A 55568-nucleotide genomic window follows, 5' to 3' on the forward strand; every position below is an offset into this window, starting at 1 on the left:
CGTTCGTTCTCCTTCGCCATGATTGTGGGTATGATCATCGGTACGTACTCGTCGCTGTTCATCGCCGCGCCGCTGATCCTCGACACCTACGGCCGCAAGGAGAAAGACCGACTGAGCGAAGGCTCGGAAACAGGTGCTCCGAAGCTTTCGACGGCTGTGCAGTAATCCTACGGCTAAGCCTAATGCAACAAAGCCCGACCTGTGCAGGTCGGGCTTTGTTTTTTGTGGGCGGGGGTTTCTGATTTGCTCGCTAGCCTAGGTCGTCGTTGGCTCGGGCAAGTTGAGACATCTCGCGTGCTGATGCCGGATAGTGTAACACTCACCCCCTCTTTGGGAGAGGGGGCCGGGGGTGAGGTCCCAACGTGATAAGGTCCTTCGGCTGGCGCCTCAGGATGACAGTAGAGGGAGCAAGCAGCAGCAAATCGTACTACGGCCACTGGATGGAAAACAGAACGGCCCGGAGCATCTGCCCCGGGCCGTTTTGTTTTCCATCCAGTCAGCCGAAGCAGTAGGTTTTAGAAGCCGCCGGTTACGCCTTCGGCTACTACTTCTTTCACCTCGGGCACCATGCGCTTCAGAAGGTTCTCGATGCCCGATTTCAGGGTAACGGTAGCCGAGGGGCAGCCCGAGCACGAGCCTTGCAGGTTCACCGTCACGATGCCGTCGTTGTAGCTCTTGAAGGTGATGTTGCCACCGTCTTGCTCCACGGCGGGGCGCACGTAGTTATCGAGCAGGTCGATGATTTTTTGGGACGTAGCCTGGTCTTCGGCCGAGCCCTCGGCGCCGGCAGCCACTTGGGCCGCGCGCTGCTCTTCGGCCGGGTCGACGGTGAAAATGGGGCCACCGGCCTCCACGTAGGACTTCAGGAAGGTGCGCAGTTCCGGAATCAGCTGCGTCCAGGTGTGCTCGGTGGTTTTGGTTACGGTTACGAAATTAGCAGCGATGAACACGCGGCCCACGTAATCGAACTTAAACAACTCCTGGGCCAGCGGCGAGTAGGCCGCGGCTTCGGCATCGGGGTAGTCAACGCTCACACCCTCGCGCACAAGCTGCGAGTTGAGCACAAATTTCATCGACTCGGGGTTGGGCGAGGCTTCGGCGTAAATCGACACCGAGCCGGCGGGGGCAGTAGTATTCATGGTGATACAGTGCTTCTTGGTACGAGGGGAAGGCCGCGCAGTAGCGCTTATGGTGTATAACCGCAACGAGCTGCCTACGGTTGCAAAAGTAGAGGTTTACCGGCAGTTGCCGATGCCCGGTAACCGCACCGGTACCTAGGGGCTACACGCGGCTGGCGCGGGCGCGCAACAGCATGTCGGCCAGCACCAACGCTGTCATGGCATCCACAATGGGCACGGCGCGGGGCAACACGCACGGGTCGTGGCGGCCGCGGCCGGCCAGCTCAACGGCCTCGCCTTGGTTGTTGATGGTTTGTTGCGGCTGCAGAATGGTGGCCACCGGCTTAAACGCCACCCGGAAGTAGATATCCTGCCCGTTGCTGATGCCGCCCTGGATGCCGCCCGAGTGGTTGGTGCGGGTGCGCACCCGCCCGGCTTCGTCGGTATAAAAGGCGTCGTTATGCTCCGAGCCAAACAATAACGTACCCGCAAAGCCCGAGCCGTACTCGAAGGCCTTTACGGCGTTGATGCTCAGCATGGCTTTGCCCAGCTCGGCGTGCAGCTTATCGAACACCGGTTCGCCCAAGCCAGCCGGCACGCCCGTGGCCACGCCCGTAACGATACCGCCCACAGTGTCGTGCCGGTCGCGGGTTTGGCGGATAAGCTCGGCCATGCGCTCGGCGGTTTCGGGGTGGGGGCAGCGCACCAGGTTCGAGTCGATCAGCCCTAGGTCGAGCTGCTCGTAGCCAACCGGCACAGCCACGGCACCTACCTGCGATACGTAGCTGCGTACCCGAATGCCGTGGTGCTGCAGCAGCTGCATGGCCACGGCGCCGGCCGCCACGCGGGCTGCCGTTTCGCGCGCCGACGAGCGGCCGCCGCCGCGGTAGTCGCGGTGGCCGTACTTCTGATCGTAGGTATAATCGGCGTGCGAAGGCCGGTAGGCGTTCTGAATGTGCGAGTAATCGTGGCTGCGCTGGTCGGCGTTGCGGATAAACAAGCCAATGGGCGTGCCGGTGGTTTGCCCCTCAAACAAGCCCGACAGCACCTCCACTTGGTCGGCCTCGGAGCGCGGCGTCGTCAGCTCCGATTGGCCGGGCCGCCGCCGGTCCAGCGCTGCCTGAATGTCGGCAACGTTTACCGCCAGCCCCGCCGGACAGCCATCGATTACCACCCCGATGCCGGGGCCGTGCGATTCGCCGAAGGTGCTGATGCGGAACAGGGTGCCAAAAGAGTTGCTCATAGCCCGCAAAGGTAGTGCAGGCCGTGGCTCTGCCGCGCCGCTGCAGACGTGGGCACCTAGGGCGCCCCCGTCAGATAATCAGGCGCACGCCGCCCAGCTCCGAAATCTGGTACGGAAAACGGTCGCCGGGCGAGCCGATGAACATGAAGTTTTTGGGAATGCCCCATTCCGCCGACAGCTCGTCGATTAGCTGCGGGCCGAAGTGGCCTTGCCGGATTACAAAGTCAACCACGATTTCGGTGTACGCGCGGTCGAGCACCCGCACGTCGTTCAGCAGCTGCTGCGATACTTGCTCGTCTCCCTCCACCAACGTCACGATTTTAAGCCGGTTGGTGAATTCGTTTTCCACCACGTAAATCATCACCTTGTTGAGGTTCGAAACATTATCGCCCTTCGTGAAAAACACAAACTCCTGCTGGTTGAGCGCGTGCAGCATCTGGCGGATGCGCTGCGGCTTGAGGCCCAAAAACGTGCCGTGCTTTTTGGAGTAGTTGCGTACGGCGTGCAGCACGAGCTTGAGAATAGCCACCCGCTCCAGCATAATCACCACCAGCACCATAGTGGGGATGAAGTACTGCAGAAACACTACCAAATACTCGGGGTGCAGCTTTACGTTGCCGTACAGGCCCAGCAGCACGCCCATCAAGGCCAGCGTAACGGTAAGCACCGAGGCGTACACGGGGCGGGGCAGCCGCGCCCGTTTGTTTTTAAGCAGGAAGTTGCCAATGGCGAAAAAGGCCATTACCGCCAGAAACGAAATGGTGTACACGCCGGCCAGCGGGCCTAGTTCTCCGCGCGTAATCAGCAAAATGCTGACGCACAGCAGAAAAAAGGCAATCAGAATGATGTAGTTGCTGCCGCGGCGGTTTTCCTTTAAAAATGACTGCGGCCAGATACGGTCCAGGGCCATGCGCTTCATGAGCCCCCCTACGCCCACAAACGAGGTAAGCACGGCCCCGCTGAGCACAGCTACGGCATCGATGGAAATTAGGGCGGCAAGCCATTTGCCACCGGCTACCTGCCCTAGGTGCGCCAGGATGGTGGCGGTATGCTCGCCTACTTGCACCAGCGGCAGCACGGCCACGAGCAAAAAGGCCAGCAGCGGGTTAAAAAAGCTCACCACCACCCACATGTTGCGCAACGTTTTTTGGAACACGCCGGGCGCCTGCTCTTCCACAAAGTTGGCCGAGCTTTCGAAGCCCGAAATACCCAGCATGGCTGCGCTGAAGCCGTAGAACAGGGCCGTTGCGATGCCGCCCTTTACCGGCGCCTGAAAGTTGAGCGAGAGCGTGTCGGTGCCGTGCGTGGCCACGTACCAGATGGCCACCCCGCACAGCAACGTGAGCGAGGCCAAGTGTACCAGAAAAATGACCACGGCTACCTTGGCCGACTCCGACATGCCCAGCAGCGTGAGCACCAGAAACAAGCCCAGCAAGCCCATGGTGGCCGGCAGCACCGGCAGCCCGTGCCACAGCGTGTGCAGGTAGTGCATGGCCTCGGAGGCCGAAATTACCGCCGTGGCCATGTACGACAGGATCGTAAGGGCCGCGGCCAAGGCTGCGTTGTTTTTGCTGGTGGTATTTAGCAGCACGTTGTAGGCGCCGCCGTTCAGGGGCAGCGCGCCCACCACTTCGCCGTAAATTTTGCGGAACAAAAACAGTACCGCGCCCACAATCAGCAGCGCCAGCCAGGCGTATTGCCCGGCGTAGGTAATGGCTAGGCCCGATACGTACAGGCACGACGAGGAAATGTCGTTTCCGCAAATGGCGGTGGCCTCGAGTTCGGTGAGTTTTTTGTGGCTCATGGTTGATAACGTTGCGGCAACCCGCAGGCCTGCCTGGGCATGCGGCGGGTAAGATTACGTGCCGTACGCAAAACCGGCCCGCCAAGATCAACAAACCCTAGGTGCCGCTTGGCGGAACTGCCGCCGGGGCCAGCTGTTGTAGCTACGGGGCAAGCCGCGCAAGGCCAAGCCGTTGGGCACACCCCGAAATCTTTATCTTTGAGCTTCCCACCCAATCCGTTTTCGCATATGTCCTCCCAAGCCGACGTACTCTCCCCGAAAGCGCAGGTACAGCAAAACAAAGGCTCCCTGAACGCCGCCGGTTTCACCGATTACTACGACATCGACGGGCTGCTCACCGACGAGCACAAGCTCATCCGCCAAACCATCCGCGACTTCGTGAAGCGCGAGATTTCGCCCAACATCGAGAAGTGGGCGCAGGACGGGCACTTCCCCTCCGAAATCGTGCGCAAGTTTGGCGAGGTAGGCGCGTTCGGCCCCACCGTTCCCACGGAGTACGGCGGCGGCGGCCTCGACTACATCAGCTACGGCCTGATTATGCAGGAAATTGAGCGCGGCGACTCGGGCATGCGCTCCACCGCCTCGGTGCAAGGCTCGCTGGTGATGTTTCCCATTTACCAGTACGGCTCCGAGGAGCAGCGCCGCAAGTACCTGCCCAAGCTGGCCTCGGGCGAGTGGCTGGGCTGCTTCGGCCTGACGGAACCCGACCACGGCTCGAACCCCGGTGGCATGACCACCAACATCAAGGACATGGGCGACTACTACCTGCTCAACGGCGCCAAGCTGTGGATCAGCAACTCGCCCGAGTGCCAGGTAGCCGTGGTGTGGGCCAAAAACGAGGAGGGCCGCATCAAGGGCCTCATCGTGGAGCGCGGCATGGAGGGTTTCACCACCCCCGAAATCCACAACAAATGGAGCCTGCGCGCTTCGTGCACCGGCGAGCTGGTGTTCGACAACGTGCGCGTGCCCAAGGAAAACCTGCTGCCCAATGTTGATGGCCTGAAAGGTCCGCTGTCGTGTCTCGATTCGGCCCGCTTTGGTATTGCCTGGGGTGCCATTGGTGCGGCCATCGACTGCTACGAGTCGGCCCTGAAGTACTCGCTGCAGCGCGAGCAGTTCGGCAAGCCGATTGCCGCATACCAGCTGCAGCAGAAAAAGCTGGCCGAAATGATTACCGAAATCACCAAAGCCCAGCTGATGGCCTGGCGCCTAGGTATGCTAAAAAACGAAGGCAAAGCCACCTCGGCCCAGATTTCAATGGCCAAGCGCAACTCCGTTGACATGGCCTTGCACATTGCCCGCGAGGCGCGCCAAATCCACGGCGGCATGGGCATTACCGGCGAGTACCCCATCATGCGCCACATGATGAACCTGGAGTCGGTAATTACCTACGAAGGCACCCACGATATTCACCTGCTCATCACGGGCGCCGATATCACGGGCATTCAGGCGTTTAAGTAAGCTGATCATTCAGTAACAAAAACGGCCGTTCTTGCAGAAGAACGGCCGTTTTTCATGCTATGTATAAGCTACAATTTTGTGCAATGTGCGGTTGGGCGTTTTTGGTCAGTTGTTCGTCACCGAATTCAAACGAAACTAGAGGTAGGCTGGAACCCCAAGTAACCTCTGTGCCTGATTCTATGATCTACAGCTTGGTGAATTACATAATCAGAACCGAAATCCGGCCAATAACAGACAAGCAACCTGCGGCGCTACTCGGCTTACCCAAACCTAAAGAGGTTACGCAGCTTGTGGTGCCGGACAAGAACTATTACTGGACAGCAGAAGCTGCGCATGGGCCTGATGTATCATTATCTGAGCTGACTAGGTTAGAGCAGCCATTTTCTGCTGCAGATACGTCTTTTATGCGTCTCCAATGGCGCGCCAATCGGCAACGGAGGTTTAAGCAGGCAGGTATCACCGAACCAGCAGTCAGCGTTGTCGAAACCGACTCGTTTCTGCTTTGGAAGCAAGAGCTAGGTATCAGTAAAGCCAACACCCGCTTGAGCGGCCGTAACAATGGTGATTACCTAGTGAGCATATCCGTGCCTCTGTTTTCGGTAAATCTTAACAGGGCTGTTGTTACCTCAGCCATTCAATTCAGAGGCGGAGAGACTGTCGTGTACCAAAGAGTGAAAAGCGTATGGAAGCGTCAAGCAATAATCAGCAGCTGGGAAGAGTAAGCAACAGAGGTAGCCATTCTCACCGCAGCTCATCAAACGCGTACTGCGCCGTGCTCCAGAACTCGTCCAACGCCACCAGCCTGGGTTTGAAAAACGAAATCAGCTCGGGCCAATGCTCGCGGTTGTACATGTTCACGCCGGTTAGCTCCTGGTAAATGCGGCTGAGCGGCTGCCCGTACTCGTCGGCGGCCTCCAGCTCCCACAGCCACGGCTCACCTAGGGCTTCTTCCAGCATCAGGCGCAGCTCCCGAAACTGCTCGAAGTACAGCTCGCGCAATCCGGCATCGGCGTGGGTTATTTCGATGCCAATGCTGGCGCGGCGCGTATCGGCGTGCATGCGGAAGAACACGTTTTTGAGGCCGGTTTTGTAATTGATCCAGTTTACGGGCAGGCCTTCGGAAGAGAGAACGGGGCGCATGTACTGGCCCAGGGTGGTCCAGAAAGCTTGGCGGAGTTGAGCGGCTTCGGTTTTGCTGTACATAAGCGGAGGGCGCGCCGAGCACCTAGGAAAACACACAAGCCCGGCAGCGGCGCAAAGAAACATACGTATGCCGAGCGCAACGTAGCGGTGTGATGAACCGTGCCGCCGCATTACTTTGCAACCTGCTAGCCTTCCGCCACATGCCCACCAATACTTCTTCTGCCGCGCCGCTGATTATTCTGGAATGCCTGGTTGCCGGCACCTCGCACCGCGAAAACCTGGTGCAGTACGAGCCGCAACTCCACGAAGGCCAACTGTTGGTGCTCCGCCGCGAAGCCGACAGCCCCTACGACGACTGGGCCGTGCAGGTGCGCACCCACCCCGACGCCGGCGACGTGTGGCTGGGCTACCTGCCCGAAGGCCGCAACGAAACCGTAGCGCGTTTGCTCGATGCCGGCCGCCGCATTACGGCACAGCTTACCTACAAATCGTGGGAAGAGGATTGGCTGTACCTCAACATTGAGGTGCTGCTGCATGAGTAAGTTGCCAATTGCCGGTTGTCAGTTGATAGTTGCCCGTTATTCGCCACCGGCTACCAGCTGCTAGCCAGTTTCCGTCCTAACCACTGACAACCGGAAACTGGCAACCGGCCTCTAACGGCTTCGTTGCGTCAGCAAGCCCGCGGCCGGACCTAGGACCAGTACCAGGTAAACATTTTGCGGCCCTAGGTAGCCCACCAGCCAACTGGTAACCTGGATGCTGACCACCGTGATTGCAAAACCTAGGCAGTTGACGATGGTAAGCGCCGTGCCGCGCGTGGCCTCGGGCGCGCTTTGCGCCACCAGCGTCGAGAACAGCGGCGAATCGGCTACCACCACTAGGCCCCAGAAGAAAAGAAAGGCCGCCAGCGCCGGCGCGTAGCCCACCCGCAGCAGCAGCGGCGAGGCCAGGCAGCACAAGCCCGACAGCGACAGCGCACCGAGGGCTACGTTGCGGCCCGGCACCACCTGCGAGAGCAGCCCGCCGCCCATGCAAGCCAGCGCGCCCCCGCCGATAATCAGAAACGAGAGCAGCGGCACGGGCAGCTCGGCCCCTAAGTGCATGCGGTTGTAGGTGCTGAGCATAGCTGGCACAAACGCCCAAAAGGTGTACAGCTCCCACATGTGGCCGAAGTAGCCAAACGCCGCTGCCCGAAAGCGCGGTACCCGAAACCCCTCCAGCATAGCCATAAAGCGCAGCCGCTGGCCGGCCTGGCGGTGCGGCCCATCGGGCACCAACACCGCCATAGCCATGCCGCCCAACGCGGCCAGCCCGGAGGTGGCTACCAACACATAATGCCAGGGCAACTGCGTAGTGGCGCTGCGGAGCAAATGCGGAAAAGCCGTGCCCAGCACCAGCGCCCCCACCAGAAAGCCCAACGATTTACCTAACCCGGCCTGGTAGTAGTCGGAGGCTATTTTCATGCCCACGGGGTAAATGCCTGCTAGGAAAAAACCCGTTAGGAACCGGAAGGCCAACAGGTGCACCGCCTCGGTGGCGGCTGCCAGCACGCCTAGGTTGCATAGGGCCGCCAACAAGGCACTCACCAAAAACACCCGCGAAGGCGAAAAGCGGTCGGCTATGGCCAGCACGGCAAACGCCAACGTGCCGCTGATAAAGCCCAACTGCACGGCGCTGGTTAGGTTGGCCACGAAGTTATCGGCTAGCCCAAACTGCCGGGCTATGTCGGGCGCAACGGCGTTGCCGGCAAACCAAAGCGAGGTGCAGCAAAACTGAGCCAGCACAATAACCGGCAACACACGGCGCATGCAGTAAACGGAATAGGGGGAAGCGGGGAGAGGTTCCGAAAACGCGGCTGCCCTTCGGCCCGAAAAAAGCGCCGCAACAACCGCGGGCTCAAGTAACGCAAATTCCGGGCTGCTGTGGGCGTTGAGGGCGTGGTTACCTAGGGCCGGTTGGGGCTAATCGTCAGCTCGTCAGTACCTAGCGGGGCGCGGCGGTCGTATAGCGTATCTCAACCAAGCACCTTACTACTATGTCGCAAAATGCAGACGAGCGCCGCCAAGAGCGCCGCGAAGAAGATAAAGGGAACTACCGCAACGCCCCCGAAAGCCGCTACCAGCCCGACCGCAACAACCCGCCGCGCCACCACGACCGCAACCCCAACGACGACGGCGACGCCACGCAGGATTTTAACACCATTGCCGACGATGGCACCTCCGATGGCATTGCCAAAACCGCGGCCGGCTCGGGTGCCAACAACCTAGGCTCGGGCGGCCTGGTGCAGGACACCAACACGCGCAGCCGCGACGCCGACCAAGGCGGGACGCAGGGCGGCGGCCGCAAATCCGACGACCAAAGCCACCTGCGCACGCCCAGCGCCCAAAGCTCGCACCGCTCGCAGGGCAACTCGCACGACGGCGGCCAAAGTGCCCAGAAAGGCTCGCGCAGCGGCGAACAAGTGTAGCCTAGCCGCGCCGTTTGGCCGCGAGGCTTTGCTTTGTGTTGATCAGTCAACCAGTGAGCTAGCGTGCAACCTGTCTAAGCCCTAGGTTGGGCAAGCCTGTTGCTGCCTAGGCACCTGCCTATTACCTAAAGTTTCGTCGCATGCCGGTATAAAGTATAACCTCTAAGCCCAGGCAAAAGCCCGGTTCTGCAATGCGGAACCGGGCTTTTGCCTGGAGGCGGGGGCCTGCTGGCGTGCCTTGGCTAAAACTGTTAGCCAATGATTGAGCGGCAGCTATTTATTTGCTAAAAACCTTATGCACGCGGGACGTTTTCGGGCTACCTGCTGTTACCTTAGCTCTGAAACTTCGACCGCCGAACTACCTTCGTTTCGTATGCGCGAATCGTACCTGACAGGTGGCAACTCCCACATGGACGCCACCGATAAAGAAATTGACAAGGCCTTGCGCCCCCTTAGCTTCGACGACTTTACCGGTCAGGCCAAGGTGGTGGAAAACCTGAAAGTGTTTGTGGCGGCCGCCAAGCAGCGCGGCGACGCCCTCGACCACGTTCTGCTGCACGGGCCTCCCGGCCTCGGCAAAACCACGTTGTCGCACATCATTGCCAACGAGCTCGGCTCGGGCATCAAGATGACCTCGGGCCCGGTGCTCGACAAGCCCTCCGACCTGGCGGGCCTGCTCACCAACCTCGATCCGCACGACGTGCTCTTCATCGACGAGATTCACCGCCTCAACCCGGTGGTGGAGGAGTACCTGTACTCGGCCATGGAGGACTACCGCATCGACATCATGCTCGACTCGGGCCCCAACGCCCGCTCCGTGCAGATTTCGCTGTCGCCGTTCACGCTCATCGGGGCTACCACGCGCTCGGGCATGCTCACGGCGCCGCTGCGCGCCCGCTTCGGCATCTCGTCGCGCCTGGAGTATTACGACGCCAAGCTGCTCACCGACATCGTGCAGCGCTCGGCCGAAATCCTAGGCACGCCCATTCACGAGGATGCGGCCTTCGAAATTGCCCGCCGCTCGCGCGGTACGCCCCGTATCTCCAACAACCTGCTGCGCCGCACCCGCGACTTCGCCCAGATCAAAGGCACCGGCACCATCACCCGCGACATTGCCCAGTTTGCCCTCGGCGCCCTCGACGTTGACTCGCAAGGCCTCGACGATATGGACAAGCGCATTCTGTCGACCATCATCGACAAGTTTAAGGGTGGCCCGGTGGGCATTACCACCATTGCTACGGCCTGCGGCGAAGAAGCCGAAACCATCGAGGAAGTGTACGAGCCGTTCCTGATTCAGGAAGGCTACATCAAACGCACCTCGCGCGGCCGCGAAGCCACCGAGCAAGCCTACACCCACCTAGGGCGCCCGCTGCCGCAGCACTTGCGTGGCAACGTAGCCGGCGACTTGTTCGCGCAAGAGTAACCTGTGATTTATTGTGCAAAAATGCACCGCCCAACGGCGGTGCATTTTTGCGTTAGGCTAGCTGTATATGCACGCTTTTCCCGCTACTCTCGAGCTGATCGGTGTAAACCCGTTTGTGCAAGTGCCTGCCGATGTGTTGGCCGACGTGTTTTCCAAAGCAGGGCGCAGCAAAGGGCCGATACGGGTGCACGGAACCATCAATAACCAGCCCTTTGAGCAAACGTTGGTGCGCTATGCCGGCGAATGGCGCTTGTACATCAACCTGACGATGTTGGCTCACTCGCCCCGTCGCATTGGCGAAATACTGGCCGTTACGCTCGACTACAACCCGGTAGGCCCGCCCGTGCTGACGTGCCCCGCCCTTGAGCGGGCCTTGGCCGAAGCTCCCGAGGCCCAGCAGGTTTTTGAGCGGTTGTCGGCCTCGCGGCAAAACGAGCTGGTGCGCTATCTGGTGCGTTTGAAAAGCGAGGAAGCCTTGTTGCGTAATATCGAGCGCGCCATCGGATTTCTGTTGGGCAAAAACCGTTTCGTCGGCCGCGACCGGCCCTAACTTCAATTGCTTTGGGTTTTGCCCATGCCCGCCTTTGCCAAATGCGCTAGTTTCAGCGGTCCAAATGAACACCTCGGCCACTATGGTTAGTAACAAAATAGCCCCCGACCAGCAGGAGCAACTGCTTGGCGTACTGGAAAACAGATTCCGCGAAAATTTGCACCGCCATGCCGGCCATTCTTGGGACGAGGTAAAAGGCCGACTTCAGGCCAACCCGTCGAAAATCTGGGCACTATCGGAAATGGAACGAACCGGCGGCGAGCCCGACGTAATTGGAATTGACGCCGTAACGGGCGAATACTTGTTCTGCGACTGCGCGGCCGAAACGCCCCTAGGTCGCCGTGGTGGTTGCTACGACCGCCAAGGGCTGGAGGCCCGAAAGGAGCACAAGCCAGCAGGCAATGCCAAGGATATGGCAGCGGCGATGGGCATTGAGCTGCTGACAGAAGAACAATACCGAAGCTTGCAGCAACTCGGCCGGTTCGATGCCAAAACCTCGAGCTGGTTGCAAACGCCCGCCGAAGTTCGAAAGCTTGGCGGGGCGTTGTTTGCCGATTACCGCTACGGCAGGGTTTTCGTGTATCACAACACAGCGCAGTCGTATTATTCCTCCAGAGGGTTTCGCGGACTGCTCAGGGTGTGAGTCCCTAGGTGCATAGCACCGCATAGGGCGAAGGCACCTAACACGCCTGCACGCACCTAGGTCGTCCATTGCGCAGCCTCTGCATGGCAACATGGGCCGGTGAGCCGCTCATGCCGGAACATGTTCTTTACCATAAACACCCGACGTCGGTCTCGTAAGCTGACGCCGGGTGTTTATGTATTTAAGTAAACGCAAAGCCTGCTTAGCCGCTGCTTATTCCACATATGCAGGCAGCAAGCAGCAGTTAGCGGGCCGCAATTTCTTTAGGGCGACTTAGCCCAATTGACCCTTACTAACCATGAAGGCTCAAAAAATATATCTGTTGTTTATTGATTATCAATAAAAATTTATCGAAAGTTGTTCAAGAAGAAGGCTGTTGCTGTAAGTAACAGCGCTCAACAAACCAACACCTTTCTACTACAACACCTTATGAAAACCAAGTCAACGCTTGTTCTGACCATTATGCACGTCGTGTTCTGGGTCTTGCTTATTGGGTTGTGCGTCCAGACCGGATCCATTTTGATTTCATTTTTCGTGAGCGAGTTTATCAACCCAGTGGGTGCGCAGAACTTGTACATGGGGTTGAACTTGGCTGCGCTAAAAAACTACGCCGAGGTGCACTACGTGGGTGTGGTATCCTTTATGGTGTACTTCCTGGCGGTAAAAGCATACATGGCTTACTTGGTCATTCAGATTTTCCGAAAAATCGACTTCGCGGCGCCTTTCAGTTCGGAAATAGCTGCGCTGATAACCAAAATCAGCCATAACGCTTTGGCAGCCGGCGTAGTAGCTATAGTGGCCAACAACTACACCAAATGGCTGCTGAAGAGCGTGTCGATTGACATCCCAACTTGGTCGGGCGATGAGTTCCTGTTTCTGGCCGGCATCATCTTCATCATCGCGCAGGTATTTCAGAAGGGCACCGACATTCAGGCCGAAAACGCATTGACGGTTTAACAAATGCCGATAATCGTGAACCTGGATGTGATGATGGCCAAGCGCAAAATTTCGTTAAGCGAACTGTCGGAGAAAGTGGACTTGACGCTGGCTAACCTTTCCATTCTGAAAACGGGCAAAGCCAAAGCTGTACGCTTCAGTACGCTCGAAGCCCTGTGCAAAGCGCTGGACTGCCAACCCGGCGATTTATTGGAGTGTCGCTGAACCAAGCAGCAGGAACGCCGGGCCCGTGCTGAGTGTTGGAAGCAACGCTTAAGCCAGTAGCTCCTCGGCAGCGGCGTTATCCCGATCTTTGCCCGCATGCTTGCCTCCGACATTATCCGCGCCGAACACACTGCCTTTATCAAACGGCGGGCGGCGGAGCTGGGCTTTATGGCCTGCGGTATTTCACGGGCTGAGTTTTTGGAGGAAGAAGCCCCTAGGTTGGAGCAGTGGCTCGCCAAAGGCATGCAGGGCCAAATGCGCTGGATGGAAAACCACTTCGACAAGCGCCTCGACCCGCGCCTGCTCGTGGACGGTGCCAAGTCGGTGATTTCGCTGCTGCTGAATTACTACCCGGCCGAGGAAGACCAGCAGCCCGACGATACGCTGAAGGTGAGTAAGTATGCTTACGGCCGCGACTATCACCACGTCATCAAAGACAAGCTGAAAACGCTTCTGCAGGACATGCAAGCGCACATCGGCGAGGTGGGCGGCCGCGCGTTCGTCGATTCGGCGCCGGTGCTCGATAAGGCTTGGGCCCGCAAAAGCGGCCTGGGCTGGGTCGGCAAGAATTCGAACCTGATTACGCCTGGCGCCGGCTCGTTTTATTTCATTGCCGAGCTGATTGTGGACGTGGAGCTAAGCTACGACGGCCCCATTCGCGACTATTGCGGCTCCTGCACGCGCTGCCTCGATGCATGCCCCACCCAGGCCATTACCGAGCCCTACGTGGTTGATGGCAGCAAGTGCATCAGCTACTTTACCATCGAGCTAAAAGAACAATTGCCCGCCGACGTACAAGGTCAGCTGGGCAATTGGATATTTGGCTGTGATATCTGCCAGGATGTGTGCCCCTGGAACCGCTTTTCGCGGGCCACGCAGGAGGAGCAATTTCGGCCGCATCCGCAGCTAAAGGAGATGCGCCCGAGCCACTGGCATGAAATCACGCAGGAAGTGTTTCAGGCATTGTTTCGGCACTCGGCCGTGAAGCGCACCGGCTACCAGGGCCTCACGCGCAACATTCGGTTTGTGGCGGGCGAGCCGGCACTCGGCGCGCCCGCCACCAAGCCCGAGTTAAGCTAGGCGCACCTGCCGGAAAACCCGGTTGAGCACGCGGCGGTAAAGTTTGGAGAACTGCTGGTAACACCACGCCTTAAGTTGGCTTACTTCGTCGGGCACGAGCGTACGCAGGGCCTTGCGAAGTTCCTTTTCGAACAGCATTCGATCGAAGCTGACTTTTTGTAGGATGGTTTTTACATATTCCAGCATTGTAGTAAGTGATAGTGTTTTGGGTGGGGTAAAAACGCCATCTGTGTAGCGGCGGCTCTCTATACGTTCAACAACAAAAAAGGCTGATGCAACTTTAGAGCGACCGTTTCGCTACGGAGAAAGGTACAATATTTAAAAATGAAAATGCAAGGCTATTGTTTAGCCAAGGGCAAAAAATAATCCCCCGTTAAGCTCGTCTTAACGGGGGATTAACGTTCAGGCTTGCAGCGACCTAGGCGGTAAACAGCGCCACCACGGCCTGCACGGCTGCGGCCGTAAGCGGCTCGTCGAGGGCCTCGGTGGCGGCCGCGCGTTTTTCGGCGTCGGTAAGGGCCGGTGTAATGGGCAGCAGCGGCGTAAGCGTGGTTAGGTCAATTTCGCGGCTAACCGTAACGAGCTGGCGTACGCGGTCTTCGCCAGCGTATACCGGGGCAGTGGCAGTGGGCACGGGGCCGCCGTTATCGGTGCCGCTAACCCAATGCTTTACGGCGGCGCCGCGTTGGCGGCGCAGCTGGCGCAAGTGCGCCGCATGGCGGGCCTCAGTGGCCAGGCCGCGGTTGGCAAGCACCAGGAGGGCATCGTTGCTGAGGAGTGCGGCAAGCTGCCCTAGGTAAGCGCGCACGCTCAAATCCTCGAGGGTTTGCGCCACGGCCAGCATGGTTTCGGTGTTCGAAAACACATCGGCAAATGCCGCGGCTTGCGTGCCGCCCCGGCTGCCCGTGAAATCGTAGCGGGGGCGCGCGGGTATTTGTCCGCCCGAGTTGGCTATCAGGGCTTCGAACCGAACGATGTGCTGGCGCTGCTGGGCCCGGATCAGCGTAAGATCGGGCTGGATATCGGCCGGCACCAACGATGCCGACACGGGCGGCGTAACGGCAATATCGCCCAGCACGCGGCTGTAAAATTCATCTTGCAGCCACTCCACCTGCAGCAAGAGCAGCAACGCGTCGAGCTGGGTGCCGGCGCGCTGCGCCATGGCTGGCTGCGCCACGGCACCTAGGGCCAGTGGCAGGGTGGCAGCGGCCGTGCGGGCCAGCTGCGTAAGCGCCCCGCGGCGGGCCGTGGGCTGCTCCGAGGCGTCGGCGGTTGCCAGTTGGTTTAAAAGCGAAAGCAAATTCATGAGAGGAGGCCGGCCTTAGGTGGTGGGTAAGCCGTTGCCGGTAATGGGCAAGGCGGTGTACTTGCTGAGCTCGGTGAGCACCGCGGCCGGCGCCAGCGCCAGGCCGAAACCGGCATCGGCGCCGGTATTGGGCACTACCTCGGCAGCGGCAAAGGAGCCCGGCTGCAGCAAATCGCGCACGGCAGCGGAGTGGCGGCTTTCGGTAGCCGTAAGGCGAGTCACGAGCTGAATGTAAACCGCCGAAGAAAACAGCTGCACCGCGCCGCACAAGGCGGCCGCGCCTAGGTCTTCGATGGTGCGGGCAGCCGCCAGCACGCCCTGCCGGCTGGTAAGGGCAAAGGTGCCGTAGTTGAACTCGAAGGCTACCAAGCTGCTAACCCCTAGGTCACTCACCAACGAGTTTTCTTTGATGACGCTGGCCAGCAAATCGCGGTGCATCAGCTCGTGGCGGTAAATGTCGCGCAGCACGGCTAAATCGGCAGCGCTGAGGTCAGGGGCCGGAGTGGCCAGCACGCGCTGGTAGAAATCGGCCGAGAAGCGCTCCAGCAAAAACAGGTACGAAACCAAGCCCGCGTCGCCGGTGGGCAGCTCGAAGGAGGTAGGGGCCGGGGTGGGCTCGGGGTCATCGTCGTCGCCGCAGGCCGCCAGCAGCAGCGAAGCGGCGGTAAAGGCACCGGCCTGGCGCAAAAACGTGCGGCGGGGCGGTACTTCCGGTTGCGGACGGAAAGCAGACTGTGCGTCGGACATGCGTAGAAAAAATGCGTAGCGGCCAGCAACGGCCTGAACAGCAAAGGTAGTCCGTTCGGGCCGAAATGAAGCAGCCGTTTCGGTACCGAGCCGCCCCGCCGCCAAAGCGTTGCACGGCACCTAGGCGCGGCGCAAAAAAAAGGCGGCCCCTCGTGCGAGGGGCCGCCTGGGCTTGTTTTGGCTAGGTGGCACCTAGGCAAACAGCACCGTGTTACCGGGAGCCCGGAACAAGCGGGCAATGCTCTTCACGGTGTTGGCGTCGAGCGGCTCGTCGAACGACTCGGAAGCGCCGGCCACCGTAATGGCCACGCCGGTGGTGTTGGTCTGGATGTTCACACCGGCCTGCGTAATGTTGCTTTCGGCCGGGAAGAAGATATCGGTAGCGCCGCCGGTGGCCGGAGTGCCCGGGCCGTAAATCGGGGTGGTGGTGGGAGGTGCCGAGCCGCCGTTGTCGGTACCCGAAATCCAGCTCTTCGGTTTCTGGTTAAGGTTGTTCATGTCGGGCATGGCGCCGGGGCTGCCGCGCCGGATGGAGCGGATGTGCGACGAGTGGCGTGCCTCCACCGAGTGAATGTTCAGAGCGGCTTCCAACAAATCTTTGTTGGGCATCAGCACGGGGGCGCCGCCTTTGTAGGCACGCACGCCGGTGTCAACAAAGCCCTGGGCTACCCCAAAGTACGTGGCCTGGTTGGTGAACACATCCGGGAAACGGCCGCCGCCGGTGTAGTCGAACGCAGTAACGGGCGGGTCGGTTTGGCTGAATGCCTGCGAACCCAGGGCGCCGCGCAGCACCTTGATGTGACCCGACTCGTCGTTGCGAATTTTCTCGATGCCGGGGCGCTCGGCGGCCGGAATCAGGTTGGCCGATTTCAGGCCTGTATCATAGAAGTAGAACTCCAGGTACTCGAGCTGCAAAGCCAGGTTTAGCACGGCCGCAATTTCGGCGGGCAAAGTGCCGGTTTGGCCGTAAGCGCGCGTAAACAAGCCGCTGAACAGGGCCGGCAGGGTAGCAGCCGTTACGGCTTTGCCCATGGTGCCGAAGTGCTTGAACACGCGCCGACGCGAGTCGAACCGGTCGTACACTTCGGGGTCTACTTTTTCTATCTCGGAAATAAGTTTAAACAGATCCATGATCGGAAGAGGCTAAGATTGATGGGGTGATACTGCAGGCGACTAGCGCAAGCTGTTGGCGCTCAGTTTCGAGCCTTGCTTGAGAAACTGGTTGGCCGTGGTTAGCACTTCGGCGGGGCGCTTGGAGCGCTCGAGGCCGGTGCCGTTGCCCACACCCGGGCCCGAGGTGGCCGAGGTAGGCGAGAACAAGTCCACCACATCGTTGTCGACAAACGAGTTGTATGCTAGCAGGTCGCGAATTAGGGCCGCGTGGCGTGCCTCAACCGATACAATTTTGCCTGCAATCACCAAGTAAGCAGGCGTTTGAATAAAACGCCCGGCGCCGTTGTACGCCGCAACGCCTAGGTCTTCGAACGCTTTGGCGGCATTGAGCACGCTGCTGCGGTCGTTGAAATTGATAGAGGAAAAATCGGGCTCGAGCTGTTTGATAGCGGCACTGCCCAGCGCAGTTTTAAAGAAATCGGCGTGGGCTTTTTCATGCACGGCCAAGTCGTCGAGAATCATGCGCTCGGCGCTGCTGGCATTCAGGCCCGTGTAGTAGGTGCCGGTTTTAATTTGAGCGTAGAAAGCGGCCTCCAACTGCTCCAGCGCATAGGCGTAGTTGAGTACCCCGTTGTCGCCCGACCCCACGTCGATGGCATTGGCAACTTCGTCGTCGTCATCGTCGCCGCAGCCGGCGAGCAGCAAGCCAGTAGCGCAGGCCGAAAAGCCCGCATAACGCAAAAACGAGCGCCGTTGAATGGGTTGCAAGAGCGCGCTGCCCTGCGCTGCCTCCTCCTGCTCAGGAGAGTGTTTGGTCGTGGCCATACAAAAGGGTTAGGGTTTTGGTTGGTAAAAGCAAGAGCAATAAGCATCTGACCCAAGTCGGATTCCGGACTTGGGGAAGAAGTAAACCGAACGGGAAGGGGGAGGAATTGCAACCCTTTACGCTTTCCTTGGCACGCAAGGTTGTAGTCGAGCTTGCTTTTTTATTATATTATATAAGTTTAATGTAGTTGCTACCGTGCTTCACGGCCTTGCTGTTGCGCTTGGTGCCCTGTACTAACCGCCCAAAAACACGCCAGGCCGGCCTTCTCACGAAGGCCGGCCTGGCGGCAAAAAGAGTTGGGTGCGTTAAGCCCGCACGTAGGGCGTAGCCAGCGTGGTTACGGTGCCGCGGTCGAGCGGCTCGTCGAAGGCTTCGCTTACTTCGGCAGCGGTGTAGCCCAGCGAGGTAAGGTTTACGCCGCCCTGCGACACGTTGTCTTCGGCGGGATGGTCGGCCACGGGGTTGCCGCCGCCGTAAATGGGCTCGGGCGCGCCGTTGGCCGCTTTGTTGGTAATCCAGCCGAATTGCTGCACGCCACCGCCGGCTGCGGCGCGGCGCATCATCCGGATGTGGGCCGCGTGGCGGGCCTCAACCGAGTGAATTTGCAGCGCGGTTTGCAGCAGGTTGTTCGGAGCACCCTTCAGGGCGCCGGCCTGGCCTTTGTAAGCGCGTACCCCTAGGTCTTCAAAAGCTTGCGCAAACGTCAGGAACGAGTTGTAGGTAGCAAAGGCGTTGCCGAAATCGAAGCCGCGCGGAGCCGGCGCTGCGGCGCTGCCCAAGGCCGAGGCCAGCAGCTGTACGTGCGCGGTTTCGTTGTCTTTGATTTTCTGGATGGCGTTGCGTGCGGCGCTGCCCGAGGTGAGGTTGGCAGCCAGGGTAGGCGCAGCCAAGGCCTGCACGTAAAACGCTTCTTCGAGGCGCTCCAGCAGCAGGGCGTAGTTCAGCACGTCGTTCACGCTGCTGCCCGATTGGGCCAGTGCTTTGTTGAACACCGAGCCGATGGCGATGGGGGCCGAGGCCAGGGCAAATTTCTTGGCTATGTTGCCCAGCGACGCAAACGCATCGCGACGGGAATTGAGTCGGCCCATTACCTCGGGGTCAACTTGTTCCAGGTCGGAAAGAATCTTGAACAGGTTCATTGCAGGAAAATCTAGCAGGGTTGAGGAATGGACTAGCGGCCGACCTGGCTACCGTCGATTTTATCTTTGATGAAGGGCTGCGCGGCCGCCAGCACGTCGGCTACCGGCAAAGCCTGGTCGAGGCCTTGGGCATTCACCACATCGTTGGCGAAAGAGCCGTTGCTGATCAGGTCGCGAATCATGGCCGCGTGGCGTGCCTCAACCGACACGATTTTGCCGGCCAGCGTTAGGAAAGCCGTGCTCTGGAGCAGCGGGCCGGCGCCGTTGTAAGCGGCTACGCCTAGGTCCTCGAACGTACGGGCCGTAGTCAGCACGCTGGTGCGGTCGTTGAAATTCACTTTCGAGAAGTCGGGCGTAAGGCCTTTGATAGCATTGTTGGCCAGCGCGGCTTTAAAAAAATCGCGGTGCACGGCCTCGTGCTTGGCAATGGCTTGCATAATGGTGCGCTCGTCGGTTGTGATGCCGCTGTAGGGCGTAGCCACCACCTGTGCGTAGAAAGCGGCTTCGAGCTGCTCCAGGGCGTAGGCGTAGTTGAGCACGCCGATGTCGCCCGAGCCGAGCTTCACGGCGTCAGTCGCCATGTCATCGTCGTCGTCATCGTCGCAGCCGGCGAGCAGCAGGCCAGTGGCGCAGGCAGTTAGCCCGCTGTAGCGCAAAAACAAGCGGCGGTCGATGGGCTGAACCAGCCGGTTGCCCACGCTTGTCTCCTCGGGGCCGGTGTGGTGTTGTTGGGTGGCCATGTGAAAGTGAAATGGTTGGTGAACGAATAAGTATGCGGCACTCCCGCATTGCCTGCCGGGCCGCTTGCCCTAGGTGGTTGCGCCTGCCACGCAGCAGGTGGAGTTGCCGAGACTTACGCCAGAGTGGATAGATTGGATTTCGGCGTTGTATTATTTTCTTACAGTTGGGCCTAGGTATCCTCCCATGGGTGCAGTGCAGCCGCGAGGCAAAAGGCCGCTGCCGAGCACCCACCGCGTTTTATGCGTAGTTTTGACTACATGCCTTGGCGACGAATTATTTTTTTCTGGGGGTGGCTTTTGGCGGGTGCCGTTGCGCCTGAGGCGCGGGCGCAGGTGCCGGCGCCGCCCGCCGGCACGCCACCGCCGGCGGCCAGCGCCGTGCCGGCGGGCCAGCAAGCGGCAGTGGAGTTGGGGCGCTCCACCTTCCCCATCAACGAGTACTTTACTATTGCCATTCGGCTTAGCGGCGCCCCGCTTGGCAAGTACTCCGCTTTCCCCGATATCGAAGGCTTTAAAAAAAGCGGCAAAACCTCCACCACCACCACCCGCACCAGCCAAGGGCGCAGCACCGTGGAGCTGGTGCTTACCCAGCGCTACGCCGCTTTTGCCGAGGGCGACTTCACACTGAAGCCGTTTAGCATCACCGTGAACGGGCAAGTGCTGCGCTCGGCCGGGGCGGTGTTGCACGTGGTGGCGCAGCCCGCCGCACCGGCCACCGCGCCGCCCGGCGCGGCAGCGCCCAACGCACCAAGCCCAGCCGCCGGCGCACCGCCCGCGGGCAAGCAGCCGCTGCAGGGCATCGGCCTGCTCGATCAGCTCCTAGGTAAGCCCAAGCCGCAAGAGTTGATAGAGCAACCCGATCAGGCTTTTCTGGCCGTTGAGCCCAACAAAGCCGCCGCGTGGGTGGGCGAACCGGTGCACGTTGGCTTGTACCTGTACCTAGCACCCACCGATCAAGGCCTGCTCGATTTTCACCGCTTTGCCGAGCAGCTGCCTGCCCTGTTGCGCCAGCTTCGCCAACCCGGCGCCTGGGAAGAAACCTTCGACGAAACCAACATTCGGCCCGACTCGGTGCGGGTGGGCGGCAAGCCTTTTTTGCGTTACCAGCTGCACGAGGCCGTTTACTATCCGCTAGGCACCCGCCCGCTCAACTTCCCGGCGGTAGCGCTGCAAATGATTAAGTACCGCGTGGCCAAGCGACCCTTGCCCGGCACCGATGGCCGCGTGGTAGGCTACAAAACCTATGTATCGCGGCCGCGCACGGTGCAAGTAAAAGCTTTGCCCGCGCCACCGGCCGGCCTGGGCCTTGTGGCCGTGGGCCACTATACCTTACGCGAGGGCCTCGACCGCACCAAGTACCAAACCGGCCAAACCATAACCTACACGCTGGTGGTGGAGGGCGAGGGCAACCTCACGGCGCTTACCCCACCTGTAGCCCGCGCACCGGCCGGGGTGGAGGTGTTCGGCCCCGAAACCCGGCAGGAAGTTACCCGCGCCGACGGCCGCGTAACCGGGCGCAAAATCATGCGCTACCGCCTTGTGCCCAGCCAACCGGGCCCGCTTAACCTAGGCAACCTATTGGCCGTGCCCACCTTCGATTTCGCAACAGGTAAGTACCAAACCTTGCGCTCAGAGCTGGCGCTGCAGGTAACCGGGCCGGCCGTGGCGCCCCAGCAAGCGGTAACGGCCTTTGTGCGTACCGACGCATTTTACCAACAGCAGCTTGGCAAGGCTAGTAGCAACTTGCAAGCCCTCGATACGCCCCGGCAGGTGCGCCGCTACGCCAATTTTGTGCTGGCCGTGCTGTTGGCCGTGGCCGCGTTCGGCTGGTTCACGGCCCGCGAAAGGCCCTAGGTAGCGGCAAGCCCGAGCACAAAAAGGGCCGCCCGGCACTGCCGGGCGGCCCTTTTTGTATGTCAATACCGAGTGCCTACGACACCTGCGAAGCACCTACTTTGGAGCGCAGGTAAGCCACCAGCACGTCCAGGCCGCGGTCGAAGTGGCGGTTGTTGGGGATGATGATGTCCGCGTCGTGCTTGAAAGGCTTGATGTACTTTTCGTAAGTGGGCGCCACGTGGTGCGTGTAGCGGTACAGCACGTCCTCCAGGTCGTAGCCGCGCTCGTCACGGTCGCGCACAATGCGGCGCAGCACCTTCACGTGCTCCCGCGCATCGATGTACACCTTCAGATCGAGCAGCTTGGCCACTTCCTCGAAGTAAAACACGAAGATGCCCTCCACTACCACAATGGGTGCGGGCTTGAACACCAGCTCCTTAGCCGGGGCGTTGGGGTTGTTGAAGGTGTACTCCTTGCGGCGCACCTCTAGGCCTTGGCTGATGCGCAGCACGTCGGCCGCATAAGCCGCCGAATCGATGGAGGAAGGAAGGTCGAAATTGGTAACGCCCTGCGAATCGACTTGCTGCACCTCGCGGGGGTGGTAGTAGTTGTCTTGCGAAATCAGGCAGATTTCGTCGTCCGAAAACGAGGCGAGCAGGCGGCGCAGAAAGGTGGTTTTGCCGGAGGCGCTGCCGCCGGTGATACCAACGATGAAAGGTTGTTGCATGGGGTACTTACTGCGGCCCGACCAGCAGGGCCAACCTTGCAAAAATAGCGAGTTGCCACCGTTCGCGGCGTCAAAATGTTGGGGCGGGCCGGCAAAAGCCCGTTTGCACCCCTAAGCCGAGGGCGCCTGCTGCTGCAAAAACTCAACTAGTTTGGCAACGGCCCGGGCCCGGTGGCTCAGTTTGTTTTTCTCGCTGAGGGGCATTTCGGCGAAGGTGTAGGCGTAATCGGCGGGCTCAAACACGGGGTCGTAGCCGAAGCCGCCGGCGCCACGCGGTACGGCCGCAATGCGTCCCTCAACGGCGCCCTCAAACGTATGCTGCTCGGCATCGGAAAGCACCAGGGCTACCACCGTGCGAAACCGGGCCGAGCGGTTGGGCTTGCCCTCGAGCTCGTGCAGCAGCTTGCGCACGTTGTCGGCGGCGGAGCGTTGCGGGCCGGCGTACCGGGCCGAGTACACGCCCGGTTCGCCACCTAGGGCCGCTACCTCCAGGCCGGTGTCGTCGGCAAAGCAGGCCACGCCGTAGTGCTCCCACACGTACCGGGCTTTTTGCAGGGCGTTGCCCTCGAGCGTGTCCTGGGTTTCGGGCAATTCCTCTTGGCAGCCAATGTCGGCAAGGCTGAGCAACTCGATGTGGGCCGGCAGCAACGGCCGGATTTCATCGAGCTTGTGGGCGTTGTTGGAGGCAAAGCAAAGACGCATGGGCAAGTAGCGGCTGACGGATGAATTAAAATGCCAACGGTAGGCACAGCACCTGGGCTGCATCTGCCGCTCGCTGGTAAACGAGTACAAAAAAACCGGAACGCGCCCGGTTTTCTAAGCTTTAGCAGCAACAAGCATCCTACAAAAACATGAGCTTGATGCTGCCCCACGAGCGGCTAATCACATTTGGTCGGGCAACTGGGGCTGATATGCCATCGTTGGCGCGAGCAGCCAAACCATAAACGTTGTTGTGGAGGGCCGCAAACGGCTGGGCCGAGAACTTGCTGCTGCGGGCCAGGGCCGTGCCATTGGGCAGCAACAAATAGCCGTTGGTTTGCTGAGCGATTACGAGTTGAGCTTGCGGCTTAGCCTGATAGTAGGAAACGATGGGCTGCAGGGCTGCTGCGGTGATAATCAATGCCAACAGCGGCAGGCTAAAAAGATATTTTCGCGTCATAAGTCGGCACAAAGTAAAGCAACGAACAGGATGCTAACGGTAGTATGATTGCACAAAAGTAGCCGATCCGACTATTTCGGGGGAGTTATATACACGTGGCTTCCGGAAAACCGCTAAGCTCTTTTCTTTTAAGTGTCAACGTTGTAACTTTGCCGTCCCTTCCGCAAAATCGGCAGGGCCACAAGGAAACAACCGCATTAGCGTCATGAAAAAGGACATCCACCCCGAGTACCGCGAGGTAGTGTTTCAAGACACCACGAGCGACTTCAAATTCATCACCCGTTCGACCATGACCTCGAACGAGACCGTTACGATGGAAGACGGCAAAACTTACCCCGTTATCAAGGTGGAAGTTAGCAGCCAGTCGCACCCCTTCTACACCGGTAAGAACGTACTGCTCGACACCGCCGGCCGCGTGGAGAAATTCCGCAACCGCTACCAGAAGAAGTCGTAAGCCTGCGTGGTCTTTTGGCCACCATGCGCTAGCTTTTTGCCTGAAACTCCTTCCGGTTCGTCCGGAGGGAGTTTTTTGTTTGCCAACTTTGCAGCCAGAATCCTCTGCGCCTTGGCGCACCGCTCACTTGCTACCGGCCGTTTTCGGCTTCTGCCATGACTGTTCTGCTCTTCGACGACCCCGCCATCCGGCCTAACCTGCTGCCGTTCACCTTCACCCGGCCTGTGGCCGCCCTGCGCTGTGGTATTCTTACCATTGCCGAAAAGTGGCAGCGCCGCCTCGGTGAGGAAACCGTTGGCTACCTCACCGAGCCTTACCTGCAGGCTAAGTACCCGGCCGGCAACACCGCGGGTCCGGCCCTGGTCATCAACGGTGCCGTGTGCCCCGACGAGCTGCTGACCCGGCAAGTGCAGGCCCTGCAGCCCGGCGAGGCGCTTTACGACGACGAGCTGCTGGTAGCCGCGCACCTGGCCGATGCCAGCCAGGTAGCCGAGCTGATACAGGAAGGCTTCGGCAAAACGCACAACGTGGCCGAGCCGGTAGAGGTAATTAAGCACCCGTGGCACTTGTTTTTGCGCAACGGCGCCGAAATCCGCCAGGACTTTGCCCTGCTTACCCAAGGCCGCCAGTCGCAGCCCGTGGGCGACGCGCACACCATTGTGTACGCGCCCGAGAACATCTTTATTGAAGAAGGCGTGAAGATCCGGGCGGCTATCCTCAACGCCGAAGACGGTCCCATCTACCTAGGCAAAAATTCGCAGGTACACGAGGGCGCCATCATCAAAGGGCCGCTGGCCCTAGGCGAGGGGGCGCACATCAACGCCGGGGCCAAAATGCGCGGCGATAACACCGTGGGCCCTCATTGCAAAGTGGGTGGCGAGGTGGGCAACTCCATCTTTATGGGCTTCAGCAACAAGGGCCACGACGGCTACGTGGGCAACTCCGTAATTGGGGAGTGGTGCAACCTAGGCGCCGACACTAACACCTCGAACCTGAAGAATAACTACGCCCCCGTAAAAATTTGGAGCCACGCCCAAAACCGCTTCGTGAACACGGGGCAACAGTTTTGCGGCCTGATGATGGGCGACCACAGCAAGTGCGGCATCAACACCATGTTCAACACCGGCACGGTGGTGGGCGTGGCGGCCAACATCTTCGGGGCGGGCTTTCCGCGGCAGTTTATTCCGTCGTTTAGCTGGGGCGGCGCCTCGGGCTTCGAAACCTTCCGCCTGAACAAGGTGGCCGAGGTGGCCGAGCGCGTAATGGCCCGCCGCAGCCTGCCCTACGACGAGGTGGAAAAAGCCATCATGACGAAGGTGTTCGAGCTGACCACCAAGGACCGCGTGTGGGAGCGCGCCACCAACCTGGCCGCTGCCGACGACAACGCCACCATCGAGCTGTAAAACCACCTAGGGCCCTACTAGCCGCTGACCACGTGAAGCCGACCGACGAAGAAAAGCCCGCCTCGGGCCTGCAAGGCACCGATTTCGCGGTGGCCATGTTCGCTACCATGTTTATGGGCACCGGCGCCGTGCTCGATACCGTTACCTCGGTGCGGCTGGGGGCGGCCTCGCTGCTGGTAACGGGCTTGGGGCTGTGGCTGCTGTTTCGGTGGCTGAAAGCGGGGCGGCCGCAACCGGTGCGCTTTGCCGGCGCCGTGCTTATTGTGGCCGTGGTGCTGGGCGTGCGCGTGCTGCTGAAGAAGGTGCTGCTAACGGGTTTTTAACCACTGCTATGCGTTTCGCTGATATTCCGGGGCTTGCGGAGGTAAAGCAGGTACTGCGCCAATCGGTGCAGCGCCAGCACGTGGCGCACGCGCAGCTGTTTCGCGGAGCCGAGGGCACGGGCGCTTTGGCGCTGGCGCTGGCCTACGCAGCGTTCCTGAACTGCGAAAACCGCCAGCCCGACGACTCGTGCGGCCAATGCCCCAGCTGCCGCAAGGTGGATAAGCTGGTGCACCCCGACCTGAACTTCATTCTGCCCGTTACTACTACCAAGGCCGTCAGCAAAGACGCGCTCAGCCACCGCTTTGCGGCCGAGTGGCGGGCCTTTGTGCTGGCCGACGGCGGTACCTACCTAGGGCTGAACGACTGGATGCAGCACATCGGGGCCGACAACAAGCAGGGCAGCATCAGCAAAGACGAGGCCGTGCAATTGCTCAAGCTGGTGTCGCTGAAGGCGTTTGAGGCGCAGTTTAAGGTGGTGGTTATTTGGCTGCCCGAACTGATGCACCCGGCCGCCGCCAACGCCGTGCTGAAGCTGCTGGAGGAACCACCGCCCGCCACCGTGTTTTTGCTCGTGAGCCAGCAGCCCGATAAGCTGCTGCCTACCATCGTAAGCCGCGTGCAAGTGGTGCCGGTGCGCCGTTTTCAGGAGCCCGAAATCACGGAATATCTGGTGCAAAACTACCACTTGCCCGAGGTGAAGGCGCGGCAGTTGGCCCTGGTGAGCGAAGGCAACCTAAGGGCCGCCCTGGCCGCCCGCAACTCGCCCGACAACGACCATTTCACCACGTTTCAGAAATGGATGCAGGCTTGCTTTAAGGCCAGCCAAGGCAAGCTGGAGGACATGGTAACCGCCGCCGATGGCTTCCAGAAAATGGGGCGCGAAAACCAGAAGGAGTTTTTGCAATACGCCCTAGGTTTGGTGCGCAAAGTGCTGCTCTACGGGCTCGACCCGGCGCTGGTGCCGCACCTGCCGGCTTCGGAGCAAACGTTTGTCGGCAAATTCAGCCCGTTTGTGCACCGCCGCAACGCCGAGGGTTTGGCGCAGGTGCTCAACGATGCGCATTTTCACGTAGAACGGAACGCACACCCGCGCATTGTGTTCGTGGATACGTCGTTGCAGGTGGCCGATCTGCTGCGCATGCCCGCGGGGTAGGGGCGCATGGCACGCGCCCACTCGTTGGGCCGTACACGCCGCGCTTTGCCCGCATTTTCTATCGATAACCGCTAACCGACGGGCGCGTGCACCGCGCCCCTACCACATATGACGCAACGCCCCATCCGTATTGGTACGCGCGGCAGCAAGCTGGCCTTGTGGCAAGCCAACCACGTGGCCGACACCCTGAACGCTGCTGGCCTCGCTACCGAAATCGTCATCATCACGACCAAAGGCGACGTGGTGCTCGACCGCTCGTTGGATAAAATTGGCGCCAAAGGGGTATTTACCGAAGAGCTGGAAGAAAGCTTGCGCACCGGGCACATCGACATTGCCGTGCACAGCGCCAAGGATGTGCAAAGCCACATCCCCGACGATTTGGAGCTGCTGGCCTTTATGCCGCGCGAACGGGTGAACGACGTCATCATCAGCTTCGATCCGTCGTTTTCGCTCGACCGCCCCGACATTGTGCTGGGCACCAGCAGCACGCGCCGCCGCGCCTTGCTCAAGCGTTATTACCCCAACGCCATTACGGCCGAAGCCCGCGGCAACCTGCAAACCCGCCTGCGCAAGCTCGAAGAAGGCCAGTACGACGCCTTGGTGCTGGCCTTTGCCGGCGTGCACCGCATGCAGTACGACAACCTGATTGTGCAGGTACTGCCCGAAACGCAATTCATACCGGCCGCCGGCCAGGGCTCGGTGGCCATTGAGTGCGCCAAAAGCCTCGATGCCGACCGCAAAGCCGCCCTGCGTCAGCTTCTCGACGACCCCGACACGCACACCTGCCTGGCCGCCGAACGCGCTTACCTGCGCACCATGGAGGGCGGCTGCAGCATCCCGTCGTTCGCGCTGGCCACCTTCACCGACGAAGGCACCCTGCAGCTGCACGGCGGCCTCATTAGCCTCGACGGTCAGCAGTTTGTGGAGGAAATCCAAAGCACCACCGACCCCGACGCCGCCGCCGCCCTAGGTGTGGCCGTAGCCGAGAACGTGTTGAGCCGCGGCGGCAAAGACATTCTCAGCGAAATCCGCCAGCACCGCGAGTCGGAATCGACAACGTTTTAGCGTAGCCAAAGTCCGCGCTACTTCTTCCGGCTTAGCAACGCATACAGCACCAGCGCCGTCACGGCGCCGCTGGTGTCGGCTAGCATGTCCTTTTGGGCATCCCAAATGTCGCCTTGGCTGCCCAAGAACGCGGCCCCGGCGGCCGGGTCGCTGAGGTCGGCGTATAGCCACTCGATTACCTCGTAGGCCATGGCCACAAAGCCGATAACGCACAGCGGAAACAGGTAGGAAATAAAGCGGCTGCGGATGAGGTTGCGGCGGTCGGTAAGCTCGATGATGGGGTAGGCGTAAAAGCCGACGGAGAAGTGCGCCACCCGGTCGTACATGTTGCGCTTGAAGCCAAACAAGTTGTTGAACCAATCGAACGGCACCCGCTCAAACGTGTAATGGCCGCCCACAGTGTGCAGAAAAATCAGCGCGCTCATGAGCGCATAGGCTGTATTGGAGAAGCGCACCCCGCGTAGGTAAAGCACTACCAGCGCCGTTACAATTAGCACAATGGGCAGGTTTTCGGCCACCCACGTGCCGCGCTCGTGCGGGTTGATTGCCAGTACTGCAAACAGCAGCAGATAAGCCGCAAGCAGCAATTTCGGAAACCACATCGGGCGTAGGGCAGTAGCAGTTAGGTCAGGCATAAGCGGCATTGGCGTTGGCGCGGTGTACGCGAAACAGCCGCCGATGTCGTTTAAAGCCTCCAAATTTTGCCGCACGCTATGCCCGCATCCGGTCCGTACCCGCCCGCACTGCTGCGCACCGCGCGCTTGCTGCTACGCCCGTTTACCATTGCCGATGCACCCGCCCTGGCCGAGCTGGTAGCCGCCGAGCGCCCTAGGTTGCTGCGCAACTTTCCGCGCACGGCAGGGGCCATTCAGGACGAAGCAACGGCCGCCGTACACATTACCCTGCGCGAAACCGACTGGCACCTGCGCACGGCTTTTCAGTACGGGTTGTGGGTGCCCGATGCCGCCAGCAGCAGCCACCAATGCGTAGGCTACATCAGCCTGCGCGATATGCACTGGACGCCCTTCGACGTGCCCAAGGCCGAGCTGGGGTACTGGCTGGCCGCTACCCACCAAGGCCAAGGGTTGATGCACGAAGCCCTGCCCATAGTGTTGCAGGCTGTGTTCGAAGCCGTCGGGTTAGAAAAAGTGTTTGCCCGCGTGCTGCCCGAAAACGTACGTAGCAGCCGATTGCTGCTCAGCCTGGGTTTCCGGCGCAGCGGCGTGTTGCGCCGCGAGTTCCGCTGCGGCGACGACGACACCGTTCAGGACATTGACTACTACGACTTACTGCGCAGCGAATGGCACGCGCGCTCGGCCGAAACCGCTTAGCTTCGCTGTCAGATTTCGTTGCTCCATTTTCAACGCTATGAAAAGCTTCCTCCGCGTAACCGTTGCTGTGGCGGCCCTGCTGCTGTTGGGCGCTGCCCCAGCTGTGCACGCTCAGAAACCGGAAACCAAAACCAAGCAAAAAGCCGCCAAACCCCGCAAAAAGGACGAAGTGGTAACGCTGCATGTAACCCAAAACGGCGCCGCCCTAGGTGATATTCGGCTGGTGCTGTTCGAGCAGACGCCGCTGCACAAGGCAAACTTTCTGAAGCGCGCCGAAGGCAAGCTCTACAACGGCACCACTTTCCATCGCGTTATTCCGGGCTTTATGGTGCAGGGCGGCGACCCAAATTCCAAGGACAACGACCCCACCAACGACGGCATGGGCCAGCCCAACGATCCGCGCATTCCGGCCGAAATTCGGCCCGAGCTGCGCCACAAACGCGGCGCCGTAGCAGCGGCCCGCGGCGGCGGGCCGGCCGGCACACCCAGCAGCCACGCCCAATTTTACATTGTGCAAAACCCCAACGGCACGCCTCACCTCGATGGCGCTTACACCGTGTTCGGGCAGGTAATTCAGGGGCAGGAAGTGGTGGACAAGATTGCCCAGGCGCCCCGCAACGAAATGGACCGCCCCGACCAAGACGTGAAAATGACCGTGGAGGTGGACAAGCTCAAAAAGAAGAAAATTACCGAGCTGTACGGCTACCAGTATTAATTCTGAATTTTGAATGCTGAATTCAGAATTGCGCGGCAGGCGACCCGTGCCGTCAATTCTGAATTCAGCATTCAGAATTCACCATTCAGAATTCAACCGAAATGCGTCTTCTCATTACCGGAGCCAACGGCTTGTTGGGCCAAAAACTGATCGGGCTGCTGCACCAAGAGCCCGGCGTGGAGCTGATTGCCACCTCGCGCGGCTCGAACCGCCTGGGCGAAGTGTTTCCCAACGTGCCCTTTGCCGCCCTCGATGTAACCAACGCCGAGCAGGTAGAGCAGGTGATTGGCGAACTGAAGCCCACGCACGTAATCCACACCGCCGCCATGACGAACGTGGACGAGTGCGAGCTAAACCGCGAAGCCTGCTGGCTGCAAAACGTAACGGCCACCGAAAACCTGGCCCGCACCTGCGCCGCGCACGATGTGCACCTCACGCACCTCAGCACCGATTTTATCTTCGACGGCTCGCACGGCCCGCTTACCGAAGACGCCACGCCCAACCCCATTAGCTACTACGGCGAGAGCAAGCTGGCCGCCGAGCAGGCGGTGCAAAACACCGCCGGACTGCGCTGGGCTATTGCCCGCACCGTGCTGGTGTACGGCGTGCTGCACGGCGGCGGCCGCACCAACATTGTGCTGTGGGTGCGCAACTCGCTGCGCGAAGGCAAGCAGATAAAAGTGGTAAACGACCAGTGGCGTACGCCCACCCTGGCCGAAGACCTGGCCCAAGGCTGCTGGCTGATTGCCAAGCAAAGCGCCCTAGGCACCTACAACATTTCGGGCCGCGAGCTGCTTACGCCCTACGACATTGCCCTGCGCGTGGCCGACCACTTCAGCCTCGATAAGTCGCTTATCATCGAGGCCGATGGCAGCACCTTTACGCAGCCCGCCAAACGCCCGCCGCGCACGGGCTTCATCATCGAGAAAGCCGAAAAGGAGCTGGGTTACCGCCCGCATAGCTTCACCGAGGGCATCGATATTGTAGCGGCCCAAGCATAGCAGGCTGCCGCGCGAGGTTTGGTCCGCGTTTGCCAGAGCGGCTCGGAGCGCGTAGCCCAAGGCATAGCCGATCTACCATCCGAACGTTGCGGGCTTAGGCCCGCGCTAGACCTCACAACGGGGCCCCGAGCACACCTGCTCGGGGCCCCGTTGTGCTTGAGCCACAACCACCTAGGGCCGCCGAGCGTTAGCCATTGCTAGTCCGCCCCCGCATTCACCAACCACAACCAAAACCACGCCCCAATGAAAGCACTGGTGTATCATGGCATGAAGGACGTGCGCGTCGACAACGTGCCCGACCCCGAAATTAAGGAAGACCGCGACGCCATTATCCGCGTGACGAGTACTGCCATCTGCGGCTCCGACCTGCACATTTACAACGGCGGCATTCCGCAGCCGCGCCCCATGGTGCTCGGGCACGAGTTTATGGGCATTGTGGAGGAGGTGGGCCGCGGCGTAACCAACCTCAAGCGCGGCGATAGGGTAGTGGTGCCCTTCCCGATTGCCTGCGGCCACTGCTTTTTCTGCAACCACCACCTGCCCGGCCACTGCGAAAACTCCAACCCCGAGCACTACGGCCCGGAGGGCGGCGTGCTTACCGAAAAAGGCGGCGCGCTGTTCGGCTACACCGACCTCTACGGCGGCTACGACGGCGGCCAGGCCGAGTACGTACGCGTGCCCTACGCCGACCACGGCCCGCGCATCGTGCCCGATTCGCTGACCGACGAGCAGGTGCTGTTCCTGACCGACATCTTCCCGACGGGCTACTCCGGCATTGATTGGGGCGAGGTGCAGGGCGGCGAAATCGTGGCCATTTTCGGAGCCGGGCCGGTCGGGATTATGGCCGCCAAATCGGCGTGGCTGCGCGGGGCCGCTCGCGTGGTTATCATCGACCCGCTGCAATACCGCCTCGACAAGGCCAAGGCCACGGCCAACTGCGAAACCATCCGGTGGGAAGACCGCAAACAGGTGATTGAAGAAATACGCGCCATGAGCGGCGGCCGCGGTGCCGACGTGTGCGTGGAGGCGGTAGGGTTTGAGCCGATGCGGGACTTGCTGGACCGCGTGAAAGCTGTGGTCAACTTCGAGAAAGGTTCGCCCAAGGTGCTGGAGGCCTGCATGAGCGCTGTGCGCCGCGGCGGCATCGTGTCGGTGCTGGGCGTGTACCCGGCTTATTACGACAACTTCCCCGTGGGGCAGTTCTTCGACAAAGGCATTAAGCTGGTGGGCGGCCAGGCCCCCGCGCACAAGCACATCGATAAGCTGCTGCAATACGTGGTAGAAGGCCGCGTGCGCCTCGACGACGTGATTTCGCACCGCTTGCCCTTGAGCGAAGCGGCCCACGGCTACGACATCTTCCGCAACAAAAAAGACGACTGCACGAAGGTGGTGCTAAAGCCCTAGGTGGCTGACAACAAGTTAGGTAACAAGCAACCAGGGCCCGCGGCGCAGCGGGCCCTGGTTGCTGTTGCGCGCAAGCCAAGGCCGCCGAGCTGGGCATGGTCGAGCTGATTGCTTATCTTTCAGTTGGGCGGTGGTGCCGCTGCTTGGGTTGCCCTCCGCAACCTAGGGCTCACTGCTTGTTTGGCACCGGCAGGGCGGCTGCGCCCGGGCAACGGGCACTACTTGTTTGGTTTATTTCATATGAAGCAACAATACGGGCGAGGCGCTTGGAAAACGCGGCGGATTGTAGCCAGTGTGCTGGCCGCTTTGGGCGGTTTGCTCGCCACCGAAGCCGCGGCACAACCCACCCGCGCCACTCCGGCCAGCCGGTTGGCGCCGGCGCTGCAAGCCGAGGGCGCGCAGCCCGCGCGCCGGGCTACCTACCGCGTGCAAGTGCACGATGCCGCCGGTTTTCGGCAGTGGGCCCAGCAGCACTTGCGCGGCGCCCAATTGCGGCCCTACCCAGCCGATGCGCGCGTGTTTACGGTGCATGCGCCGGGGCAGCTAAGCAAATTGGCCGAGTGCCCCTGGGTAACGTTTGTGGATGTGGCCGACCGCGAAGCCAAACCCGAGAAAGAAATCGACGGGGTGGACCTAGGAGTCAACCGCATTTGGCCGGTGCACCAGCTCTACCCCAACCTCACGGGCCAGGGCCTCACGGTTTCCATCAAAGAGGATTCCTTTAACGGCGCCGATATCGATTTTAAGGGCCGGGTAGTTACCAGCACGCTGTTTGGCTCCTCGCCCTCCGACCACGCCACCGTAATGGCCACGCTTATTGGCGGAGCCAGCAACTCCGCGCCCACGGGGCGCGGCGCGGCCTCGCGGGTGCAATTGGCTGCCTCCAACTACGCCCAGCTGATGCCCGACGATGCTGCCCAGCTGTCGGCCAACAAGGTTTCGGTGCAAAACCACTCTTACGGCGTGGCGGCCATCGAAAACTACTACGGCCTGGAGGCCCGGGCCTACGATCAGCAAACGCGGCAGCTGCCCGCCTTGCTGCACGTGTTTTCGTCGGGCAACGTGGGCAACCGCACACCTGGCTCGGGCACTTACGCGGGCTTGGCTGGCGTGGCCAACATTACCGGCCAGTTCAAAACCTCCAAAAACACGCTGTGCGTGGGCGCTACCGATGTGCTTGGCCGTGTGGCGGCCCCTAGCTCGCGCGGCCCCGCGCACGACGGCCGCCTCAAACCCGAAATGGTGGCCCTGGGCGAGGGCGGCACCTCCGACGCCGCCGCGGTGGTTTCGGGCATTGCTGCCTTGGTGCAACAAGCCTACCGCGACGAGCACAACGGCCAGCTGCCGCCCGCGGCCCTTGCCAAAGCCGTGCTGCTCAACAGCGCCGACGATGTGGGCCGCCCCGGCCCTGATTTTGAAGCTGGCTTTGGCCAGGCCGACGCCCTAGGTGCCGTGCAAACCATGCTCGATCGGCGCTTTGTGCAAGGGCGTGTGGCAAACGGAGCCACCGGCACATTTGCCCTGGCGGTGCCCGCCGGCGTGCGGCAACTAAAGCTTACGCTGGCGTGGGCCGACCCCGAAGCCGCCGCCAACGCCAGCAAAGCCCTCGTCAACGACTTGGATATGGAGTTGGTAAGCGCCAGCGGTGTGCGCGTGCGGCCGTGGGTGCTGAGCGCCTACCCGCACCGCGATTCGCTGAAGCTGCCGGCCCGCCGCGGCGTAGATAGGCTGAACAACGTGGAGCAAATAACCGTGGCTGCCCCCGCAGCCGGCACTTACCAAATACAAGTGCAGGGTGCCGCCGTAGCCGCCGGGCCCGAGCAGAATTTTGCCATAGCCTACGAATTCGAAAACGAAGGCCTTACCTGGACCAACCCCGTAGGCGGTACTGCCCTGCGTGCGGGCCAGCTGCAACGCCTGCGCTGGCAATGGCAAGGGCCCGCCGCCACCGGCACGCTCAGCTACCGCGCGGCCGGCGCCAGCACCTGGACAATCATCGACACGAACGTGGACCTAGGGTTGGGCCTGTACGCCTGGACGGCCCCCGCCGATGCCGCCGCAGGACAGCTGCGGCTGGAGGTTGGCAACACCGCCTATCCCACGGCCACTTTCGCCATCAGCCAGGCGCCCTTAGTAGAAGTGGGCTACGTGTGCACTCAGGAGTCGTTGCTGACTTGGGAGCCCGTGCCCGGGGCCACGCGCTACCAGGTGTTGCGGCTGGGGGTTAATGCCCTGGAGCCGCTGGCTACCACGGCCGATACGGCCTTGCTGCTGAATGTAGGCGGCGAAGCGGCGGCTATGCAGTACTACAGCGTGGTGCCCGTGCTGGCCGATGGCAGCGCCGGGGTGCGCGCCCGTACCGTTAGCCTCGCCGGGGCCAACAACCGGTGCTACGTACGCTCGTTTTTGCCCCGCCAACTGGTTACCGACCAGATAACGTTTGATTTGGTGCTGGGCAGCACCTTCCGGCTGCGCGCCGTGCACCTGGAGCGCGAAACCCCCGGTGGCTTCCAAACCGTGCAAACCGTTACGCCGGGGGCACAACCCACCATCGAGTTGCGCGATCAGCTGCCCGAGCCGGGCCTGTACCGTTACCGGGCCCGCCTCGAAACCCTCGCGGGCCAAACCGTTTACTCGCAGGTAGAGAACATTTACTACGCCCGGCCCGGCGACGTGCTGCTGTTTCCCAACCCCGTGGTGGCGGGCACCGCAGCCACCTTTATCGAGGCCAACGGGCTTGCCATGCGCTGGCAACTGATCGACCACCTAGGGCGCCTCGTGCGCGAAGGCGAGGCCCCCGAGGCATCGGTAGGCCAGTTCGACACCAGCAACCTGCGGGCCGGTACATACATAGTGCGCATTACCCCCGCGGGCGGGGCTACCGTGGTGCGGCGCCTGGTAGTATTGCGCTAGTGCCGTAGCGCCCACAAAAAAGCCGCCCGGCCTGCATGCAGGCCGGGCGGCTTTTTAGCACCTAGGGCACCGTTGTGCCAGTTTAGTACAGGTAGTTAAGAGCGGTTTTGTCGTTGTTGTTGAAGTTGCGGTTCTGGCCCGAGCCGATGCAGGCGAGCATGAACGAGCCGGGGTCGGCCGTGGTGGGCGTGCCGGGGATGTGGATAGCACCCACCGTACTGGCGCCTTCGTTTGCCGTCGAGCCGCCGCAGCTGTAGGAGCGGTCCATGTAGTCGGTGTGGCGGAAACCGATGCAGTGGCCAATTTCGTGTGCCAAAATTGTGGCCAGGTACCCAACGGCGGGGTTGTTGCCAATGGCGCGCGAGTTTACCTTAACGCTGTTGTGCGGGTCGCCGGCCGAGGTGGGGAAGCCCGCCGACGCCAGGTACGAGCCCGTACCGCGCACGATGGCTATATCGGCCCCGCCCGATACCCGCGCAAATTTCAGCGTAAGGTTTTCGGCGTTGTAGCGCCGAATGGCCTCGTCGAGCCCGGCCACGTAAGTGCTGGGCAATTGGCTCGAAATGCTCACCGTAATGGTGCGCGGCAGGCCTTTCACGAGGTTGGTGGTGCGGTACTGCTCGGCGTTACCTACGCGCAACAGTTGCGGTGCGGTGGGGTGCTGCAGGTCGGCGTCGGTCAGGAAAATGTCGCCTTCAACCAGGTAGCCGCCGTCCACCTTTTGGGCGCCGGTGGCCGTCAGGCCCATGGCCCGAATCTGACCCAGGGTTTCTTCCGAAACCTGATCCTGCACTTTCACTTCATCTTTCGAGCAGCTGGCCAATGTGCTCAAGGCAACAGCTACTGCGGCAACGGGAGTAAACCACTTCGTCATTTTCATAGGGTTTTGGTTTGGTAGGTTTGATTTGAATGCGCCGATAAGCTGAACAGAAAGAACTTAATAATCAAGGGGTTTTAGCAGAAACTTGCGCCGCCTGGCTTACGTATGTGGGCGGCCCCTAGCAGCTTGGGCAAAGCCCTAAAAGCAACAAGCCCGGCTCTGTGCAGAGCCGGGCTTGTTGCTTAGGAGGAGCTACCCTTAGTACAGGTAGTTGAGGGCCGTGATGTCGTTGTTGTTGAAGTAACGGTTCTGGCCCGAGCCGATGCAAGCGAGCATGAACGAGCCGGGGTCGGCCGTAGTGGGCGTGCCGGGAATGTTGATGGCGCCAACGGTGCTGGCACCTTCGTTGGTGTACGAGCCGCCGCAGCTGTAGGAGCGGTCCATGTAGTCGGTGTGGCGGAAACCGATGCAGTGGCCGATTTCGTGCGCCAGAATCGTGGCCAGGTAGTTGGTGTTCGGGGTTTTGCCGATGGCCGTCGAGTTCACCTTAACGCTGTTGTGCGGGTCGCCGGCTGCGGTGGGGAAGCCTGCCGACGCCAGGTAAGAGCCGTTGCCGCGTACCAGAGCAATGTCGGCCGTGCCCGAAACGCGCTGGAAGCGGATCAGCAGGTTTTGCGCGTTGTAGCGCGCAATGGCTTCGTCGAGACCGGCTACATACGAGGCCGGCAGCTGGCTCGAAATGCTCACAGTGATGGTGCGGCCCGAGCCAACGTTTACGAGGTTGGTGGTGCGGTACTGCTCGGCGTTGCCCGTGCGCAGCAGTTGCGGTGCGGCGGGGTTTTGCAGTTCGGCTTCGGTTAGCAGAATGTCGCCTTCTACCAGGTAACCACCTTCTACTTTCTGAGCGCCAGCGGCCGTAAAGCCCATGGCTTTTATCTGAGCAAGGGTTTCTTCCGAAACCTGGTCTTTCACTTTTACTTCATCCTTCGAGCAGCTGGAAAACGAGCCGAGGGCAACAGCAGCTACAACAAGCGGGGTAAGAAACTTTTTCATTTTAAAAAGTTTTGTTGTTTTAGGTGGAGGGTAATGTGGTTTACAATTTGTGAGGAAAAAACGTGATGTGCAACGCAAATCGTCTGAAACCTTAAAAAATTTAATGCGTACGCCCGCGTTTTCTGTTAAAATGGTTAATGAATCCGTTTGGGGAAGATGAATACTGATTTTGCACTATACGCGCAAAACAAACAAGCCCGGCTCCTTCCGGAACCGGGCTTGCTGAACGGTGGCTATGGCTTAGCCTTGTACTACTAGTACAGGTAGTTAAGAGCCGTGCGGTCGTTCGAATTGAACGGACGGTTGCCGCCCGAGCCGATGCAGGCCAGCATCCACGAGTTCGGGTCGGCCGAAGTGGGCGTGCCGGGGATGTGGATAGCGCCAACCGTGCTGGCACCTTCGTTGGTGTAAGCACCACCGCAGCTGTAAGCGCGGTTCATGTAGTCGGTGTGGCGGAAACCGATGCAGTGGCCGATTTCGTGCGCCAGAACCGTAGCGATGTACGTGCTGGCATTAGCCGTGCCCATGGCGTCGGAGTTTACCCGTACGCTGTTGTAGGGGTTGCCGCCCGAGGGGAAGCCAGCCGAAGCCAGGTAAGTAGAGCCGCTGGGCGCTTTGGTGAGCAGAATGTTGTAGCCCGATGATACGCGACGGAAGCGGATGAGGAGGTTCTCCGCGTTAAAGCGGCGGATAGCTTCGTCGGTGGCCGTAACGTAAGCCGAGGGCAGCGTGCTCGATACGGCTACGTTGATGGTGCGGCCCGAGCCAACGCTCACGAGGTTGGTGGTGCGGTACTGCTCTTCGGAACCTACGCGCAGGCGGTTGGCTACCTCAGCATCCGACAAAGAAGCATTCGACATGAAGATGTCGCCTTCTACCAGATAGCCGTCGTCAAGTTTCTGAACGTTGTCCGTGTTAAAACCCAAGTCGTGGAGTTTGGTAACTACCTCGTCAGATACTTGGTCTTTAACTTGAACATTTTCCTCCTTAGAGCAGCTAGACAGGGCCACTGCCGAGAAGGCGCATACGGCTACGGTCGAAAGTACTTTGTTAAACTTCATAAAGTGGTTTGGTTGGGTTTTGTTGAACGATGCTCAAAAGGTGAGGGTAATTTTTGACAAAATCAAAAAAATATTCACGAAACTTTTTGCACATAGCAACAGTATGCGTGGGCGCACACCCGCTCGTTCCTTAGCTATTGTCGCACCAGAGGCGGTAAATTATTGATTTTTCGGTGCAGGTATGTTGTGCTGTTTTTATAACGTTCCGAATATGAATCCGTGTAGCTACATTAAATTGACGAGCTTGGTTTTCGGTAAGCATTGTGCAGAGGAGTCCCCTAACATTTCAATTTTTTGTTCCTTGCTGCCCAAGCAAGGCTTGGCCAGCTGCCGCTCGGCCGTAAGGATGCGGAACAGGGTCTAGGTGTTAGCCGTTGGGTCGGCAACCGGGGGCACCCTCCGAAATCCTTATCTTTGTTTGAAACCCTCAATTTTTCTGCAGGCCCTACTGCTGGGTTCTGCTTGATCATAGATACTTTCCTGTGGCTTGCACTTCATGTTCCAGCGGAGGCGGCGGATGCGCTACGGCTGGTTGTGGCTCGAAAGGGGGCTGCAAAACCGGCGGGTGCACGCGCCTCAACGTGTTCGACTGGTTGCAGGACCTAGACCTGCCCGTCGATTTTAAAGAGTTTGATATAGTTGAAATCCGCTTTAAGGGCGGACGCAAAGAGTTTTTCCGCAACGCTAGCCGATTGCCTCTGGTAACCGGTGATGCTGTGGTAGTGGAGGCCGGTGGCAACGGCTGGCACCTAGGCTACGTGTCGCTGAAAGGCGAGCTGGTGCGCCTACAAATGCGGAAGAAGAAAGTAGAGCCCGATAACAAGGACCTGCGCAACATTTTGCGCGTGGCCACCGAGCAAGACGTGGAGCGCTACGAGGCGGCCTGCAACCTCGAGCTGGGCACCATGTTTAAGGCCCGCTCGGTGGTGGAGGAGCTGCGCCTGAAAATGAAGCTCTCCGACGTGGAGTACCAGGCCGACCGCACGCGCGCCACCTTTTACTACTCAGCCGAAGACCGCGTCGATTTTCGCGACCTGATTAAGCGCCTGGCCGAGGAGTTTCGGGTACGGGTGGAGATGCGCCAGATTTCGTTGCGCCACGAAGCCGGCCGCCTAGGTGGCATTGGCTCGTGCGGGCGCGAGCTGTGCTGCTCTACCTGGCTTACCGAGTTCAAGAGCGTGAGCACCACGGCCGCGCGCTACCAAAACCTGAGCCTGAACCCGGCCAAGCTTTCGGGCCAGTGCGGGCGCCTGAAGTGCTGCCTCAACTACGAGCTCGATACTTACCTCGACGCGTTGCGCGATATTCCGCAGGTATCGAAGCCCTTGCAAACGCAGCAGGGCGACGCTTTCCTGCAGAAGACGGATATCTTCAAGAAGCGCATGTGGTTTGCCTTCCGCGGCGACAACAACTGGGTGATGCTCTCGACCGACCGCGTGAAGGAAATTCAGCTCCTGAACAAAGCCGGCGAAAAACCCGAAACCCTGCAGCCGCCCGTAGTGGAGCCCGCTCCGGTGCTGAGCGTGCAGGAACACGTGGAAGGCTCGCTCGACCGCCTCGACGACAAGATGAAGTCGGGGAAGCGGAACAAGCGCAAAAAGAAAAAGGACAGGGACAAAGCCACGCCGGCCTCGGTGGTGCAGCCCAAACCCTCGCTGACGGTGCCCAAAGATGCCCTGCGCCCCCGCAACGAGCCCAAGCCGGGCCCTGGCTCGGGCGAGCCAGGCAACACGTTGTCGGCGCCGGTTGAGGGCGAGGCCAGCCCCGGCGGGCGCCACGGCCGCTCGGGCCGCCGCGGCCGCAGCATGAGCACCGATGCCCCACGGGCCGAACGGCCTGCGCCGCGCTTCGATCCGCGTTTCCGGCAGGCGCCACCCACCGGAGGCGAAGCTACGCCGGGGGGCGCACCAAACCCCGATTCGGGTAGCGGCAGCGGCGAAGGCCGCTCGGGCCGTAACGGCCGCTCGCGCCGCGGCGGGCGCCGCCACGGTGGCTCCGGCGACGCTGCCGCAGCTTCCAACAACCCACCTGCTGCCTCTTAACTATGCGCCGCATGCCCTTTCAACCTTTGCTGCGTGGCGCCCTAGGTGCCTTGTTGCTGCTGGCCACGGCCGCCTGCGACGGTAACCGCGTGTACGAAACTAACGAGGACCTGCCCGATTACGCGTGGTCGGTGCAGCAAAAGCCCGCGTTTCAGTTCGAAATTCAGGACACGACGCAGCGTTACAACGTGTACTTCAACGTCCGCAATGCCTCCATGTACGGTTACTACAACCTGTACGTGAAGCACACGCTGACGGGACCCAACGGGCCGGTGGGCAAGCCGCTGTTGCACCAGATGATTTTGATGGACCCCAAAACCGGGGAACCCCACGGCAACGGCACCGGCGACATCTTCGACCACCAGTTTCTGGCTTTGCCGCGGCAGCGCTTTGCCCGCCCCGGCACCTACCGCTTGGTGCTGGAGCAATACATGCGGCAAGATGTGCTGCCGGGCATCATGGCTGTGGGCGTGCGCGTCGAAAAGGCCCCTGCCGGCGACGCCGAAAAGTAGCCCTAGGTGCTTGGCAATGAAGGAAAAAGCCGCCCCACACCGGGGCGGCTTTTTTGGTGTCGAATTGGAAAGAAACGGTGCGCAACGGCGCTGCTTTTGGGGTACAAAAGTGCACGCTTGCACAACAACCCAGCAAAGGCGGGCGTATAGACTTACCACTTTGCTTACCAGTTCTCACCCAACCAATTACACCGCACTATGGCTGATAACACCAAAAACCAGAACGACGCGAAGAACCAGAATTCCGGCGCTTCGCAGAGCGCTCAGGGCAGCACCTCCGGCACCGGCTCGGCCAACATGGGCTCGGGCAGCATGGGCAGCATGCAAGGCAGCACCGGCAACCAAATGGGCTCCTCCTCTACTTCGGGCCTGACCAGCGGCAGCAACGACAACAGCGGCCGCTCGTCAGGCTCGACTACTTCTAGCCAAGACCTGGCCTCGGCTTCTACCAGCATGGGCCAAGGCGGCCTAGGTGGCAGCACCGGCGGCGGCAACGCGGGCAAATCGGGCGGGTCGTCGTCGAACAAATCGGGCAGCAAATCGGCCTCGGGTTCTACTTCCTCGTCTGCTTCGGCCAAAAAATCGGGCAGCACCACCAAGGCTTCTTCGAGCAAGGGAGGTTCGTCGTCGGGCAAAAGCAAAAACCAAGACCAGAATCAATCGTCGGGCCAGCAGGGTAGCAATACCAGCATGGGCGGCAGCAACTACGGCGGCAACTTTGGCAACTCGATGGAGAGCAGCCACAACGACCGCGACCGTGACGAAAATATGTACAGCGGAGCCGGCCGCGGCGAGTACGGCTCGCACGGCATGGGCAGCACGCAAGGTAGCTACGGCAACCAAAACCGCGACTTTGACACCCGCTCGCGCGGCGGCGAATACGGCCAAGATGGCTACAACCGCGGCGGCCAGGGCAACTCGTACGGCCAGTACGGCGGCCGCGACGAGTTTCAGGGCGGCGGTGGCTACGGCGGCAGCAACTACGGCGGCCAAGGTGGCTACAGCGGCAACTACGGCCAGCAGAGCAATTACGGCGGTGGCATGAGCAACCAAGGTGGCTCGGGCATGCAGGGCGGTTACGGCCAGCAAGGCGGCAGCAACTTTGGCCAGCAGCGCCAAGGCCACATGGATAGCCAGTATGGTCAGCGCGACTCGTACGGCTACGGCCAACAGGGTGGCAGCAACATGGGCGGCGGCATGCAAGGCAACTACGGCTCGCAGGGCGGCGACTACAGCGGCCGCAACTACGGCAGCGGTAGCGGCTACGGCGGGGGTATGCAGGGTGGCTACGGCCAGCAGGATGACTACCGCAGCTCCAACGACAACGGCTCGCGCTACGGCCGTGGCCAAGGCTACAGCAACGACTACGGGCGCTCCTCCATGGGCGGTGGCGGCATGCAAGGCGGCTACGGCAACCAAGGCGGCATGAGCGGCCGCGGCCAGGATGACTACGGCCAGTACGGCAGCCGCAACCAGCGCGAAGATCAGGACCGTTTCTCCTCGCGTGGTGGCTACGACAACCAAGGCTACGGCCGCGGGGGCTCGGGCAGTGGCCAAGGCGACTACGGCCGCAGCAACATGGGCGGCGGCAGCATGGGCGCTGGCTACGGCGGCGGCTACAACGACGACCGTTACGGCTCGGGCCGTTCGGGCTCGTCGTACGGCTCGCAGCAAGAGAACTACGGCTCGCGCAGCGGCTACAACGAAGGCCGCGGCGGCTACATGGGCAACTCGGGCCAGGGCTTCGGCTCGCGCGGGGGCTCTTACAACGACCAGTACCAATCGGGCAGCAGCTCGCAAATGGGCTCGTCGTCGCGCGGGGCTGATAACTTCGAAGGCAACGACCGCAACCGCAACTACGGCCAGCAGAACCGCGGCAACTACCGCAACCAGGACAACGACGACTCGGACTACGGCTCGGCACCCGGCCGCAACCGTGGCCGCGACAACGACGACCGTTACTAGGTCAGCACAAGCTAAATAAACAAAAAGGCCCCCGGCAGCTGCCGGGGGCCTTTTTTCTGGTTGGTGTTGGCGGCGCCTAGGTGCTTAAGCCGGCATCAGCTCGTGGCGGTGCTCTTGCGCAAACTCCTGAAAAGTGCGCGGCGGCCGGCCGGTTAGCTGCTCCACGGCGGGGGTGGTGCCGGCCAAGTAGCCGGCCTTACCTAGGGTGTGCAGTTCCATCATGCTGTCTATCATCCATTGCGGGGCGCCTTGCATGGCCTGGCGGGCGCCGGCTTCGGGCACATCAACGTACTGCACCGGCCGGCCGGTGGCTTGGCCGATAATGCCCGCAATTTCGGTGTGGCTTAGGGCCTGCGGCCCCGTGAGGGTGTAGGCCTGGCCGTGGTGCTTGGCTGCGTCGTCGGTAAGGATGGTGGCGGCCACTTCGGCAATGTCGAACGCATCGATGTAGCTCATGCGGCCTTCGCCCAAAGGCAGGTAAAATGCGCCCTGCTCCCGAATGCTCGAGCCCTGGTAGTTCACGAAGTTTTGCATGAAGCTAGTGGGCCGCAACACCACGTACGAAAGGCCGCTTTGCTCGAGGTACTGCTCCATTTGGCGGTGCCAGCGCCCCAGCTGAATACCCGGCTCCATATCGGCCCCGGCGGCCGAAAGCCGCACCACCTGCTTTACGCCGGCAGCTTTGGCGGCATCCACAAGCTGTTGGTTGATGGTCAGTTGCTCGTCGGAGAAGGGCGTGAGCAGAAACACCCGATCGACGCCCGTAAAGGCCAGGGGCAGTGTGGCCGGGCGGTGGTAGTCAACTTCTACCAGCTGTATTTCGGGGTTGAAGTGCCGCAGCCTGTCGCCTTTGATGATGGAGTGCACAGCCGCCCGCGTGTGGGCGCCGCGCGTGATAAGTGCCCGAACAAGCTCGGAGCCAACGGTGCCGGTGGCGCCCGTTACAAGAATGGTTTCAGCCATAACAATTTACGTTAGGGGAATAAACGAAGCGGGCCACCACAGCACTACTACCTAGGGCCTGGCTTTGTTTGGTGGAGGGGCTTAGCGTTGGGCCACCTCGGGCCGCCGCGTTACCTTAAACAGCTTGCCCTTTTCGTTGCTCACAACAAAGTCGTTCTCGTTCACGAACACCAGCGCCTCGGCCTGCCCGCTCGAGGGCATCGGCAAGCAGCTTTTGTCGCCGTCGAAGAGCTTGGTGCCGGGCTGCCGTTTGATGAGGTACACGTGCCCATAGCCCAGCAGCGCCACGGTGTTCCCGTCGGGGCTGATGTCGGCCGAGGTAACCCAGGTATTTACCTGAATGCTGTCGGCGAGGCGCGCCACGTGGGTGCCGGGTTTGGCCGGCAGGTGGTATTCCTTTACCCAATTGCCCTTGCCGCGGTTTTTAGTGAACAGGTACAGGCTGTCGTTGTGGTAATAAAACGCCTCGCAGTCGAAGTTGCGGCGGGGCTTTTTGGGCGGAAACGCGCGCTGATCGGGGTACCGAAACTGAATGGTATCGAGCTGTGAAAACTGCGGGCCGCTGAGCTGGTAAATGCGTAGGTCGCGGCGCTTGTTGGTGTTGTTGCCAAAATCGCCGATGAAAAGGCGCCCGCGCTGGCGGTCCTGGGCCAGGTCTTCCCAATCCACGTTGTAAGCGCCGCGCACGGGGTGGGTACGGATCAGGTCGCCCTGCGGCGTTACCAAGTACAGCCAGGTGGTGTTGCCGCCGTCGCCGTGCGTCCACAGGTCGCCCTCGGGCGAGGCCACAGCCAACCCCGAGCTTTCCACTACTTCGTCGGAGCGCAGCCGGCCAACCTGCTGCACGGTGTAATCCTTTCTGATGCGGTCGAAGCCGCCGCGGGCGTCGCGCTTGTTGCAGCCGCACAGCACCGAGTGGAAGAAGATCAGAAAAGGCACCAGTTTGTCGCGCAGTAAAAAAAGCATAGAGGGCTAGTGAAAAACGAAGACCTGGGGCGGGTAACCAACGGCCGCTCCTCGCAGCCTTACGGAAAGTACCCGCAAACGGCCAGCTTTTGCCCTTGCGGGCCTCGGCGAAAACCTAGAAGCGCAAGTAAGGCAGCAGTTTCTGGTACGTGGCTTCGTCGAGGATGCGGATTTTGCGCAGGTCGTCGGGCGTGCGGAAGGGGCCGTGCTGCTGCCGGTAGGCCACCACTACGCGCGCCAACCGCTTGCCCAGGTACGGGTGCTGGCTGATTTCCTCAAACGAGCCGTTGTTGACATCGATAGGAGCGGGTTGGTAACTGGGCGCCACGTAAGTGTACTTGCGCAAGCTGTCGACCAAATCGGGTGCATCGCGCAAGCTGTAGATTTCGGCCGCTTGCCCTGGGCTGATGAACCCGCCCAGCCGCTCGCGGTACTCCACCACGCGCGCCGAAAGCTTGCGCCCGATGCCGCGAATTTGCATGAGCTGCGTGGTGTCGGCCGTGTTCAGATCGAAGGGCTGCAGGTTGCGCGGTTTGCGCGGAAACCTAGGCGCTTCGGAGCTGGCGTACGGGCGCTCGGGGTAGCGGCTGGCAAAGGCTTGCTGCTCGCGCGGAGGCAATTGCTCGGGCAAGAGCAGGTAGGGTGCCAGCCGCCGATACGTGGTATCGTGCAGGCCGTAGGCGCGGCGGATTTGCTCTTTGGCCTTGAAGCCACCAATGGCGTTGCGGTACTTTACGAGGCGCTCGGCCAAAAAGCGCGGCAAGCCGCGGGCTTGCCAACCCGTTTCGTCAACGGAGTTGGGGTTGAAGGGCGCCAACGGAATGCGCGGCACGCGGGCATAACCGGGCCGCGCCGGGTAGCTGCGCCTAGGTACATTGGCGGGCCGAGCGGCGGCCAGCTCGGCGGCCAGTTGCTCGAGCTGTTGGCGGTCGGCTGCGGGGTCGTAGCGGGGGAGGGCCGGGCGGAGCAGTGCCGGAGCGGCGAGCAGCCCCAGCATCAACAGGAGCAACAACGCAAAGCCGTTGGTTTCGGCCCGCGAAAACCCAAAGTGGCGGCGCACAAATCGGCGAAGCGAATAAAGCACGGGCATCGGCAGCTAACGCAAACACTAACTCAACGGCCATACGCAGAACCGCCGAGCAAGTGTTGGCTGCCGCACCGAAAAAGTAACCCAGCCACCTAGGGGCCGAAGCCTGCTTACTGCGGCAAGCGGTATACGCCCACTCCGCCCGGCGAAAGCGTGTACAGAAACTGCTCGCCTACGAGTACCTGCGTAGCATCGGGGGCCGGAACGGGCACGAGGCGTTCTTTGGCGGTGTACACATCCACGAAATGCACTTGGCCAGCCTGCACGTAGTACAGCTCGTTGCCCCGAAAACCCACCCAGCTAAGCCCGGTGTAAGGCAGCCGCTTGCGGTAGTTGCCCAGGTTGTCGAACACCCAAATGCCGGACGTGCGGTCGACGAGGTACAGGTTGTTCTGGTATTCGCGCAGAAAGCGGAAATCGGGTTTGGTGCGGCCCAGCAGCAAATCGAGCGGCGTGCTGATGGCAAAGCGCTGCTGCTGCCCGCGGCCCAGCTGGTTAAGCGTCAGGTTGCTCTCGTTCAGCAGCCAAATGTTGTCGTCGGGGGCCAGGGTTACGGCGCGCACCATGCCGTTGTCGGTCAGCTCGCTGAGGCGGGCGGTGGCAATGGGCGCCATAAACCGATCGAGCAGCTGCAACTCCTGCCGGTCGTCGTAGAACACCAAAATTTTAGTGGTATTCCAGGCTTCTACGGAAGCCGTGTGGCCCGGCAGCGGCGGCGAGTACACGGCCAACGGCTGGCCATCGGGGGCAAACTGGCGCAGGTTGTTTTGCGCGTCGGTAACGTACAGGTTGCCGCGGCGGTCGAGCGAGGCCGAGCCGGGCTTGGGCAGCGTAATGGAGCGTACTAACGTTAGCCCTGCGGCCGGGGCTGCGGGCTGAACGGTAGCTGGCTGGGCAGCGGGGCGCACGGCCGCCGGTGCCGACGGCTGCGTGGTTGTTTGGGCCTGGCTGCCGTAGCCCAGGAGCAACAACGCACCTAGGGCCCAGCGCAGCCCTGCCTTAGCCTTTAAAGTGCTCCAAAAACAAGTTGTGGCCATCGTAAACACCGTACGTGCAATAATTGACCCATTCGCCTAGGTTAACGTAGCGGCTGTTTGGCCCAACAGGCACATCGAGCGGCAAGTGGCGGTGCCCGAACACGTAAAAATCGTGGTGGAAGCGCTGCTCCAGCTCGCGGCAGTACACCAGCAGCCACTCGTCGTCGCCGAGGTAAATGTCGTCTTTGGCCGAGTTGCTGATGCGGCTGCGCTGGCTCCAGGCGTTGGCAATGCCAATGCCCACGTTGGGGTGAATGCGCGCAAAAAGCCACTGCGCCACCGGCGAGGCGAAGATGCGCTTGAGCACCTTGTAGGTGTAGTCTTTCGGCCCGAGCCCGTCGCCGTGGCCCATGTGAAAGCGGTGCTGCCCGATGGTGAGGCTAACCGGGTGGCGTAGCACCGGAATGCCCAGCTCCTGCGTAAAGTAGCCAAACATCCACATGTCGTGGTTGCCGGTGAAGAAGGTAACCGGAATGCCGGAATCGACTAACTCCGCCAGCTTGCCCTGCAACCGGATAAAGCCGCGCGGAATGGCGTGGCGGTACTCAAACCAAAAGTCGAAAATGTCGCCGACGAGGTAAATGGCCGCGGCATCCTGCGCGGCCCAGTCGAGCCAGCGCACAATGCGCCGCTCCCGCTCCTGCGAGCTTTCGCGGCTGGGGGCACCTAGGTGAAAATCGGAAGCGAAGTATACCCGGCGGCCCGGCTTCAGCGGCACGGGGGCTAGCTCAGGCAGAGGCGAGGTCATCCAGCAAAAACAACGTAATGCTGCGCGGGCCGTGCGCACCCAGCACCAAGGTCTTCTCGATGTCGGCGGTGCGGCTCGGGCCCGTAGCAAGCGAAATCATGGAAGGCAGCTTGTCGGCGCCGTATTTGGTTTGCAGCAGCTGCAGGGCATCGCCGATATCGGCCACCACCTGCGAGGCGCGCGCAAACACCAATTGCTGATCGGAGTAAATGCTTAGGCGCCGGCCACTAGCCGTGGCCGAACCCAGCACCACCGACCCCGTGCGGGCCACCAAGGCTTCGCAGGAGGTAAGGCCGGCATCGGCGTGGGCTAAAAAGTCGGTTTCGTCGGCGGTGTGCACAATGCCGGCCGTGTGCAGCAGCTTTTTCAGCTCGGGCTCCCACACAAACAAATGCTCGATGTTGCGCTCCTTTTTGTGGGCGTAGAGCAAATCGAAGAAGTGGTCTTCGGTGGCGCAGTAGTAGAACGTGCCGCCCACGCGCACAAAGCTTTCGGCAAATGCTACCACCAAATCATCGGGCGGCGCGGCAAACAGCCGGGCCGAGAAGTCGGGCGCGGTGGGCTGGTGCGGACTGGGCTGCTGCAAGGCTTCGCGCACCCGCCGCAAGATGATGTCGCGGGAGGATTCGGGCATACGCAAAGCTACGGAATACCGCCTGCGAATTGCTTACGCCGGCTGCAGGCACTGCTTAACCAGTGCCAAGCTCAGAGTGCCAAGCATGCAAAGTGTTGGTTGCGAGGTGCGTGATGAATGCTGTGAAACCGCGGAGCAGGAGAAACTTAAGCAAGGCACTTGTCAAAATGCTACCGCATCGGAATTATGAAAAATAATGCACCGCAAATGCTTGCTAAAGCTGGACTGCTCAAGATATTTATCGTCCGCATTTTACTTGTTCTCTCAACCTCTACTGCATGCTCATTTCTACTCGTTTTTCTTGTTGGTTCAACCGTTTGCTGCTCTTTGGTGCGCTGGGGTTGCTGATGCTGATGGGCGCCAGCGCCCATGCCGGCGGCGCGCCCGGTGCCCAAGCCGCAAGCAGCGCTGCAGCCTCGCTGGGGCAGGTGCTCAACCCCGATGGCTCGCTGCGCGCTGGTACATCGGGTGCTTTCAATCCTGCCGGTTACGGCTTGCAACTAGCGCCGGATGGCCGCCCCGTATTTAAACTGCTGGAGGTAACCGGCACCGGCGACGAGCGTTGGGCCGACGGTTTCGGCCGACCCAATGCCAGCGGCAGCATTCACGCGGTGCTGGTAAGCGGCACCGATGTGTACGTGGGCGGCAGTTTTAGCAATATCGGCGGCGTTGATGCCAACAACCTGGCCCGCTGGGATGGCAAAGCTTGGAACGCGGTGGGGCAGGGCCTGAACGGCGCCGTTAATGCTCTGGCCCTGAGCGGCAACACGCTGTACGTGGGCGGCGCGTTTACGCAGGCCGGCAGCACGCCTGCCAACCGCATTGCCCGCTGGAATGGCACTGCCTGGAGTGCTCTGGGCAGCGGTATGAACAACCCGGTGAATGCCCTCGTGGTAAGCGGCTCGGATGTGTACGCGGGTGGGCAGTTCAGCGAAGCCGGCGGCAACTCGGCCAGCTACGTAGCCCGCTGGAACGGCACCGCTTGGAGCAGCCTCGGCACCGGCTTCAACGCCGATGTAAATGTGCTGGCCATCAGCGGCTCGGATGTGTACGCGGCTGGCCGCTTTACCCAAGCCGGCGGATCGGCGGCCAACTACGTGGCCCGCTGGAACGGCACCGCTTGGAGCGCCATCGGCAGCGGCCTGAACAACACCGTGTACGCCCTAGGTGTAGCGGGTTCCGAGGTGTACGTGGCAGGTGCTTTCACGCAAGCCGGCGGTAACACCGCCAACCGCATAGCCAAGTGGGACGGCACTGCCTGGAGCGCCCTAGGTGCTGGCCTTAACCAAAACGCCTACGCTTTGGTGGTAAGCGGCGCCGATGTGTACGTGGGCGGCATGTTTACGCAGGCCGGGGGCGCCGCCGCGCCTGGCTTAGCTAAGTGGAGCAACAACGCCTGGAGCACGGTAGGCACAGGCCTGGAAACCGGCGAGCTGCGGACTCTGGCAATTGTGGGCACCGATGTTTACGCCGCCGGGCAATTCCCGATGGCCAACAGCGTAGCCAAGTACAGCGGCGGCAAATGGAGCCGCTTGGGTTCGGGCCTGAACGGCAGCATCAACGCGGTGCTGGTAAGCGGTACCGATGTGTACGTGGGCGGCTCCTTCAACGCGGCCGGCGGCGTAGCAGCCAACCGCATTGCCCGCTGGAACGGCACCGGCTGGAGCGCTTTAGGCACTGGCCTGAACGGCGACGTGCAAGCCATTGCCGTTATCGGCACCGATGTGTACGTGGCCGGTAGCTTCACGCAGGCCGGGGGCGTAGCAGCCGATAACATTGCGCGCTGGGACGGCACCGCTTGGAGTGCTTTGGGCAGCGGCGTGAATGGTACCGTAAATGCACTGCTCGCCAACGGCGCCGACTTGTACGTGGGCGGCAGTTTTGTGCAAGCCGGCGGTATTTCCGCACCCAATTTGGCTAAGTGGAACGGCACGAGCTGGGCCAGCGTAGGCGGTGGCCTGAACAACACTGTGCGCGCCCTGGCGCTAAACCGCGGCGAAGTGTACGCAGCAGGTTCTTTTACGCAAGCAGGCACCACCGCTGCCAACCGCGTAGCCCGCTGGAACGGCACCACCTGGAGCGCCCTAGGTGCCGGCCTCGATGGCAACGTAAATGCCCTGGCCTTTGCCGGCAACACGCTTTACGTGGGCGGCTTCTTCAGTACGGCGGGCACAACCGCGGCCAGCAACATTGCCCGCTACGATGGCACCACGTGGGCTGCCCTAGGTAGCGGCCTGAGCGGCACCGTAACGGCCATTGCCACCAACGGCACCGATGTGTACGCCGGCGGCGGCTTTGCGCAGGCGGGCGGTGCTGCGGCCTCGCGCGTTGCCCGCTGGAATGGCACGGCCTGGAGCAACCTCGGCACCGGCCTCAACGGCATTGTGCGCGCCCTGGCCATGCGCCCCACCGATCAATTGGTGGCTGGCGGCGACTTTACCGAACTCGGCGACGGCAGCAAGCTCTCGGCCTACATGGCCGTGTACGCAGCCGATGCCGCTGTCATCACGGGCACCCGCAAAGTGTTTGTCGACCTAGGGCTGTACCCCAACCCGGCCAAAACCAGTGCTACGCTATCGGTAGTCCCGGCTGCGGCTAGCCGCCAAGTACTGCTAACCGATGCCTTGGGCCGCCAAGTGCGACGGTTTACGCTGCCCGCTCGCGCTACCGAGCTGCCGCTCGATTTGCGGGGCCTACCCGCCGGCCTCTATCAAGTGCGCTGCGGCGATGCCGCCGGGCAGTTGCTGGTTGAGTAATCTACCAGGCTCCTGGGTCTCGTCATGTCGAGCCCTAGGAGCGCAATAACTCGGCTCGATGAGCTCACCAGCAGTGACAAGACCTCTTAGCTGATACCTGCCCACACAAGCCAAACAAAAAGCCCCGCCAGCAATGGCGGGGCTTTTTGTTGCTCGTACATGTCAGCTTACTTACCCAACACTTTGAACTCGGTGCGGCGGTTAAGCGCTTGGCCTTGCTTGGTGGTATTCGGCGCCACGGGTTGCGTGTCGCCGTAGCCGGCCGAGGTGAGGCGGGCAGCCGGTACACCTTTGCTGGTGAGGTAATCGACTACGGCTTTGGCGCGGCGCTGCGACAAATCCTGGTTATAGGCGGCCTTGCCCACGTTGTCGGTGTGGCCCGAAATTTCGATGCGCAGCGAAGGGTACTCGGTGGTCATCAGCTGCACAATACGCTCCAGTTCGGCGGTGCTTTCCTTGCGCAGGGTGGCTTTGTCGAAGTCGAAGAAGATGTTGTTGAGCACCACCTTGGCACCCACATCCAGCTTCTTCAGCGGAATGTCTTTCACCACTTCCGAGAAAGCCGCGCCCGCGGGCAGGTCGAAGTTTTCGGAGTGGAACAGGTAGCCTTCCTTCCGTACCACAATGCCGTAATTCACGCCCGAGGGCAGCGACACCAGGTAGCGGCCCGTGCTGGCGTTGGAGCCGAACGTGGCAATGTTCTGGTTCAGCGTGTTGTCAACCAGCTCGATGGTCGCGTCGATGGGCTTCTTCGTGTCGGCGTCGGTTACGGTGCCTTTCAGGATGGTTACCTGGGCCGTAGCAATGGGCACGGCCGGAGCCAGCAACGTTTGGCGCACCGGCGCCGCACGCGAGGCCAGCAAGGGCTCCTCGGCCGATAGCACCGGGGGCTTCTCGGGGCCTAGGAAGGTAATCATGTAGATGTCGCGGGAGCCCTGCGAGTCGTCGCGCGAGGAGGCGTAGTAGCCGTGGCGACCCGAGGCCGACAACACGAAGAACACGTCGTCGTCGGGGGTGTTGATGGGCCAACCTAGGTTCTCGGGCTTGCTCCACTGCCCGTTCTGCCACACCGACTTAAAAATGTCGAAGCCGCCCATGGAGTTGTGGCCCTGCGACGAGAAGTAGATGGTTTTGCCGTCGGGGTGCACGAAGATGCCGTCCTCGTCGTAGGGCGTGTTAATCACCGACCCTAGGTTCTCGGCCTTGCCTTTGCCCTCGAAGTCGATTCGCCAAATGTCGTGGCCGCCGCGGTTGCCTTCGCCGCCGCCGTTGCTCACAAAGTACAGCATGCGGCCGTTGGGCGCGTAGGCTGCCGAGGGCTCGTGCGACTGGCCGCCATTCACGCGCCGGCCCAGGGTTTGCGGCTTGCGCCACGTGGTGCCCTGCAGCTCCGCCTGATGAATATCGCCGCCGCTGTCCTCAACGTAGGTAATCAGGCGCTGGCCGTCGGGCGCCAAGGCCACCACTGCGTCGTGGCCTTTGGTGTTCACGGTTTCGCCTAGGTTGCGGGCGGGCTGCCACTTGCCGTCGGCGCCTCTGACCGACTGCCAAATGTCCTCGAAATAACCGCCCGAGTCGGGGTCTTTGTCGTCGCCCACGCCGCCTTCGCGCCGCGAGGTAAACAGCAGCACCGATTCATCGGCCGTAATTACCGGGCCGTAATCGGCAAAGGGCGAGTTGACGGCTGCCCCCACGTTGTCGATGAAAGCGCGCGTGGCCGTTTTTTGCAACGCCAAGCCCGATTCGCATTCCCGAATTTTCTTCTGAATGTCGTTTTGCAGAGCCGTGCTGTTTTTGGTGCCGGGCGCCGGCATAGCGGCTTTGTACTCGGCAATGGCCTCCTGCCAACGGGCGTTCAGGTGCAGGCCGCGACCAATCATGTACCGAATGCGAGCATCCACTACTGCATCGAGCTTGTACGCCTTCTGCAGGTAGGGCAGCGCTTTCGATTTGTAGGGCGAGTTGAGGTAGCAGTGCCCAATCTTGAAGTTGAGCAGCGCGTTGTTGGGGTTGAGCTCCTGGGCAGCCAAGTAGTGCGGCAGGGCCTGCTCAAAGCGCGGCGGATCCGACTGGTACCACTCGTCGCCTTGCTTTAACTCCTTCAGGGCAGTTTTCAGGCCGTCTTTGTTGTCCGAAAACTGATCCTTGGTAAACTCTACGCTTTGTGCCGATGCCGAAAACGCCAGCATCAGGCCGGCCGCTAGGCCCAGGGTATAACGAAGCTTATGCATTGCTAGGTAGGGTAGAGGGCCTCGTTATTCGCAGCCCGAGGCAGCGGCGTAGCTGGTTCCGGATTCAAGGCCGAGTTCGGCCGCACGGCGCCAATCCTGGCAGGCGCCGCCCGCGTCGCGCAGCATTTCGCGTGCGTGGCCACGGTTCATATAGGCCTCAGCGTACTGCGGATTAATCTTCAGGGCCGCCGACGCATCGTCGGCGGCGGCTTTGTAGTTCTCCTGCTTCAGGTAAGCCGCGGCGCGGTTGTTTAGCGCCAAGGCGTAATCGGGCTTCAGCTTAAGCGCCTGCGAGAGGTCCTCAATGGCGCCTTTGTAGTCCTTGGCCTCGTAGCGGGCCGTGCCACGACCTAGGTAGCCCACGGGGTCGTCGGAGCGGCGGCGCAGGTAGTCGCTGTAGTCGGCCAGGGCACCTTGCAGGTCCTTGTTGCGGCGTTTGGCGGCCGCTCGGTTTAGCAGCGCCACGTGCAAATCGGGGTTATGGCGCAGGGCTTCGGTGTAGTCGCCGATGGCGGCGGCCATGTTGCCCAGCTGGCGTTGGGTGCTGGCGCGGTCGTGCCAAGCGTAGGCATACTTGGGGTCAACTTTGGTGGCTTGGGTAAAGTCGCCTAGGGCAGCTTGGTAGTCGCCTTTCTCAAAGCGCAGGGCGCCGCGGTCGTACCATGCAATGGGGTAATCGGGCTTTAGCTCGGTTACCTTGCCGTAGTCCTTTTCGGCCTCGGCGGCCTGGCCCTGGGCTTGCTCGGCCTGGGCGCGGCCGTACCACGCCGTAAAGCTGTTCGGATCGAGGCGGATGGCTTCGTTGTAGTCCTGCACGGCCGGGGCGTACTGCTTCAGCTCGTAGCGGGTGGCGGCGCGGTTGTAGTAAGCCGGCGCGAAGTCCTTCTTGACCGATAAGGCCTTGTCGAAATCCTGCAGAGCGGCTTGGTAGCTCTTGTTATTGAATTTCGCGACGCCGCTATTGTAATATTTCTCGGCGAGCTGAGCAGGCGGTAGCGTTGAGGCCCGCACGGTATCGGTTTGAGCTTGGGCAGTAAACCCAGTAGCAAGCCCTCCAATTAAGAATAAAAATTGTTTCATCGGCGAGGAAGCTCCTTAGTGAATGGGCTATGGCTCGTCGAAAGTTATTGCATTTTCCCGTAGCACCCGCAGAATCAGGCCATTTCTTTGCGCACGGTCGCCTGCCCCAAGGCGTGCTATTCCTGGGCTTCGGGGCCTGCAAACAACGGCCTACCAACCCGGCGGTACCAAGAGCCCGCGTTGCCTAGGTCGCCCGTGCGGCGGCACGGGTAGGCATGCAGCCAGCAAAAAAGAGGGTCGGCTTTTATGCGCCGGCCGATGTGGTGGGCGCCGTTCCAGCGGGCGTTGCGCTAGCCACAATACCCGCAGCAAGAGCAAGGCGGCGGCCGGCTGCGCTACACATAGGGCGGCTTCAAACCCCTCAATGGGCATGGCTGCAGGGCAAAGTAGAGGCGGCGCGAAAACTTCTGGGTAGGCAGTAGTGGTTATACACGCGGCCATGCCAGCTGTAGTTTGCGTAATTTTGCGCGGTGCAGCGGCTGTGTTGCCGAAGCAGATTCTTTTTGTACCCCCAAGCCCTTGTCAATCATGGCAATGTATCCCGAATACATGGTTGCTCCCATCCGCCAAGACCTCGTAGAGGCCGGCTTCGAGCAACTCATGACGCCCGAAGAAGTAGACTCGGCCCTCAGCACCCAAACCGGTACCGTGCTGGTAGCCGTAAACTCGGTGTGCGGTTGCGCTGCTGCCAAAGCGCGCCCCGCCCTGAAAATGGCGCTTTCGAGCTCCGATAAAAAGCCCGCGAAACTGGTAACGGTATTTGCCGGTATGGAGACCGAAGCCGTAGCCAAAGTGCGCGAGCACATGCTGCCCTATCCGCCCAGCAGCCCCAGCATTGCCCTGTTCAAAGACGGCGAGCTGGTGCACATGATCGAGCGTTACCACATCGAAGGCAACGACTTGATGCGCATTGTGGATAACCTTCAGGGGGCTTTTGCCGAATACTGCTAACAGTAAAAGTTTTCATGCATCAAAAAAGCCCCGCGGCAGCTGCCGCGGGGCTTTTTGCTTACCTAGGGGGCTGTGGCTGCAAGCGGTAGTCGAGCATCAGCACACCATCGTCGTAGCGCGTTACGGTTTCCAATTGCAACGCTTGGGGCGGCGGTTGGCTTAATAGCTTGATGCCCTTGCCCAAAAACACCGGAATTACCGCCAGCATCAGGC

Annotated in this window: 55 protein-coding genes (2 of these 55 cut by a window edge); 27 read left to right on the top strand and 28 right to left on the bottom strand. The window is 61.0% G+C overall.

The features are described from left to right. On the top strand, positions 1 to 165 hold the 3' end of the coding sequence (gene secDF, locus D3Y59_RS16745) for a protein translocase subunit SecDF (RefSeq protein WP_119446081.1). Its footprint begins 2841 nt before the window's first position; only the last 165 of its 3006 coding nucleotides appear in the window; its start codon lies off the left edge, out of view; the stop codon is at positions 163 to 165. A gap of 350 nt (positions 166 to 515) precedes the next feature. Here the strand turns inward: secDF and D3Y59_RS16750 are convergent, their stop codons facing one another. The 3 genes from D3Y59_RS16750 to D3Y59_RS16760 form a co-directional block, all read right to left on the bottom strand. Continuing rightward, entirely contained in the window at positions 516 to 1139 is a 624-nt protein-coding gene (locus tag D3Y59_RS16750) for a NifU family protein (RefSeq protein WP_119446082.1), read from the bottom strand. A 142-nt stretch (positions 1140 to 1281) separates the two neighbouring features. After that, positions 1282 to 2361: a chorismate synthase gene (gene aroC, locus D3Y59_RS16755; protein ID WP_119446083.1), complete on the bottom strand. Its 1080-nt coding sequence runs from the start codon at positions 2359 to 2361 to the stop codon at positions 1282 to 1284. A 70-nt stretch (positions 2362 to 2431) separates the two neighbouring features. After that, positions 2432 to 4165 carry an APC family permease gene (locus tag D3Y59_RS16760; protein WP_119446084.1) on the bottom strand — a complete coding sequence of 578 codons (1734 nt, stop codon included), beginning with the start codon at positions 4163 to 4165 and terminating at the stop codon, positions 2432 to 2434. Between the two features lie 228 nt (positions 4166 to 4393). On the opposite strand from D3Y59_RS16760, the gene D3Y59_RS16765 reads away from it, so the two are divergent. Together D3Y59_RS16765 and D3Y59_RS18395 are read left to right on the top strand one after the other, a co-directional pair. Beyond that, a complete protein-coding gene (locus tag D3Y59_RS16765) occupies positions 4394 to 5626 on the top strand; it encodes an acyl-CoA dehydrogenase family protein (RefSeq protein WP_240410411.1) in 1233 nt (410 codons plus the stop codon). 179 nt (positions 5627 to 5805) lie between these two features. After that, positions 5806 to 6348 (top strand): hypothetical protein, encoded by a 543-nt coding sequence (locus tag D3Y59_RS18395; protein ID WP_162910860.1) that lies wholly within the window; start codon positions 5806 to 5808, stop codon positions 6346 to 6348. A 19-nt stretch (positions 6349 to 6367) separates the two neighbouring features. On the opposite strand, the gene D3Y59_RS16775 is transcribed toward D3Y59_RS18395, so the two are convergent. Continuing rightward, the gene (locus D3Y59_RS16775) at positions 6368 to 6829 is read right to left on the bottom strand and encodes a DUF4268 domain-containing protein (protein ID WP_119446086.1); all 462 of its coding nucleotides are present in this window, start codon (positions 6827 to 6829) and stop codon (positions 6368 to 6370) included. Positions 6830 to 6969: 140 nt separating this feature from the next. Between D3Y59_RS16775 and D3Y59_RS16780 the strand changes: the two genes are divergently transcribed. After that, complete coding sequence (locus D3Y59_RS16780; RefSeq protein ID WP_162910861.1) at positions 6970 to 7311, top strand: HIRAN domain-containing protein; 342 nt, start codon at positions 6970 to 6972, stop codon at positions 7309 to 7311. Between the two features lie 111 nt (positions 7312 to 7422). Here the strand turns inward: D3Y59_RS16780 and D3Y59_RS16785 are convergent, their stop codons facing one another. Further along, positions 7423 to 8577, bottom strand: a complete 1155-nt coding sequence (locus tag D3Y59_RS16785) for an MFS transporter (RefSeq protein ID WP_119446088.1) — start codon at positions 8575 to 8577, stop codon at positions 7423 to 7425. A 227-nt stretch (positions 8578 to 8804) separates the two neighbouring features. Between D3Y59_RS16785 and D3Y59_RS16790 the strand changes: the two genes are divergently transcribed. The 7 genes from D3Y59_RS16790 to queG all read left to right on the top strand — a co-directional run bounded on the left by D3Y59_RS16790 (position 8805) and on the right by queG (position 14093). Next, complete coding sequence (locus tag D3Y59_RS16790; RefSeq protein WP_119446089.1) at positions 8805 to 9236, top strand: hypothetical protein; 432 nt, start codon at positions 8805 to 8807, stop codon at positions 9234 to 9236. Positions 9237 to 9609: 373 nt separating this feature from the next. After that, positions 9610 to 10659 (top strand): Holliday junction branch migration DNA helicase RuvB, encoded by a 1050-nt coding sequence (gene ruvB / locus D3Y59_RS16795; protein WP_119446090.1) that lies wholly within the window; start codon positions 9610 to 9612, stop codon positions 10657 to 10659. A gap of 67 nt (positions 10660 to 10726) precedes the next feature. After that, complete coding sequence (locus D3Y59_RS16800) at positions 10727 to 11209, top strand: YdeI/OmpD-associated family protein (RefSeq protein ID WP_205590848.1); 483 nt, start codon at positions 10727 to 10729, stop codon at positions 11207 to 11209. Positions 11210 to 11291: 82 nt separating this feature from the next. After that, complete coding sequence (locus D3Y59_RS16805) at positions 11292 to 11852, top strand: DUF4256 domain-containing protein (RefSeq protein ID WP_119446529.1); 561 nt, start codon at positions 11292 to 11294, stop codon at positions 11850 to 11852. Between the two features lie 429 nt (positions 11853 to 12281). Then, complete coding sequence (locus D3Y59_RS16810; RefSeq protein WP_119446092.1) at positions 12282 to 12809, top strand: DUF2975 domain-containing protein; 528 nt, start codon at positions 12282 to 12284, stop codon at positions 12807 to 12809. A 3-nt stretch (positions 12810 to 12812) separates the two neighbouring features. Further along, positions 12813 to 13013, top strand: a complete 201-nt coding sequence (locus D3Y59_RS16815) for a helix-turn-helix domain-containing protein (protein ID WP_119446093.1) — start codon at positions 12813 to 12815, stop codon at positions 13011 to 13013. Positions 13014 to 13109: 96 nt separating this feature from the next. Further along, complete coding sequence (gene queG, locus D3Y59_RS16820) at positions 13110 to 14093, top strand: tRNA epoxyqueuosine(34) reductase QueG (protein ID WP_119446094.1); 984 nt, start codon at positions 13110 to 13112, stop codon at positions 14091 to 14093. On the opposite strand, the gene D3Y59_RS16825 is transcribed toward queG, so the two are convergent. From D3Y59_RS16825 to D3Y59_RS16855, 7 genes are all read right to left on the bottom strand, one after another. Continuing rightward, positions 14085 to 14279 (bottom strand): hypothetical protein, encoded by a 195-nt coding sequence (locus D3Y59_RS16825; RefSeq protein ID WP_119446095.1) that lies wholly within the window; start codon positions 14277 to 14279, stop codon positions 14085 to 14087. The two genes, queG and D3Y59_RS16825, sit on opposite strands and share 9 nt — an antisense overlap. Positions 14280 to 14511: 232 nt before the next feature. Next, complete coding sequence (locus D3Y59_RS16830; protein ID WP_162910862.1) at positions 14512 to 15393, bottom strand: ferritin-like domain-containing protein; 882 nt, start codon at positions 15391 to 15393, stop codon at positions 14512 to 14514. A 21-nt stretch (positions 15394 to 15414) separates the two neighbouring features. Then, entirely contained in the window at positions 15415 to 16146 is a 732-nt protein-coding gene (locus tag D3Y59_RS16835) for a ferritin-like domain-containing protein (RefSeq protein WP_119446097.1), read from the bottom strand. Between the two features lie 192 nt (positions 16147 to 16338). Then, positions 16339 to 17277: a ferritin-like domain-containing protein gene (locus D3Y59_RS16840; protein WP_119446098.1), complete on the bottom strand. Its 939-nt coding sequence runs from the start codon at positions 17275 to 17277 to the stop codon at positions 16339 to 16341. A gap of 42 nt (positions 17278 to 17319) precedes the next feature. Next, the gene (locus tag D3Y59_RS16845; RefSeq protein WP_119446099.1) at positions 17320 to 18084 is read right to left on the bottom strand and encodes a ferritin-like domain-containing protein; all 765 of its coding nucleotides are present in this window, start codon (positions 18082 to 18084) and stop codon (positions 17320 to 17322) included. A 306-nt stretch (positions 18085 to 18390) separates the two neighbouring features. Next, entirely contained in the window at positions 18391 to 19224 is an 834-nt protein-coding gene (locus tag D3Y59_RS16850) for a ferritin-like domain-containing protein (RefSeq protein ID WP_119446100.1), read from the bottom strand. 32 nt (positions 19225 to 19256) lie between these two features. Then, on the bottom strand, positions 19257 to 19964 hold the full coding sequence (locus D3Y59_RS16855; RefSeq protein WP_119446101.1) for a ferritin-like domain-containing protein: 708 nt from the start codon (positions 19962 to 19964) through the stop codon (positions 19257 to 19259). A 297-nt stretch (positions 19965 to 20261) separates the two neighbouring features. Between D3Y59_RS16855 and D3Y59_RS16860 the strand changes: the two genes are divergently transcribed. After that, complete coding sequence (locus D3Y59_RS16860; protein WP_205590849.1) at positions 20262 to 21818, top strand: BatD family protein; 1557 nt, start codon at positions 20262 to 20264, stop codon at positions 21816 to 21818. Positions 21819 to 21894: 76 nt separating this feature from the next. On the opposite strand, the gene D3Y59_RS16865 is transcribed toward D3Y59_RS16860, so the two are convergent. The 3 genes from D3Y59_RS16865 to D3Y59_RS16875 form a co-directional block, all read right to left on the bottom strand. Continuing rightward, positions 21895 to 22527: a uridine kinase family protein gene (locus D3Y59_RS16865; protein ID WP_119446103.1), complete on the bottom strand. Its 633-nt coding sequence runs from the start codon at positions 22525 to 22527 to the stop codon at positions 21895 to 21897. Positions 22528 to 22638: 111 nt separating this feature from the next. Next, a complete protein-coding gene (locus D3Y59_RS16870) occupies positions 22639 to 23229 on the bottom strand; it encodes a non-canonical purine NTP diphosphatase (RefSeq protein ID WP_119446104.1) in 591 nt (196 codons plus the stop codon). Positions 23230 to 23368: 139 nt separating this feature from the next. Next, complete coding sequence (locus D3Y59_RS16875; RefSeq protein ID WP_119446105.1) at positions 23369 to 23686, bottom strand: hypothetical protein; 318 nt, start codon at positions 23684 to 23686, stop codon at positions 23369 to 23371. A gap of 205 nt (positions 23687 to 23891) precedes the next feature. Between D3Y59_RS16875 and D3Y59_RS16880 the strand changes: the two genes are divergently transcribed. From D3Y59_RS16880 to hemC, 5 genes are all read left to right on the top strand, one after another. Continuing rightward, positions 23892 to 24140 carry a type B 50S ribosomal protein L31 gene (locus tag D3Y59_RS16880; protein ID WP_119446106.1) on the top strand — a complete coding sequence of 83 codons (249 nt, stop codon included), beginning with the start codon at positions 23892 to 23894 and terminating at the stop codon, positions 24138 to 24140. 155 nt (positions 24141 to 24295) lie between these two features. Further along, positions 24296 to 25543: a GlmU family protein gene (locus D3Y59_RS16885; protein WP_119446107.1), complete on the top strand. Its 1248-nt coding sequence runs from the start codon at positions 24296 to 24298 to the stop codon at positions 25541 to 25543. 32 nt (positions 25544 to 25575) lie between these two features. Next, positions 25576 to 25866, top strand: a complete 291-nt coding sequence (locus D3Y59_RS16890) for a hypothetical protein (RefSeq protein WP_119446108.1) — start codon at positions 25576 to 25578, stop codon at positions 25864 to 25866. 8 nt (positions 25867 to 25874) lie between these two features. Beyond that, positions 25875 to 27020, top strand: coding sequence for a DNA polymerase III subunit (locus tag D3Y59_RS16895; protein ID WP_119446109.1), 1146 nt, complete (start codon positions 25875 to 25877; stop codon positions 27018 to 27020). A 108-nt stretch (positions 27021 to 27128) separates the two neighbouring features. Further along, the gene (hemC, locus tag D3Y59_RS16900; RefSeq protein ID WP_119446110.1) at positions 27129 to 28085 is read left to right on the top strand and encodes a hydroxymethylbilane synthase; all 957 of its coding nucleotides are present in this window, start codon (positions 27129 to 27131) and stop codon (positions 28083 to 28085) included. Between the two features lie 17 nt (positions 28086 to 28102). Here the strand turns inward: hemC and D3Y59_RS16905 are convergent, their stop codons facing one another. Continuing rightward, on the bottom strand, positions 28103 to 28720 hold the full coding sequence (locus D3Y59_RS16905) for a DUF2238 domain-containing protein (RefSeq protein WP_119446530.1): 618 nt from the start codon (positions 28718 to 28720) through the stop codon (positions 28103 to 28105). A gap of 78 nt (positions 28721 to 28798) precedes the next feature. On the opposite strand from D3Y59_RS16905, the gene D3Y59_RS16910 reads away from it, so the two are divergent. The 5 genes from D3Y59_RS16910 to D3Y59_RS16930 all read left to right on the top strand — a co-directional run bounded on the left by D3Y59_RS16910 (position 28799) and on the right by D3Y59_RS16930 (position 35449). Further along, complete coding sequence (locus D3Y59_RS16910; protein WP_119446111.1) at positions 28799 to 29416, top strand: GNAT family N-acetyltransferase; 618 nt, start codon at positions 28799 to 28801, stop codon at positions 29414 to 29416. 37 nt (positions 29417 to 29453) lie between these two features. Continuing rightward, positions 29454 to 30131 (top strand): peptidylprolyl isomerase, encoded by a 678-nt coding sequence (locus tag D3Y59_RS16915; protein ID WP_119446112.1) that lies wholly within the window; start codon positions 29454 to 29456, stop codon positions 30129 to 30131. A 101-nt stretch (positions 30132 to 30232) separates the two neighbouring features. Continuing rightward, a complete protein-coding gene (locus D3Y59_RS16920) occupies positions 30233 to 31132 on the top strand; it encodes an SDR family oxidoreductase (RefSeq protein WP_119446113.1) in 900 nt (299 codons plus the stop codon). 243 nt (positions 31133 to 31375) lie between these two features. Continuing rightward, entirely contained in the window at positions 31376 to 32536 is a 1161-nt protein-coding gene (locus D3Y59_RS16925) for a zinc-dependent alcohol dehydrogenase (protein WP_119446114.1), read from the top strand. 240 nt (positions 32537 to 32776) lie between these two features. Beyond that, the gene (locus tag D3Y59_RS16930) at positions 32777 to 35449 is read left to right on the top strand and encodes a S8 family serine peptidase (RefSeq protein WP_119446115.1); all 2673 of its coding nucleotides are present in this window, start codon (positions 32777 to 32779) and stop codon (positions 35447 to 35449) included. An 82-nt stretch (positions 35450 to 35531) separates the two neighbouring features. Here the strand turns inward: D3Y59_RS16930 and D3Y59_RS16935 are convergent, their stop codons facing one another. From D3Y59_RS16935 to D3Y59_RS16945, 3 genes are all read right to left on the bottom strand, one after another. Next, positions 35532 to 36329, bottom strand: coding sequence for a M57 family metalloprotease (locus tag D3Y59_RS16935; protein ID WP_119446116.1), 798 nt, complete (start codon positions 36327 to 36329; stop codon positions 35532 to 35534). 198 nt (positions 36330 to 36527) lie between these two features. Continuing rightward, a complete protein-coding gene (locus tag D3Y59_RS16940) occupies positions 36528 to 37322 on the bottom strand; it encodes a M57 family metalloprotease (protein ID WP_119446117.1) in 795 nt (264 codons plus the stop codon). A gap of 254 nt (positions 37323 to 37576) precedes the next feature. Continuing rightward, complete coding sequence (locus D3Y59_RS16945) at positions 37577 to 38383, bottom strand: M57 family metalloprotease (RefSeq protein WP_119446118.1); 807 nt, start codon at positions 38381 to 38383, stop codon at positions 37577 to 37579. A gap of 581 nt (positions 38384 to 38964) precedes the next feature. Between D3Y59_RS16945 and D3Y59_RS16950 the strand changes: the two genes are divergently transcribed. The 3 genes from D3Y59_RS16950 (at position 38965) to D3Y59_RS16960 (ending at position 42902) form a co-directional block, all read left to right on the top strand. After that, the gene (locus D3Y59_RS16950; RefSeq protein WP_119446119.1) at positions 38965 to 40425 is read left to right on the top strand and encodes a PSP1 domain-containing protein; all 1461 of its coding nucleotides are present in this window, start codon (positions 38965 to 38967) and stop codon (positions 40423 to 40425) included. 11 nt (positions 40426 to 40436) lie between these two features. After that, entirely contained in the window at positions 40437 to 40937 is a 501-nt protein-coding gene (locus D3Y59_RS16955) for a gliding motility lipoprotein GldH (RefSeq protein ID WP_119446531.1), read from the top strand. Between the two features lie 198 nt (positions 40938 to 41135). Continuing rightward, on the top strand, positions 41136 to 42902 hold the full coding sequence (locus D3Y59_RS16960) for a hypothetical protein (protein WP_119446120.1): 1767 nt from the start codon (positions 41136 to 41138) through the stop codon (positions 42900 to 42902). A gap of 84 nt (positions 42903 to 42986) precedes the next feature. Here D3Y59_RS16960 and D3Y59_RS16965 read toward each other — a convergent pair whose 3' ends face one another. The 6 genes from D3Y59_RS16965 to D3Y59_RS16990 all read right to left on the bottom strand — a co-directional run bounded on the left by D3Y59_RS16965 (position 42987) and on the right by D3Y59_RS16990 (position 48337). Beyond that, a complete protein-coding gene (locus D3Y59_RS16965; protein WP_119446121.1) occupies positions 42987 to 43865 on the bottom strand; it encodes an SDR family oxidoreductase in 879 nt (292 codons plus the stop codon). Positions 43866 to 43946: 81 nt separating this feature from the next. Further along, on the bottom strand, positions 43947 to 44831 hold the full coding sequence (locus D3Y59_RS16970; protein WP_119446122.1) for a hypothetical protein: 885 nt from the start codon (positions 44829 to 44831) through the stop codon (positions 43947 to 43949). A 115-nt stretch (positions 44832 to 44946) separates the two neighbouring features. Next, the gene (locus D3Y59_RS16975) at positions 44947 to 45915 is read right to left on the bottom strand and encodes a ComEA family DNA-binding protein (protein ID WP_162910865.1); all 969 of its coding nucleotides are present in this window, start codon (positions 45913 to 45915) and stop codon (positions 44947 to 44949) included. A 113-nt stretch (positions 45916 to 46028) separates the two neighbouring features. After that, the gene (locus tag D3Y59_RS16980) at positions 46029 to 46955 is read right to left on the bottom strand and encodes a hypothetical protein (protein WP_162910866.1); all 927 of its coding nucleotides are present in this window, start codon (positions 46953 to 46955) and stop codon (positions 46029 to 46031) included. Next, positions 46918 to 47703 carry a UDP-2,3-diacylglucosamine diphosphatase gene (locus D3Y59_RS16985; protein WP_119446125.1) on the bottom strand — a complete coding sequence of 262 codons (786 nt, stop codon included), beginning with the start codon at positions 47701 to 47703 and terminating at the stop codon, positions 46918 to 46920. The genes D3Y59_RS16980 and D3Y59_RS16985 overlap by 38 nt, the downstream gene beginning before the upstream one ends. Beyond that, entirely contained in the window at positions 47684 to 48337 is a 654-nt protein-coding gene (locus tag D3Y59_RS16990) for a LutC/YkgG family protein (protein WP_119446126.1), read from the bottom strand. Before D3Y59_RS16990 ends, D3Y59_RS16985 begins: the two co-directional genes overlap by 20 nt. Before the next feature lie 278 nt (positions 48338 to 48615). On the opposite strand from D3Y59_RS16990, the gene D3Y59_RS16995 reads away from it, so the two are divergent. Beyond that, positions 48616 to 51093, top strand: a complete 2478-nt coding sequence (locus D3Y59_RS16995; RefSeq protein WP_119446127.1) for a T9SS type A sorting domain-containing protein — start codon at positions 48616 to 48618, stop codon at positions 51091 to 51093. 167 nt (positions 51094 to 51260) lie between these two features. Here D3Y59_RS16995 and D3Y59_RS17000 read toward each other — a convergent pair whose 3' ends face one another. Continuing rightward, positions 51261 to 53324, bottom strand: coding sequence for an OmpA family protein (locus D3Y59_RS17000; protein ID WP_119446128.1), 2064 nt, complete (start codon positions 53322 to 53324; stop codon positions 51261 to 51263). A gap of 24 nt (positions 53325 to 53348) precedes the next feature. Further along, entirely contained in the window at positions 53349 to 54404 is a 1056-nt protein-coding gene (locus D3Y59_RS17005) for a tetratricopeptide repeat protein (protein WP_119446129.1), read from the bottom strand. Between the two features lie 534 nt (positions 54405 to 54938). Here D3Y59_RS17005 and D3Y59_RS17010 point away from each other — a divergent pair. Continuing rightward, positions 54939 to 55355, top strand: a complete 417-nt coding sequence (locus D3Y59_RS17010; RefSeq protein WP_059072319.1) for a BrxA/BrxB family bacilliredoxin — start codon at positions 54939 to 54941, stop codon at positions 55353 to 55355. Between the two features lie 58 nt (positions 55356 to 55413). On the opposite strand, the gene D3Y59_RS17015 is transcribed toward D3Y59_RS17010, so the two are convergent. Then, positions 55414 to 55568: the end of a dihydrofolate reductase family protein gene (locus D3Y59_RS17015; RefSeq protein WP_119446130.1), read on the bottom strand. It continues 382 nt past the right edge of the window; the window shows 155 of its 537 coding nt (coding positions 383-537); its start codon lies off the right edge, out of view — the gene reads right to left on this strand; it ends in the stop codon at positions 55414 to 55416.

This window comes from Hymenobacter oligotrophus (assembly GCF_003574965.1).
GTDB lineage: Bacteria > Bacteroidota > Bacteroidia > Cytophagales > Hymenobacteraceae > Solirubrum > Solirubrum oligotrophum.

Coding starts and splice junctions, on each gene's coding strand:
- D3Y59_RS16750 (WP_119446082.1), bottom strand. CDS start 1,139: ATGAATACTACTGCCCCCGCCGGCTCGGTGTCGATTTACGCCGAAGCC.
- aroC (WP_119446083.1), bottom strand. CDS start 2,361: ATGAGCAACTCTTTTGGCACCCTGTTCCGCATCAGCACCTTCGGCGAA.
- D3Y59_RS16760 (WP_119446084.1), bottom strand. CDS start 4,165: ATGAGCCACAAAAAACTCACCGAACTCGAGGCCACCGCCATTTGCGGA.
- D3Y59_RS16765 (WP_240410411.1), top strand. CDS start 4,394: ATGTCCTCCCAAGCCGACGTACTCTCCCCGAAAGCGCAGGTACAGCAA.
- D3Y59_RS18395 (WP_162910860.1), top strand. CDS start 5,806: ATGATCTACAGCTTGGTGAATTACATAATCAGAACCGAAATCCGGCCA.
- D3Y59_RS16775 (WP_119446086.1), bottom strand. CDS start 6,829: ATGTACAGCAAAACCGAAGCCGCTCAACTCCGCCAAGCTTTCTGGACC.
- D3Y59_RS16780 (WP_162910861.1), top strand. CDS start 6,970: ATGCCCACCAATACTTCTTCTGCCGCGCCGCTGATTATTCTGGAATGC.
- D3Y59_RS16785 (WP_119446088.1), bottom strand. CDS start 8,577: ATGCGCCGTGTGTTGCCGGTTATTGTGCTGGCTCAGTTTTGCTGCACC.
- D3Y59_RS16790 (WP_119446089.1), top strand. CDS start 8,805: ATGTCGCAAAATGCAGACGAGCGCCGCCAAGAGCGCCGCGAAGAAGAT.
- ruvB (WP_119446090.1), top strand. CDS start 9,610: ATGCGCGAATCGTACCTGACAGGTGGCAACTCCCACATGGACGCCACC.
- D3Y59_RS16800 (WP_205590848.1), top strand. CDS start 10,727: ATGCACGCTTTTCCCGCTACTCTCGAGCTGATCGGTGTAAACCCGTTT.
- D3Y59_RS16805 (WP_119446529.1), top strand. CDS start 11,292: ATGGTTAGTAACAAAATAGCCCCCGACCAGCAGGAGCAACTGCTTGGC.
- D3Y59_RS16810 (WP_119446092.1), top strand. CDS start 12,282: ATGAAAACCAAGTCAACGCTTGTTCTGACCATTATGCACGTCGTGTTC.
- D3Y59_RS16815 (WP_119446093.1), top strand. CDS start 12,813: ATGCCGATAATCGTGAACCTGGATGTGATGATGGCCAAGCGCAAAATT.
- queG (WP_119446094.1), top strand. CDS start 13,110: ATGCTTGCCTCCGACATTATCCGCGCCGAACACACTGCCTTTATCAAA.
- D3Y59_RS16825 (WP_119446095.1), bottom strand. CDS start 14,279: ATGCTGGAATATGTAAAAACCATCCTACAAAAAGTCAGCTTCGATCGA.
- D3Y59_RS16835 (WP_119446097.1), bottom strand. CDS start 16,146: ATGTCCGACGCACAGTCTGCTTTCCGTCCGCAACCGGAAGTACCGCCC.
- D3Y59_RS16840 (WP_119446098.1), bottom strand. CDS start 17,277: ATGGATCTGTTTAAACTTATTTCCGAGATAGAAAAAGTAGACCCCGAA.
- D3Y59_RS16845 (WP_119446099.1), bottom strand. CDS start 18,084: ATGGCCACGACCAAACACTCTCCTGAGCAGGAGGAGGCAGCGCAGGGC.
- D3Y59_RS16850 (WP_119446100.1), bottom strand. CDS start 19,224: ATGAACCTGTTCAAGATTCTTTCCGACCTGGAACAAGTTGACCCCGAG.
- D3Y59_RS16855 (WP_119446101.1), bottom strand. CDS start 19,964: ATGGCCACCCAACAACACCACACCGGCCCCGAGGAGACAAGCGTGGGC.
- D3Y59_RS16865 (WP_119446103.1), bottom strand. CDS start 22,527: ATGCAACAACCTTTCATCGTTGGTATCACCGGCGGCAGCGCCTCCGGC.
- D3Y59_RS16870 (WP_119446104.1), bottom strand. CDS start 23,229: ATGCGTCTTTGCTTTGCCTCCAACAACGCCCACAAGCTCGATGAAATC.
- D3Y59_RS16875 (WP_119446105.1), bottom strand. CDS start 23,686: ATGACGCGAAAATATCTTTTTAGCCTGCCGCTGTTGGCATTGATTATC.
- D3Y59_RS16880 (WP_119446106.1), top strand. CDS start 23,892: ATGAAAAAGGACATCCACCCCGAGTACCGCGAGGTAGTGTTTCAAGAC.
- D3Y59_RS16885 (WP_119446107.1), top strand. CDS start 24,296: ATGACTGTTCTGCTCTTCGACGACCCCGCCATCCGGCCTAACCTGCTG.
- D3Y59_RS16895 (WP_119446109.1), top strand. CDS start 25,875: ATGCGTTTCGCTGATATTCCGGGGCTTGCGGAGGTAAAGCAGGTACTG.
- hemC (WP_119446110.1), top strand. CDS start 27,129: ATGACGCAACGCCCCATCCGTATTGGTACGCGCGGCAGCAAGCTGGCC.
- D3Y59_RS16905 (WP_119446530.1), bottom strand. CDS start 28,720: ATGCCTGACCTAACTGCTACTGCCCTACGCCCGATGTGGTTTCCGAAA.
- D3Y59_RS16910 (WP_119446111.1), top strand. CDS start 28,799: ATGCCCGCATCCGGTCCGTACCCGCCCGCACTGCTGCGCACCGCGCGC.
- D3Y59_RS16915 (WP_119446112.1), top strand. CDS start 29,454: ATGAAAAGCTTCCTCCGCGTAACCGTTGCTGTGGCGGCCCTGCTGCTG.
- D3Y59_RS16920 (WP_119446113.1), top strand. CDS start 30,233: ATGCGTCTTCTCATTACCGGAGCCAACGGCTTGTTGGGCCAAAAACTG.
- D3Y59_RS16925 (WP_119446114.1), top strand. CDS start 31,376: ATGAAAGCACTGGTGTATCATGGCATGAAGGACGTGCGCGTCGACAAC.
- D3Y59_RS16930 (WP_119446115.1), top strand. CDS start 32,777: ATGAAGCAACAATACGGGCGAGGCGCTTGGAAAACGCGGCGGATTGTA.
- D3Y59_RS16935 (WP_119446116.1), bottom strand. CDS start 36,329: ATGAAAATGACGAAGTGGTTTACTCCCGTTGCCGCAGTAGCTGTTGCC.
- D3Y59_RS16940 (WP_119446117.1), bottom strand. CDS start 37,322: ATGAAAAAGTTTCTTACCCCGCTTGTTGTAGCTGCTGTTGCCCTCGGC.
- D3Y59_RS16945 (WP_119446118.1), bottom strand. CDS start 38,383: ATGAAGTTTAACAAAGTACTTTCGACCGTAGCCGTATGCGCCTTCTCG.
- D3Y59_RS16955 (WP_119446531.1), top strand. CDS start 40,437: ATGCCCTTTCAACCTTTGCTGCGTGGCGCCCTAGGTGCCTTGTTGCTG.
- D3Y59_RS16960 (WP_119446120.1), top strand. CDS start 41,136: ATGGCTGATAACACCAAAAACCAGAACGACGCGAAGAACCAGAATTCC.
- D3Y59_RS16965 (WP_119446121.1), bottom strand. CDS start 43,865: ATGGCTGAAACCATTCTTGTAACGGGCGCCACCGGCACCGTTGGCTCC.
- D3Y59_RS16970 (WP_119446122.1), bottom strand. CDS start 44,831: ATGCTTTTTTTACTGCGCGACAAACTGGTGCCTTTTCTGATCTTCTTC.
- D3Y59_RS16980 (WP_162910866.1), bottom strand. CDS start 46,955: ATGGCCACAACTTGTTTTTGGAGCACTTTAAAGGCTAAGGCAGGGCTG.
- D3Y59_RS16985 (WP_119446125.1), bottom strand. CDS start 47,703: ATGACCTCGCCTCTGCCTGAGCTAGCCCCCGTGCCGCTGAAGCCGGGC.
- D3Y59_RS16990 (WP_119446126.1), bottom strand. CDS start 48,337: ATGCCCGAATCCTCCCGCGACATCATCTTGCGGCGGGTGCGCGAAGCC.
- D3Y59_RS16995 (WP_119446127.1), top strand. CDS start 48,616: ATGCTCATTTCTACTCGTTTTTCTTGTTGGTTCAACCGTTTGCTGCTC.
- D3Y59_RS17000 (WP_119446128.1), bottom strand. CDS start 53,324: ATGCATAAGCTTCGTTATACCCTGGGCCTAGCGGCCGGCCTGATGCTG.
- D3Y59_RS17005 (WP_119446129.1), bottom strand. CDS start 54,404: ATGAAACAATTTTTATTCTTAATTGGAGGGCTTGCTACTGGGTTTACT.
- D3Y59_RS17010 (WP_059072319.1), top strand. CDS start 54,939: ATGTATCCCGAATACATGGTTGCTCCCATCCGCCAAGACCTCGTAGAG.